At 61.8% G+C, this 55,173-nt stretch carries 57 protein-coding genes (1 of these 57 running past the window's edge); 22 read left to right on the top strand and 35 right to left on the bottom strand.

Annotation, left to right across the window (positions count from 1 at the left end; translation table 11 throughout):
• The 7 genes from ybgF to folD form a co-directional block, all read left to right on the top strand.
• A protein-coding gene (gene ybgF, locus C8N43_RS07820; protein ID WP_107846292.1) for a tol-pal system protein YbgF crosses the window boundary here: on the top strand, positions 1–430 show its 3' portion. It extends 389 nt beyond the left edge of the window; 430 of the gene's 819 nt are visible here — the last part of the coding sequence; the start codon falls outside the window, past its left edge; its stop codon occupies positions 428–430.
• A gap of 32 nt (positions 431–462) precedes the next feature.
• Positions 463–1,647, top strand: coding sequence for a tRNA lysidine(34) synthetase TilS (tilS, locus tag C8N43_RS07815; RefSeq protein WP_146174187.1), 1,185 nt, complete (start codon positions 463–465; stop codon positions 1,645–1,647).
• 90 nt (positions 1,648–1,737) lie between these two features.
• Positions 1,738–3,657, top strand: coding sequence for an ATP-dependent zinc metalloprotease FtsH (gene ftsH, locus C8N43_RS07810; RefSeq protein WP_107845056.1), 1,920 nt, complete (start codon positions 1,738–1,740; stop codon positions 3,655–3,657).
• 134 nt (positions 3,658–3,791) lie between these two features.
• Positions 3,792–4,370, top strand: a complete 579-nt coding sequence (locus C8N43_RS07805) for an MOSC domain-containing protein (RefSeq protein ID WP_107845055.1) — start codon at positions 3,792–3,794, stop codon at positions 4,368–4,370.
• Positions 4,370–5,488 (top strand): DNA alkylation repair protein, encoded by a 1,119-nt coding sequence (locus C8N43_RS07800; RefSeq protein ID WP_107845054.1) that lies wholly within the window; start codon positions 4,370–4,372, stop codon positions 5,486–5,488. Before C8N43_RS07805 ends, C8N43_RS07800 begins: the two co-directional genes overlap by 1 nt.
• Positions 5,489–5,646: 158 nt before the next feature.
• The gene (locus C8N43_RS07795; RefSeq protein WP_107845053.1) at positions 5,647–7,323 is read left to right on the top strand and encodes a formate--tetrahydrofolate ligase; all 1,677 of its coding nucleotides are present in this window, start codon (positions 5,647–5,649) and stop codon (positions 7,321–7,323) included.
• Positions 7,324–7,395: 72 nt separating this feature from the next.
• Complete coding sequence (gene folD, locus C8N43_RS07790; RefSeq protein ID WP_107845052.1) at positions 7,396–8,286, top strand: bifunctional methylenetetrahydrofolate dehydrogenase/methenyltetrahydrofolate cyclohydrolase FolD; 891 nt, start codon at positions 7,396–7,398, stop codon at positions 8,284–8,286.
• Here the strand turns inward: folD and pdeM are convergent.
• The 3 genes from pdeM to C8N43_RS07775 are packed head-to-tail and all read right to left on the bottom strand — an operon-like array spanning position 8,276 to position 12,684.
• The gene (gene pdeM / locus C8N43_RS07785; RefSeq protein WP_107845051.1) at positions 8,276–8,938 is read right to left on the bottom strand and encodes a ligase-associated DNA damage response endonuclease PdeM; all 663 of its coding nucleotides are present in this window, start codon (positions 8,936–8,938) and stop codon (positions 8,276–8,278) included. The genes folD and pdeM overlap by 11 nt on opposite strands.
• A complete protein-coding gene (locus C8N43_RS07780; RefSeq protein WP_107845050.1) occupies positions 8,935–11,337 on the bottom strand; it encodes a ligase-associated DNA damage response DEXH box helicase in 2,403 nt (800 codons plus the stop codon). Before C8N43_RS07780 ends, pdeM begins: the two co-directional genes overlap by 4 nt.
• Before the next feature lie 33 nt (positions 11,338–11,370).
• Positions 11,371–12,684 carry an ATPase gene (locus C8N43_RS07775; protein ID WP_107845049.1) on the bottom strand — a complete coding sequence of 438 codons (1,314 nt, stop codon included), beginning with the start codon at positions 12,682–12,684 and terminating at the stop codon, positions 11,371–11,373.
• Positions 12,685–12,819: 135 nt separating this feature from the next.
• Here C8N43_RS07775 and C8N43_RS07770 point away from each other — a divergent pair, with 135 nt between their 5' ends.
• On the top strand, positions 12,820–14,421 hold the full coding sequence (locus C8N43_RS07770) for a hypothetical protein (RefSeq protein WP_107845048.1): 1,602 nt from the start codon (positions 12,820–12,822) through the stop codon (positions 14,419–14,421).
• Here the strand turns inward: C8N43_RS07770 and C8N43_RS07765 are convergent.
• From C8N43_RS07765 to C8N43_RS07705, 13 genes are all read right to left on the bottom strand, one after another.
• Positions 14,418–14,897: an A24 family peptidase gene (locus C8N43_RS07765; protein ID WP_107845047.1), complete on the bottom strand. Its 480-nt coding sequence runs from the start codon at positions 14,895–14,897 to the stop codon at positions 14,418–14,420. The genes C8N43_RS07770 and C8N43_RS07765 overlap by 4 nt on opposite strands.
• Positions 14,898–14,901: 4 nt before the next feature.
• Complete coding sequence (locus C8N43_RS07760) at positions 14,902–15,747, bottom strand: tetratricopeptide repeat protein (protein ID WP_107845046.1); 846 nt, start codon at positions 15,745–15,747, stop codon at positions 14,902–14,904.
• A gap of 37 nt (positions 15,748–15,784) precedes the next feature.
• Complete coding sequence (locus C8N43_RS07755) at positions 15,785–16,315, bottom strand: tetratricopeptide repeat protein (RefSeq protein WP_245912946.1); 531 nt, start codon at positions 16,313–16,315, stop codon at positions 15,785–15,787.
• Between the two features lie 53 nt (positions 16,316–16,368).
• Entirely contained in the window at positions 16,369–17,346 is a 978-nt protein-coding gene (locus C8N43_RS07750) for a type II secretion system F family protein (RefSeq protein ID WP_107845044.1), read from the bottom strand.
• Positions 17,347–17,350: 4 nt separating this feature from the next.
• Positions 17,351–18,319: a type II secretion system F family protein gene (locus tag C8N43_RS07745; protein WP_107845043.1), complete on the bottom strand. Its 969-nt coding sequence runs from the start codon at positions 18,317–18,319 to the stop codon at positions 17,351–17,353.
• 6 nt (positions 18,320–18,325) lie between these two features.
• Complete coding sequence (locus C8N43_RS07740) at positions 18,326–19,669, bottom strand: TadA family conjugal transfer-associated ATPase (protein ID WP_425437044.1); 1,344 nt, start codon at positions 19,667–19,669, stop codon at positions 18,326–18,328.
• Positions 19,670–19,795: 126 nt separating this feature from the next.
• On the bottom strand, positions 19,796–21,052 hold the full coding sequence (locus tag C8N43_RS07735; protein WP_107845041.1) for a CpaE/TadZ family protein: 1,257 nt from the start codon (positions 21,050–21,052) through the stop codon (positions 19,796–19,798).
• 207 nt (positions 21,053–21,259) lie between these two features.
• Positions 21,260–21,907, bottom strand: coding sequence for an OmpA family protein (locus C8N43_RS07730; RefSeq protein WP_425437043.1), 648 nt, complete (start codon positions 21,905–21,907; stop codon positions 21,260–21,262).
• Positions 21,908–21,913: 6 nt separating this feature from the next.
• Entirely contained in the window at positions 21,914–23,344 is a 1,431-nt protein-coding gene (locus C8N43_RS07725) for a type II and III secretion system protein family protein (RefSeq protein ID WP_107845040.1), read from the bottom strand.
• A gap of 226 nt (positions 23,345–23,570) precedes the next feature.
• The gene (gene cpaB / locus C8N43_RS07720; RefSeq protein WP_107845039.1) at positions 23,571–24,404 is read right to left on the bottom strand and encodes a Flp pilus assembly protein CpaB; all 834 of its coding nucleotides are present in this window, start codon (positions 24,402–24,404) and stop codon (positions 23,571–23,573) included.
• Positions 24,405–24,559: 155 nt separating this feature from the next.
• On the bottom strand, positions 24,560–24,745 hold the full coding sequence (locus C8N43_RS07715) for a hypothetical protein (protein ID WP_107845038.1): 186 nt from the start codon (positions 24,743–24,745) through the stop codon (positions 24,560–24,562).
• Between the two features lie 229 nt (positions 24,746–24,974).
• Positions 24,975–25,163 (bottom strand): hypothetical protein, encoded by a 189-nt coding sequence (locus C8N43_RS07710; protein ID WP_107845037.1) that lies wholly within the window; start codon positions 25,161–25,163, stop codon positions 24,975–24,977.
• Between the two features lie 209 nt (positions 25,164–25,372).
• Positions 25,373–25,561 carry a Flp family type IVb pilin gene (locus C8N43_RS07705; protein WP_107845036.1) on the bottom strand — a complete coding sequence of 63 codons (189 nt, stop codon included), beginning with the start codon at positions 25,559–25,561 and terminating at the stop codon, positions 25,373–25,375.
• A gap of 408 nt (positions 25,562–25,969) precedes the next feature.
• Between C8N43_RS07705 and C8N43_RS07700 the strand changes: the two genes are divergently transcribed.
• Positions 25,970–26,749 carry a lytic transglycosylase domain-containing protein gene (locus C8N43_RS07700; protein WP_107845035.1) on the top strand — a complete coding sequence of 260 codons (780 nt, stop codon included), beginning with the start codon at positions 25,970–25,972 and terminating at the stop codon, positions 26,747–26,749.
• A gap of 5 nt (positions 26,750–26,754) precedes the next feature.
• Positions 26,755–28,188, top strand: coding sequence for a UbiA family prenyltransferase (locus C8N43_RS07695; protein WP_107845034.1), 1,434 nt, complete (start codon positions 26,755–26,757; stop codon positions 28,186–28,188).
• A gap of 74 nt (positions 28,189–28,262) precedes the next feature.
• Here the strand turns inward: C8N43_RS07695 and C8N43_RS07690 are convergent, their stop codons facing one another.
• The 5 genes from C8N43_RS07690 to C8N43_RS07670 all read right to left on the bottom strand — a co-directional run bounded on the left by C8N43_RS07690 (position 28,263) and on the right by C8N43_RS07670 (position 32,428).
• A complete protein-coding gene (locus C8N43_RS07690; protein WP_107845033.1) occupies positions 28,263–29,006 on the bottom strand; it encodes an SDR family oxidoreductase in 744 nt (247 codons plus the stop codon).
• Positions 29,003–30,307, bottom strand: coding sequence for an FAD-binding oxidoreductase (locus C8N43_RS07685; protein ID WP_107845032.1), 1,305 nt, complete (start codon positions 30,305–30,307; stop codon positions 29,003–29,005). Before C8N43_RS07685 ends, C8N43_RS07690 begins: the two co-directional genes overlap by 4 nt.
• A complete protein-coding gene (locus C8N43_RS07680) occupies positions 30,304–31,302 on the bottom strand; it encodes a lysylphosphatidylglycerol synthase transmembrane domain-containing protein (RefSeq protein ID WP_107846290.1) in 999 nt (332 codons plus the stop codon). The genes C8N43_RS07685 and C8N43_RS07680 overlap by 4 nt, the downstream gene beginning before the upstream one ends.
• Before the next feature lie 109 nt (positions 31,303–31,411).
• Entirely contained in the window at positions 31,412–31,990 is a 579-nt protein-coding gene (locus tag C8N43_RS07675) for an NUDIX hydrolase (RefSeq protein ID WP_107845031.1), read from the bottom strand.
• A gap of 42 nt (positions 31,991–32,032) precedes the next feature.
• A complete protein-coding gene (locus C8N43_RS07670) occupies positions 32,033–32,428 on the bottom strand; it encodes a DUF983 domain-containing protein (protein WP_107845030.1) in 396 nt (131 codons plus the stop codon).
• A gap of 194 nt (positions 32,429–32,622) precedes the next feature.
• Here C8N43_RS07670 and C8N43_RS07665 point away from each other — a divergent pair, with 194 nt between their 5' ends.
• The 4 genes from C8N43_RS07665 to C8N43_RS07650 all read left to right on the top strand — a co-directional run bounded on the left by C8N43_RS07665 (position 32,623) and on the right by C8N43_RS07650 (position 34,707).
• Positions 32,623–33,108, top strand: coding sequence for an EF-hand domain-containing protein (locus C8N43_RS07665; RefSeq protein WP_107845029.1), 486 nt, complete (start codon positions 32,623–32,625; stop codon positions 33,106–33,108).
• 96 nt (positions 33,109–33,204) lie between these two features.
• The gene (locus tag C8N43_RS07660) at positions 33,205–33,786 is read left to right on the top strand and encodes an RNA polymerase sigma factor (RefSeq protein ID WP_107845028.1); all 582 of its coding nucleotides are present in this window, start codon (positions 33,205–33,207) and stop codon (positions 33,784–33,786) included.
• Complete coding sequence (locus C8N43_RS07655; protein ID WP_107845027.1) at positions 33,783–34,172, top strand: hypothetical protein; 390 nt, start codon at positions 33,783–33,785, stop codon at positions 34,170–34,172. Before C8N43_RS07660 ends, C8N43_RS07655 begins: the two co-directional genes overlap by 4 nt.
• Before the next feature lie 4 nt (positions 34,173–34,176).
• Positions 34,177–34,707 carry a periplasmic heavy metal sensor gene (locus C8N43_RS07650; RefSeq protein WP_107845026.1) on the top strand — a complete coding sequence of 177 codons (531 nt, stop codon included), beginning with the start codon at positions 34,177–34,179 and terminating at the stop codon, positions 34,705–34,707.
• On the opposite strand, the gene C8N43_RS07645 is transcribed toward C8N43_RS07650, so the two are convergent.
• Positions 34,704–36,122 (bottom strand): diguanylate cyclase, encoded by a 1,419-nt coding sequence (locus tag C8N43_RS07645; RefSeq protein WP_107845025.1) that lies wholly within the window; start codon positions 36,120–36,122, stop codon positions 34,704–34,706. The genes C8N43_RS07650 and C8N43_RS07645 overlap by 4 nt on opposite strands.
• 93 nt (positions 36,123–36,215) lie before the next feature.
• On the opposite strand from C8N43_RS07645, the gene C8N43_RS07640 reads away from it, so the two are divergent.
• Positions 36,216–36,494, top strand: coding sequence for a DUF3572 domain-containing protein (locus C8N43_RS07640; RefSeq protein ID WP_107845024.1), 279 nt, complete (start codon positions 36,216–36,218; stop codon positions 36,492–36,494).
• Here C8N43_RS07640 and ccoS read toward each other — a convergent pair.
• The 10 genes from ccoS to fnrL all read right to left on the bottom strand — a co-directional run bounded on the left by ccoS (position 36,491) and on the right by fnrL (position 45,894).
• On the bottom strand, positions 36,491–36,631 hold the full coding sequence (gene ccoS / locus C8N43_RS07635) for a cbb3-type cytochrome oxidase assembly protein CcoS (RefSeq protein ID WP_107845023.1): 141 nt from the start codon (positions 36,629–36,631) through the stop codon (positions 36,491–36,493). The two genes, C8N43_RS07640 and ccoS, sit on opposite strands and share 4 nt — an antisense overlap.
• Positions 36,628–38,748 carry a heavy metal translocating P-type ATPase gene (locus C8N43_RS07630; protein ID WP_107845022.1) on the bottom strand — a complete coding sequence of 707 codons (2,121 nt, stop codon included), beginning with the start codon at positions 38,746–38,748 and terminating at the stop codon, positions 36,628–36,630. The genes ccoS and C8N43_RS07630 overlap by 4 nt, the downstream gene beginning before the upstream one ends.
• Complete coding sequence (locus C8N43_RS07625) at positions 38,745–39,206, bottom strand: FixH family protein (RefSeq protein ID WP_107845021.1); 462 nt, start codon at positions 39,204–39,206, stop codon at positions 38,745–38,747. The genes C8N43_RS07630 and C8N43_RS07625 overlap by 4 nt, the downstream gene beginning before the upstream one ends.
• Complete coding sequence (gene ccoG / locus C8N43_RS07620; protein WP_107845020.1) at positions 39,203–40,759, bottom strand: cytochrome c oxidase accessory protein CcoG; 1,557 nt, start codon at positions 40,757–40,759, stop codon at positions 39,203–39,205. The genes C8N43_RS07625 and ccoG overlap by 4 nt, the downstream gene beginning before the upstream one ends.
• Before the next feature lie 75 nt (positions 40,760–40,834).
• Positions 40,835–41,230, bottom strand: coding sequence for a GFA family protein (locus C8N43_RS07615; protein ID WP_107846289.1), 396 nt, complete (start codon positions 41,228–41,230; stop codon positions 40,835–40,837).
• 238 nt (positions 41,231–41,468) lie between these two features.
• Entirely contained in the window at positions 41,469–42,347 is an 879-nt protein-coding gene (ccoP, locus tag C8N43_RS07610; protein WP_107845019.1) for a cytochrome-c oxidase, cbb3-type subunit III, read from the bottom strand.
• A gap of 1 nt (position 42,348) precedes the next feature.
• Positions 42,349–42,567: a cbb3-type cytochrome c oxidase subunit 3 gene (locus C8N43_RS07605; RefSeq protein WP_107845018.1), complete on the bottom strand. Its 219-nt coding sequence runs from the start codon at positions 42,565–42,567 to the stop codon at positions 42,349–42,351.
• Between the two features lie 15 nt (positions 42,568–42,582).
• Positions 42,583–43,308: a cytochrome-c oxidase, cbb3-type subunit II gene (gene ccoO, locus C8N43_RS07600; RefSeq protein ID WP_107845017.1), complete on the bottom strand. Its 726-nt coding sequence runs from the start codon at positions 43,306–43,308 to the stop codon at positions 42,583–42,585.
• 10 nt (positions 43,309–43,318) lie between these two features.
• Positions 43,319–44,929: a cytochrome-c oxidase, cbb3-type subunit I gene (gene ccoN, locus C8N43_RS07595; RefSeq protein WP_107845016.1), complete on the bottom strand. Its 1,611-nt coding sequence runs from the start codon at positions 44,927–44,929 to the stop codon at positions 43,319–43,321.
• A 236-nt stretch (positions 44,930–45,165) separates the two neighbouring features.
• The gene (fnrL, locus tag C8N43_RS07590) at positions 45,166–45,894 is read right to left on the bottom strand and encodes a transcriptional regulator FnrL (protein ID WP_107845015.1); all 729 of its coding nucleotides are present in this window, start codon (positions 45,892–45,894) and stop codon (positions 45,166–45,168) included.
• Between fnrL and hemN the strand changes: the two genes are divergently transcribed.
• Positions 45,893–47,302 carry an oxygen-independent coproporphyrinogen III oxidase gene (gene hemN / locus C8N43_RS07585; protein ID WP_342748714.1) on the top strand — a complete coding sequence of 470 codons (1,410 nt, stop codon included), beginning with the start codon at positions 45,893–45,895 and terminating at the stop codon, positions 47,300–47,302. The genes fnrL and hemN overlap by 2 nt on opposite strands.
• Before the next feature lie 27 nt (positions 47,303–47,329).
• Here the strand turns inward: hemN and C8N43_RS07580 are convergent, their stop codons facing one another.
• Positions 47,330–48,031 (bottom strand): type 1 glutamine amidotransferase domain-containing protein, encoded by a 702-nt coding sequence (locus C8N43_RS07580; protein WP_107845014.1) that lies wholly within the window; start codon positions 48,029–48,031, stop codon positions 47,330–47,332.
• 130 nt (positions 48,032–48,161) lie between these two features.
• Here C8N43_RS07580 and C8N43_RS07575 point away from each other — a divergent pair, with 130 nt between their 5' ends.
• The gene (locus C8N43_RS07575) at positions 48,162–48,617 is read left to right on the top strand and encodes a MarR family winged helix-turn-helix transcriptional regulator (RefSeq protein WP_107845013.1); all 456 of its coding nucleotides are present in this window, start codon (positions 48,162–48,164) and stop codon (positions 48,615–48,617) included.
• Here C8N43_RS07575 and C8N43_RS07570 read toward each other — a convergent pair.
• Both C8N43_RS07570 and C8N43_RS07565 read right to left on the bottom strand, forming a co-directional pair.
• Positions 48,605–50,815, bottom strand: a complete 2,211-nt coding sequence (locus C8N43_RS07570) for a xanthine dehydrogenase family protein molybdopterin-binding subunit (RefSeq protein ID WP_107845012.1) — start codon at positions 50,813–50,815, stop codon at positions 48,605–48,607. The two genes, C8N43_RS07575 and C8N43_RS07570, sit on opposite strands and share 13 nt — an antisense overlap.
• Before the next feature lie 4 nt (positions 50,816–50,819).
• A complete protein-coding gene (locus tag C8N43_RS07565) occupies positions 50,820–51,284 on the bottom strand; it encodes a (2Fe-2S)-binding protein (protein ID WP_107845011.1) in 465 nt (154 codons plus the stop codon).
• A gap of 207 nt (positions 51,285–51,491) precedes the next feature.
• Here C8N43_RS07565 and C8N43_RS07560 point away from each other — a divergent pair, with 207 nt between their 5' ends.
• From C8N43_RS07560 to C8N43_RS07540, 5 genes are all read left to right on the top strand, one after another.
• The gene (locus tag C8N43_RS07560) at positions 51,492–52,007 is read left to right on the top strand and encodes a hypothetical protein (protein WP_107845010.1); all 516 of its coding nucleotides are present in this window, start codon (positions 51,492–51,494) and stop codon (positions 52,005–52,007) included.
• Positions 52,008–52,072: 65 nt separating this feature from the next.
• Positions 52,073–52,867 carry a hypothetical protein gene (locus C8N43_RS07555; protein ID WP_245912944.1) on the top strand — a complete coding sequence of 265 codons (795 nt, stop codon included), beginning with the start codon at positions 52,073–52,075 and terminating at the stop codon, positions 52,865–52,867.
• 139 nt (positions 52,868–53,006) lie between these two features.
• A complete protein-coding gene (locus C8N43_RS07550) occupies positions 53,007–53,258 on the top strand; it encodes a helix-turn-helix transcriptional regulator (protein WP_107845008.1) in 252 nt (83 codons plus the stop codon).
• Position 53,259: 1 nt separating this feature from the next.
• On the top strand, positions 53,260–54,561 hold the full coding sequence (locus C8N43_RS07545; protein ID WP_107845007.1) for a type II toxin-antitoxin system HipA family toxin: 1,302 nt from the start codon (positions 53,260–53,262) through the stop codon (positions 54,559–54,561).
• Positions 54,562–54,830: 269 nt separating this feature from the next.
• Positions 54,831–55,028 (top strand): hypothetical protein, encoded by a 198-nt coding sequence (locus C8N43_RS07540; RefSeq protein ID WP_035262952.1) that lies wholly within the window; start codon positions 54,831–54,833, stop codon positions 55,026–55,028.
• The last annotated feature ends 145 nt before the right edge of the window (positions 55,029–55,173 follow it).

The raw sequence follows: 55,173 nt of genomic DNA, 5'->3' as shown, positions 1-55,173 counted from the left end.
AGTCGTGGCGCCAAGCCAGCCTGCGGATACCGGCGGCGTTGAATTGGCAATCTCCGAGAAGGCCGATTATGAGCGGGCGCAGGAGGCGCTCGCCTCAGGTGACTTTCGCAGCGCCGCAGAGCAGTTTGCGACCTTTAATGAATCCTACCCGGGCGGGCCGCTAGCCGCCGACGCCTATTTCTTCCGCGGCGAGGCGTTGGCTAAGCTTGGCGACTGGAACAACGCCGCGCGCAGCTATCTCGAAAGCTTCTCCGGCTCCCCCGACGCGCCCCGCGCTCCGGAGGCGCTGCTGCGTCTCGGCCTCGCCCTGTATGAGCTGGGCCAGGCGGAGGAAGCCTGCCTGATGCTGCAAGAGGTCGGCGTGCGCTACCCGGGCTCCGATCAGGTGCTGCCGGCGAACTCATCCATGAGAAATCTCGGCTGCTCGTGACCGCGGCGCGGCTTTCTTCAGACTTCCTTGAAATGATCGGCGATGCCCCGTTGGGCGTCGCCGTTTCTGGTGGCGGCGACAGCATGGCGTTGCTTGCGTTGCTGCTGGAGGCGGGGCTCACGCCACAGGTCGCGACCGTGCACCACCACCTGCGCGACGAGGCGGGGGCAGAGGTCGCTGCGGTCGTCGCATTCTGCGCAGATCACGGTCTAATCCACACCCAGCTCGATTGGCATTGGGACGGCACCGGCAACCTGCAGGATCAAGGCCGCCGCGCGCGCTACCGATTGCTGGCCGCTTGGGCATCCGAGCGCGCGCTGGCCCATATCGCGCTTGGCCACACCGCCGATGACAACGCCGAGACATTTCTGATGGGCCTGTCGCGCGGGGCGGGGCTGGATGGTCTGTCGGGGATGCGGGCGCGGTTCAAGCGAGGGGCGGTGACATTTCATCGCCCGCTTTTATCCGTCAGCCGCGCCGATCTGCGCGATCTGCTACGCGCCAAGGGGATCGCTTGGGCCGACGACCCCAGCAATGACGATCCTGCCTATCACCGCGTCCGCATCCGGCAGGCTATGGACGCGCTTTCTTCCGCAGGCATCGATCCGGCCGCGATCCAGAAAACGATCGGCAACCTGGCGGCGACCCGCTCCGATATCAGCTTAGACCTGGCGCGTGCGCTTGAGGGTCGGTTTGAGCTTTATCACGGTGACATTCTGTTCGATCTGCCATGGCTCGAGCGGCAAACGATGGAGACGCGCCGCCGGGTGCTCAAGGCCGCGATCCGCGTGGTCTCTGGTCAAGACTACCCGCCTCGGGGCGACAAACTGGCGCGGCTCGCGGGCGATTTGCGCTCGAAATCCGCATTGCAGGGGTGCTTGTTTTCAAACGATGGCACGCACTTGCGCGTCTCGCGTGAGTTTGCCGCTGTTGACGCCATGGCGGTTCCCAGCGACGCGGTCTGGGACGACCGCTGGGTCGCTGATGGCCCGCATGCGGACGGCTTGACGCTGCGCGCTTTGGGCGAGGATGGGCTGACCCAAGTCGATGATGACTGGCGCGCGCTTGGCTTGCCGCGCGCATCGGTTCTTGCCTCGCCGTCCATCTGGCGGGGTGCGACACTCAGAAGCGCGCCGCTTGCCGGATGGCCCGAGGGCTGGAAAATAAGGCTCTGCAAAGATGCGCCGCAACTGATTGGTTCCATTTTATTGCATTGAACCTGCGCGACTTATCCCTATTTTAATCGTAAGGATGGCAGTAAGCGCGGTGACGCCCTGCCAATGCCAAGCTGAATTAGGAGAAATCTTTTGGGCAACGCGAGACAAATCGCATTCTGGGTTGTGCTGTTTTTGCTAATCCTGGCGCTCTTCAACCTTTTCAACGGGGGACAGACGACCGCGAATTCGCGCACGATCCCCTATTCCGATTTCATCGAAAGGGTTGAGTCCGGCGATGTCAGTCAGGTGACGCTGGACGGCGAGAAGATCATCATCCGTTCGGGCACCGAGACCTTTTCGACCGTGCGCCCGGAAGGTGTGGATGTGACGCCCGTGCTGCTCGAGAACGATGTCGCGATCGAGGCACGGCCTCAGGAACAAAGCGGCCTGCTGGCTTATGTCGGCACGCTGCTGCCGTTCATCATCATCATCGGTATCTGGATTTTCTTCATGAACCGGATGCAGGGCGGTGGCAAAGGCGGCGCGATGGGCTTCGGTAAATCCAAAGCGAAGCTGCTGACCGAAAAGCACGGCCGCGTGACCTTTGACGACGTGGCGGGCATCGACGAGGCGAAGGACGATCTTGAAGAGATCGTTGAGTTTCTGCGGAACCCGCAGAAGTTCAGCCGTCTTGGCGGTAAAATCCCGAAGGGTGCGCTGCTGGTGGGCCCTCCCGGTACGGGTAAGACGCTTCTGGCCCGTGCGGTTGCGGGTGAGGCGGGGGTGCCGTTCTTCACCATCTCCGGCTCTGACTTTGTCGAAATGTTCGTCGGTGTCGGCGCCTCGCGCGTCCGTGACATGTTCGAGCAGGCCAAGAAAAACGCGCCTTGTATCGTTTTCATCGACGAGATTGACGCCGTGGGCCGGTCCCGTGGCGCGGGCTATGGCGGCGGCAATGACGAGCGCGAGCAGACCCTGAACCAGCTGCTGGTCGAAATGGACGGGTTTGAGGCCAACGAAGGCATCATCATCGTGGCGGCGACCAACCGTCCCGATGTTCTGGACCCAGCACTGCTGCGCCCCGGTCGCTTTGACCGTCAGGTGCAGGTGCCAAATCCCGATATCAAAGGTCGTGAGAAGATCCTGCGCGTGCATGCGCGCAAGGTGCCGCTTGGCCCCGATGTGGATCTGCGGATTATTGCCCGTGGCTCGCCCGGCTTCTCTGGTGCCGATCTGGCGAACCTGGTTAACGAGAGCGCCTTGATGGCCGCCCGCGTTGGCAGACGCTTCGTGACGATGGAAGATTTCGAGAATGCCAAGGACAAGGTGATGATGGGGGCCGAGCGCCGCTCCATGGTCATGACCGAGGACGAGAAGAAACTGACCGCCTATCATGAGGCAGGCCACGCGATCGTCGGTCTGAACGTCCCGCAGCATGATCCGATCCACAAGGCGACGATCATTCCGCGCGGCCGCGCCTTGGGTCTGGTGATGAGCCTGCCCGAACGCGATCAATTGTCGGTCTCGAAAACCAAATATACCTCGAAGATTGCCATGGCGATGGGCGGCAAGGTGGCAGAAGAGCTGAAGTTCGGACCGGAGAATGTGACCTCAGGCGCAACCTCGGATATCCAGCAGGTCTCCAAGATCGCCCGTGCTATGGTGACGCAGTTCGGCTTCTCTGATGAGCTGGGGCATGTGGATTACGCCAACGAGCAGCAATCCTATCTTGGCGCCTATGGCGGCGGCACGAACCACAGCCAGGAGACTCAGAAAATCATCGATCAGAAGGTAAAAGAGCTGATTGATGAAGGGTATGAGACCGCCAAGCGCATCCTGACCGAGAAGAATGAGGAGTGGGAGCGTCTTGCCCAAGGCCTGCTGGAATACGAAACTCTGACCGGGGCTGAAATCACCAAGGTGATCGCCGGGCAGCCGCTCAACCGTGGCGACGACGATGAAGATGACACGCCGGAAAGCGGAACGACATCCGTCGCGTCGATCCCGAAGACCCGGAAGTCCAAGACGCCGAAATCAGACGGCGGCATGGAACCGGAACCGTCGGCATAGGCCCTTCCAAGACCAACGAAAACCCCGCCCATTGAGGCGGGGTTTTTTTGTGAGTTGAAACATCAAGAGCAATGATTGGACCCGGCACCCGGACCGGGGCATGGTGGCACCCGACGACCTGAAGGAGCGCCGCTTTGCCCGCATTGAAGAAAACCGACATCACCGGAACGATCACCTGGCTGGGCCTTGTGCGCAGCCGCGAGGAAGCGTTGCGCTCGGCGCCCGTTGAGGCACTGCAGGCGCAGTTTTCCGGCGTTGACGGCGAGGATCATGGCGGCCTGACCCGAGCTTCCTGCAGCCGCGTTACATCGCAGTACCCGAAGGGCACAACGATCCGGAACACGCGGCAGGTCTGCATCGTCTCGGCGGAAGAGATGGCACAGATCGCGCACGACATCGGGATCGAGACGTTCAACCCCGAATGGTGCGGCGCGAATATCGTGATCTCCGGTATCCCGGACTTTACCCACATTCCGCCTTCGTCCCGGCTGCAGCTTCCCGGCGGTGCCACCCTGACCGTGGATATGGAAAACCGCCCTTGCCACTTGCCCGCGCCTGTCATTGACGCGGATGCGCCGGGTCATGGCAAGGCTTTCAAGGCCGCAGCCAGGGGCCGCCGCGGCGTAACGGCCTGGGTCGAACGGGAAGGGGAAATCAAGCTCGGCGACACAGTGACATTACACATTCCTGATCAACGTGCCTGGCAGCCCTGATGCCCGAGCCGTTCAAGACACTCTACAACCCCGAGATGGTGCGTCAGATGGCGGATCATCTGGCGCGGGTCTCGCCAGAGTTTGAGCGCGACGTTTTCGAAGGCACGGGGCTCTACGGGTTGGATGCGCTTGAGATGATGGCCCGGTCCGAACAAATAAGCCTAGCGATAGACGCGGCCTTTCCGGATGATCCGGCACTGAAGCGGACGGCGATGATCGCAGCGCTTCACCCGGAGACGGAGCGCCCGATAGACCAACTTGCGATGGATGAGACCGGCATTGCCGGTTGGGCGGTTGAGCCGATGGCGCGCGTGATTGTGCGAAACGGGATCGGCACGCCACGCGAAAGCCTCGCCGCCTTGGCCGAAATGACGAAGCGATTCACTGCGGAGTTCGCCGTGCGGCCGTTCTTCCGCGACCACCCGGACCTGACGCTGGAGCACGCGCACGCCTGGGCCACTGCGGATAACGTGCACCTGCGCCGCCTAGCGTCCGAAGGCTCGCGCCCGCTCTTGCCATGGGGCATCAAGCTGCATCAATTTGTGGAAAACCCAGCACCCTTGATCCCGTTGCTGACCAAATTGCGCGATGACCCCGAGGAATACGTCCGCCGCTCTGTCGCAAATAACCTCAACGATATCGCCAAAAACCAGCCCGACTTGGTCGCAGAGCTGGCGCAGGACTGGATACAAGGCGCAACAAGGCCGCGGTCACGTCTGGTCAAACACGCCTGCCGAACCCTGATCAAGCAGGGGCACCCGGGGGCTTTGGCGGCTTTCGGCTACACCACGCCACAGCTGAGTGACGTCGCATTGCAAGCGCCCGATCAGGTCAAGCTGGGCGAGGCGATGGAAATCGAATTCTCGTTCACGGCGGAGACGGAACAATCTCTGCTCATCGACTACGTTCTGCATTTTCTGAGGAAAAACGGCCAACTCAGCCCCAAGGTTTTCAAATGGACCGAGCTGACGGTGAAGGCTGGGGAGCAGACGCAGATCACCAAAAGACACCCGTACCGCAAAGTGACCACCCGCGCGGATTATCCCGGCGCGCAAAAACTGTCGGTTCAGGTCAACGGGGTCACGGTGGCGGAGACGGGCTTCGAGTTGTCGCTTTAGATGAGCGGCTGTTTCCCATGTGAAACGCCGGGTGCCAACGCGCCGATTCCGCGGCTGGAAATGTCGCAAATGCGGGCAGCGCAGGCGGCAAAGCTCTCTATAGGCGAAGGTATACCACCATAGGCCGCCGCTGCGCGGGCGTCAGGGAGACTGCGACCATGAGCTTTAAGACCGATATCGAGATTGCCCGCGAGGCAAAAAAACGCCCCATACAAGAGATCGGCGCGAAGTTGGGCATTCCCGAGGCGGACCTGCTGCCCTTTGGCCACGACAAGGCGAAGGTCTCGGCCGAGTTCATCGCGGCGCAAAAAGACAAGCCCAACGGCAAGCTGATCCTTGTGACGGCGATCAACCCGACGCCTGCGGGTGAAGGCAAAACGACGACGACCGTGGGGCTTGGTGATGGCCTGAACTCGATCGGCAAGAAGGCCGCGATCTGTATCCGCGAGGCCTCGCTTGGTCCATGTTTCGGGATGAAAGGCGGGGCCGCCGGCGGCGGCTACGCGCAGGTCGTTCCGATGGAAGAGATGAACCTGCACTTCACGGGCGATTTCCACGCGATCACCAGCGCCCACAACCTGCTGTCGGCGATGATCGACAACCACATTTATTGGGGCAATGAGCTGGAGATTGACGAGCGCCGTGTGACCTGGAAGCGCGTCATGGACATGAATGACCGTGCGCTGCGCGACACCGTGACCTCGCTGGGCGGTGTGGCCAATGGTTTCCCGCGCCAGACCGGGTTCGACATCACGGTGGCGTCCGAGGTGATGGCAATCCTGTGCCTAGCCACCGACCTGGACGATCTGCAGCAGCGTTTGGGCGACATCATAGTGGCGTATCGCCGGGATCGCTCGCCGATTTATTGCCGCGATATCAAGGCGGATGGCGCAATGACCGTGCTGTTGCAGCAGGCGATGCAGCCGAACCTCGTGCAGACGCTGGAGAATAACCCGGCCTTCGTGCATGGCGGCCCGTTCGCCAATATTGCGCATGGCTGCAACTCGGTTGTGGCGACGACGACAGCGTTGAAGCTGGCCGATTACGTTGTGACCGAGGCGGGCTTTGGCGCCGATCTGGGCGCTGAGAAATTCATGAACATCAAGTGCCGCAAGGCGGGGCTCGCGCCTGATTGCGTGGTGCTCGTGGCGACCGTGCGAGCGATGAAGATGAACGGCGGCGTCGCAAAGGCGGACCTTGGGGCCGAAAATGTTGACGCTGTAAAGGCAGGCTGCGCCAACCTTGGCCGTCATATCGAGAACGTCAAAAGCTTTGGCGTCCCGGTGGTCGTGGGCATTAACCACTTTGCAGGTGACACGGAGGCGGAAGTCGCCGCGGTGAAAGCCTATGTCGAAAGCCAGGAATCCGAGGCAATCTTGTGCAAGCACTGGGCCGATGGCTCTGCCGGTGTGCAAGAACTGGCGACGCGTGTGGCAGAGATCGCCGACAGCGGCGTGTCCAACTTCGCGCCGCTTTATGGGGACGAGCTGAGCCTGATGGAAAAGATCGAGACCGTCGCCAAGCGTATCTATCGCGCCGACGAGGTATTGGCGGACAAGAAAATCCGCGATCAGCTGCGCCAATGGGAAGAGGCGGGCTATGCGCATCTGCCCGTGTGTATGGCGAAGACTCAGTATTCCTTCTCGACCGACCCGAACCTGCGTGGCGCGCCGGTGGGTCATTCGCTGCCGATCCGTGAAGTGCGCTTGTCGGCGGGCGCCGGCTTCGTCGTCGTGGTCTGCGGCGAGATCATGACCATGCCGGGCCTGCCACGGGTGCCGTCGGCTGAGGCGATCATGCTCAATGATGCCGGTCAAATCGAAGGTCTGTTTTAAGTTTGGAATGGCTGGGGTGACGCGCGGCTGCGCCGACGCCCCACCCGCCATCCCACGAAGGAAAGGTGCCCGATGAGCGCACAAGTGATTGATGGAAAAGCCTTTGCCGCGAAAGTGCGCGGCCACGTGGCGGAGCATGTGGCGCGGCTGAAAGAAGAAAATGACCTGACGCCCGGTTTGGCCGTGGTGCTTGTGGGCGAGGACCCGGCGAGCCAAGTTTATGTCCGCTCCAAGGGTAAAATGACGGTCGAGGTCGGTATGAAGTCGGTCGAGCATCGGCTGGAGGCGGACACGTCCGAGGCCGACTTGCTGGCGGTTATTGCTGATCTGAATGCGGATCCGACGATCCACGGCATTCTCGTGCAATTGCCGCTGCCGGGGCATCTCAATGAAGATCTGGTGATCAACTCAATTGACCCGGCCAAGGATGTGGATGGATTTCATATCTCCAATGTCGGGCTGCTGGGAACCGGGCAAAAGTCGATGGTGCCGTGCACGCCGCTTGGCTGCCTGATGATGCTGCGCGACCATCATGGTTCACTGTCGGGCATGGATGCGGTTGTGATTGGGCGCTCGAATATCGTGGGCAAGCCGATGGCGCAGCTGCTTTTGGGCGACAGCTGCACCGTGACGATCGCGCATTCGCGCACCAAGGATTTGCCGGACGTCGTGCGACGCGCGGATATTGTTGTCGCCGCCGTGGGCCGTCCGGAGATGGTGCCGGGCGACTGGATCAAGCCGGGCGCGACGGTCATCGACGTCGGCATCAACCGGGTGCCGAATGGCGAGAAGACGAAGCTGGTGGGTGATGTGGACTATGCCTCCTGCGCAGAGGTGGCCGGCGCGATCACGCCGGTGCCCGGTGGGGTTGGTCCGATGACGATTGCCTGTCTTTTGGCGAATACGTTGACCGCATGCTGCCGCGCCAATGGGTTGAAAGAGCCCGAAGGGCTTACCGCTTAGGCATCGGGATTTCGACGGGGCTCTCGCCGGTGAGGATCGCGCGGGCCGACGGGGCCATCAGACCGGTGAGCGTTTCACTCGTGCTGCGCAGTCCGCCGGTAAAGGTTCCAAACGCGGGCAGCACCAAACGCGCGTCATCGTAAAGAAAGCACGGCCGCGTCACCACGCGACCCTTCGCGTTCAAACTTGCCTTCGGGTGGTAGTGGCCTGAGACCTCGGCATGGGCGGTTGCTTGCGCGATGTGCCGAAAGGTGAGCGGACCCACTCGCATCTCCGCGCGGTGAGTGCCGCCGATCTCCAGTGGGCCCGGATCATGATTGCCCTCAATCCAAGTCCAGGATCGTCCGGCGATGAGACGGGTGATCCAGTCCAAGAGCTCCGGCGCGAGCGCGGCGCCGGCATCCAAGTCATCAAAGCTGTCGCCAAGGCAAATGACCTGAGCCGCTTGCGAAGCATCCAGGGCGGCTTCCAGTCTGGTTAACGTGTCGATGGTCTCGTAAGGGGGCAGCATCTGGCCGGACCGTCGCGCGACGCGCTCGGATTTACCAAGATGCAGGTCTGATACGACGAGTAATTGCTCGTCTGGCCAGTACAATGCGCCGGATCCGAAGGCTTCGAGCTCGCATGTGTTGAAGCGGAACGCGCGCTTCATGCGAGACCCGCTTCCGCCATCAGCGCCTCTGCGGCTTCGTTCATCAGGCGTTGCTCGGCCGCGCCCTTGACCGGAACGCGGCCCATTTCCAGAAATAACGGCGCGGCCAACGGGGTGACCCGGGGCAGGCTCAGGTGGTCGATGTTGCCTTGGGTGCGGGCGACCATGTCCTCGATCCGGCCAAAATCGATCAGGCCCTTCATGGCCTCCTCGCGGGTGATGTCGAGCATCAGATGGTCGGGGTCATACTTGCGCAGCGTGTCGTAGAGAATGTCGGAGGAAAACGTGGCTTGCTTGCCCGACTTGCGCTTGCCCGTTGTCATCCGGTCGATTAGCCCGCCGATGATGGCGGAGGCGCGAAAGGTTCGCTTCATCACGGCGTTGCCTGCAAGCCAGCTTTCGAGCCCGGCGCGCAGCCCATCGAGAGCGAAGAGCGGCTCTGGATCTTCGACCTCACTCAGTCCCCAGATCATTGTGGCATAGTCGGTAGACAAAAACCCAAGCGGATCAAGGGATTGCTCTTCCATGCGTTGTGTTAGCAATAGGCCGAGCGTTTGCATCGCGTTGCGCCCGGCAAATCCGTAGACGCAGGTGTAGCAGCGCCCGTCTTGCGGGAAGCTTTCGATTAGAAGTCGACCGGGTTCGGGCAGACGCGAGCGTTCTCGTTGCAGGGCGAGCCAGTCGGCGGTGTGCGTTGGCAGATCAGGCCAACTGTCTTGCTGAAAAATCCGCAAGATGCGCTCTGACAGCTGCGTGGAATTGGCGAATTTCGTTCCGTTGAACGTGGCGACTTTCGGCTGATCCGAGGCGCGGCGCGTGACCTCCACGGTCATCTCGTTCAGCCCTTCGTACCGAACCACCTGGCCGCCGATCAGGAACGTGTCGCCGGGGGTAAGGGTGGATGCGAAGCCTTCCTCGACCTCGCCCAAAGGCGTGCCGCCACGGCGGTTCTTGAGGCGGACCTTCAGCGTTTCATAGTCGATAATCGTGCCGACATTCATGCGAATCTGAGTGGCCGCACGTGGATCGCGCAGCTGCCACTTTCCGCCTCTTTCAACAATCCTCTGGTAGCGATCATAGGCGCGCAGGGCGTAGCCGCCGGTGGCGCAGAAATCGAGACAGCGGTCGAACTCGGCACGCGTTAACCCTGTATAAGGTCCGGCGGAGATCACTTCTTGGTAAAGATCAGCGGCCTGAAAGGGACCGGAGGCGGCGCGGATCAAGATGTGCTGACATAGTACATCGCGCGGGCCCCGGGCACGCGGGTCGCCGTCAAGGTCGTGCTCTTTAACTGCATCGAGAGCGGCCTTGCATTCGACGATTTCGAACCGGTTGGCCGGGACCAGCAAGGCCTTGGAGGGGGCATTGTAGCGGTGGTTTGCGCGGCCGATCCGCTGCACCAGTCGCTTCACATTCTTTGGCGCTCCGACCTGAATGACGAGATCGACATCCCCCCAATCAATGCCAAGATCGAGACTGCCGGTGCACACGATGGCTTTCAGCTCGCCCGCGACCATCGCCTGCTCGACCTTCTCGCGCTGCGCGCGGGCGAGGGAGCCGTGGTGGATTCCGATCGGGAGCTGCTGGTCGTTGGCGAGCCACAGATGATGAAAGAAGATCTCTGCCTGAGCCCGGGTGTTGTGGAAGATCAGCGTCGTGTTGTGTTGCTTGACCTCTTCCAGGATCGCAGGGATCGCGTAGCGTCCGCCGCCGCCAGCCCACGGTGGAGCCTCCTGCGTTTCCAGCATCGAGATGTCGGGGTCGGAGCCCGGATCGGCCTGCAGGATCACCGGGCTGTTAGGGTGATGTGCCATGAAATTGGCGATCGCCTGCGGGTCCTCGACCGTCGCGGACAGGCCAACGCGCCGCAGGCCGGGGGCGAGGCTCTGCAGGCGGGACAGGGCCAGCATCAGTTGGTCGCCGCGTTTGCTTTCGGCCAATGCGTGAATTTCGTCAATGACCACGCGCTGAAGTCCGTCGAAAATGCGCGGGGCGTCTTCGTAGCTGAGAAGCAGCGCCAAGCTTTCCGGCGTGGTCAGTAGGATATGCGGTGGATCGGCGCGTTGGCGGCGTTTCTGTGTGTAGCTGGTGTCGCCCGTGCGGTCCTCGATCCGGATATCGAGACCGATCTCATCGACCGGTGTGCGCAAGTTGCGCTTGATGTCGGCGGCGAGCGCCTTCAGGGGCGAGATGTAGAGCGTGTGCAATCCGCCGCGTGGCGCTTCGTACAGCTCGGCCAGGGTCGGCAAAAAGCCCGCCATGGTCTTGCCGCCGCCGGTGGGCGCGATCAGTAGGGTCGTCGGCTCATCGGAGGCCGCCAGCATGTCGCGCTGGTGCGGATGCACCTCCCACCCGCGGGAGGTAAACCAATTCTGGATGGGGTCGGGAAGGTCGCGCATGGGCCTTGATATAGGCCATGCGCGAGCCGGATTTTAGTGCTTAATTTCCTCGTCTTTCACGTACATGTTCGCCCATGCACGGTCGATCAGCTCGGGCGTCATCTGGTTCGGGATGCCCTCGTATTCGCAGACGGAAATCATCTGATCGATCAGAAAGTTCGCGTGATAGTTTGCGTAGAGGTTGTCGATCGTCGGGTAGCGCACCTTCAGCAGATGGATGAGCGCTTCCTCGTTCAGCGGCACCTTCTTCTTCTTTGCGACCATGGCAAAGACCTTCAGGAATTCCTCCTGCGTGGGGCCGTCGATCTTGATCTTGTAGAAGATACGGCGCAGGGCGGCGCCGTCGAACATCTCGTTGGGGTGGAAGTTGGTCGAGAAGATCACCAGCGTGTCGAAGGGCACTTCGAACTTCTCGCCCGATTGCAGCGCGAGGATGTCGTACTCGGCTTCCATGGGAACAATCCAGCGGTTGATCAGCGCCTGGGGCGGTTCTTCCTGACGGCCAAGGTCGTCCACGATGAACACGCCGCCAGTGGATTTCAGCTGCAGCGATGCCTGATAGGTCCTTGAAGTTGCGTTGTAATTGAGGTCGAGCATGTTGAGCATCAGCTCACCACCCGTCATCACGGTGGGCCGCTCGCACATCAGGTAGCGCTTGTCGTAGCGGTTGTCGGTGCGGCGCAGGGAGGAGGCCTGCACCTCCTCCTCTTCCACCAGTGTATGCACAATCGGATCGTAAAGCGTGACGACCTGACCTGCGTATTCAATGCATTGCGGCACGTAGATCATATCGCCGAGCGCGTCGCGAATACCGTTGGAGATTGCGGATTTACCGTTACCGGGCGGGCCGTAGAGAAGGATCGAGCGGCCGGAACTTACAGCGGGCCCCAGATTGTCCAGCAGGTCGTCGGGCAGGATCAGGTGACCCATGGACCCCAGCAGCCTTTCGCGCGTGATCTGAATGTTTCGCACGGATTGTCGTTGTACCTGCTCTTTGTAGTGATCAAGCGGCACGGGTAGCGCGCCGTAATATTCGGATTGTGCAAGTGCGTCGAGCGCACGTGCCTTGCCTGTATCGGACAATTGGAACGCCATTTCCGAGCCTGAGCCGGCGTGAAGCGTACCTTGCGCCTCGATCAATTTCTGTTCGCGCGCGATTTCGACCAGTTGCTGGGTCAGTGGCAGCGAAAGGCAGATCGCCTCCGACATCTTGGAGACATGTTCGAGGTTCTTGCGAAACACGGTCTTCAACAGGATGTCGCGCATCATCACGATGCTCAGGCCGGTATCTTCCAGTGATTTCGGCGGGGCCGGCGCCTGTACACCGGGGGTGGTTTGCATGTTCATCTGCTCTGCCTCATGTGTTGCCTTGTTCACGCAACAAGACCGTTCGCGCTTCAAATGACCCGGCGGCTGCGCTAGCCTTGCCGAGCCACAAATGACAGGCCCCAAATCAGAGGGCCTCGCGCGAGGAACATGAGCATGGACAACGGTATGGATAGGGCCGGATCAAGGCTTTTTCTTGTCTACCTGTTGGGGTTGATCGTCCTTTTGGGGGGGCTCGCGCTGGCGAAAGGCGGGCTTTATATTGACCGGCACGAAGGCGACACGCTGCATCTGATCGAAATCGTGCTGCGGATGGCGGCTGGCGAATGGCCCCATATCGACTTCGTGACGCCCTTGGGGGCGATGAATTTCCTGCCGATCGTCTGGTTCGTGCAGCTCGGTTTCGGGATCGGAGCGGCGATCCTGCTGGCCCAGATCGCGATGGCAATCCTGATGGTGCCGATGCTGTGGTGGGTCGCCCGGTCCCGCCTCACCCGTGGCGCGGCCTATGCCCTTGGCGGGCTGGTGATGGTCCTTGCGCTGGCAATGATTCATGGCGAAGCCGCCGCGTCGATTTCGATGTCGATGCACTACAACCGCTGGGCTTGGGGGTTCACCTTTTTGGCTGTTCTCGTCGCGGTGCTGGAGCCGAAACGAAAGCAAAACCAATGGTTTGACGGTGTAATCCTTGGATTTGCTTTCAGCTTTTTCGTAATGGGCAAGGTAACTTTCGCGGTGGCGCTGGCCCCGGGTGTGGTCCTTGCACTGATGTTGCGACGCCAGTGGGTCGCGATGGGCACGGGCCTGGCCATCGTGGCCGCAGGGGCGCTGGCCTTGACGATTGCGGCGGGGCCGCAGCTTTGGCCCAGCTACATCGGGGATCTTTTGCTTGTGAGCAGTTCAAATATCCGGCCGCGCGCCGGGGTCGATCTGCCGACGCTACTGACGGCACCGCAATATGTGCTGGGTAACGCAGTCTTGCTGCTGTCGATCATCGTGCTGCGCCGCGACGGTCGGTCCGATTTGGCCGCGATCATGCTGCTGCTTGGCGCGGGTTGGATCTTCATCACCTATCAGAATTATGGCAATGATCCGAAATGGCTTGCTCTGCTGGCGGTTCTGCTGCCCGCGATTGCGCGCACACCGCAAGTGATTGCTCTTTCCGTGGTCGCGGCGGCGATGATTGCGCCGTCCTTTTTCAATATGGCGGTGAGTCCGGCGCGCCATTTTGTCGTGAACACAGAGGCTTACAGCGCGCTATTTGCCGAAACACCTTATGCCGAGGCGCATGGGGATTTCCACACCAAGTCCGAGCGTGTCGATCGCGTTTTGATCCGCACGCCGCAGCGCTTTGAAAGCGATGCGTTTGCCTATCTCAATGACCGCGCCGCGCATATGGCGCCTGCGACGTTCCAAGGCGAAGAGTATCGCTCCTGTGTTCAGCAGCTTGGGTTGATCGGTACGTCAAAGGCAATTGCGCGCGATCTTGGTGAGGTGGTCGATAGCGGCGCACGCGTGTTCGTCGCAGATACGTTCGCCAATCTCTGGATGTTCGGAGAGCTGTCCGCGCTGGAGGGCGGGGCGCCTTGGTATTACGGCGGATTGTCCGGGTTTAGCTCGGCCGATTACTTCCTGATCCCAGCCTGTCCTGCGACGCCGCACGCGTTTCGCGCGATCCTTAAGGATGTCGAGGCCCGCGGGGCCCCTTTGGAAAAGGTTCGGGAAACCGAGCTTTATACCCTGTTCAAAACGCGCTAGGCGGCGACTGAAAGACCCAGGTAGACGATCAGGCTGACGGCGAGGGGGACGCCCATCGGGAAGTCCCGCGTGCGCTCCCAGCTTTCCCATTCGGGGACAAGGCGGCGCAGGGGGGAGACGCGTGCCAAGCGGTGGAGCACAAAGGTCAGGATCACGGCGGCTGCGAATATTGCCATCATGTTGGTTGCTTGCGATACCGCCACGAAGGGGGCCATCGCAGCCGCGAACTTGGCATCGCCCGCGCCGACTAGGCCGGTGATGCTCATCACGAAGCCCAAGGCAAGCACGACGGCGATATGGGCGAAGCGCCAGAGATAGACTTCAAGCGGCAGGGTGATCACGCCGACCACGACGAAGACCGCCAACAGAGCCAGAACGGCCTTGTTTGGGATTTTCATGCGGGCGAGGTCGCTCCACGCGACCCAGATTGCGATCGGCAGGGCCGGGATCAGCGCCCAAAGCGCGAAGCTGCTCATCGGTTTAGCTCTCCAGAGTGCGGAGCGAGCGGATCGCGGCCTCGAAATGCTGCGGATGGGTCTCGATGGCTTGCCCCAACAGGTCCTTCCCGACCTCGACATCGCCTTGCTTGATGGCGGTCAGCGCCATCGTGTGCAGCAATTGCGCGCGTTCGGTCTGCGAGACCTGAATGATCGGCAGGCGGTAGTTCTTCCGCGCGCCGCGGGCGAGAACCATATTGTTCTTTGCGGTGAACAGACTGGGATCGTAGGTGATCGCTTCGCCAAAGAGCCGCTCTGCCTCGACATAGTCGCCGCGCGACAGTTTCGAGTAACCCCAGTTGTTCAGGACGGAGGCGGGGGTCGTGGTCAGGCCAACGGCGGTCTGGTAGAAGCTGTCCGCCTTTTTCCATTCCTTGTTGGTGTCGGCGATGATCGCCTCGAGCCGGTAGCGCTCAAAGGTTTCAAAGGTGGGTGGGACCGCGTCGAGCGCCTTTTCGGCCTCTTTCCACTTGCCCTCGCGGATCAGCGCGTTGGCGTAATCGATGCGGTCGTCATTCGTGGCCTCTTCGTGCTGGACGATTTTGCCCAAGATCACGCTTGCCTCGGTGGCGCGCTTGGCACGCAGCAGCGATTTGCCCAATCCGCGCTGCAGGTCCAGGCGGTCGGGGTTTTCGCGCGTCGCGCGCTGGAAATAGGTCACCGCCTCGTTCGGATCGGCCACGCTGAGCATGATGTCGTTGAGATTGCTCTCATCGATCACGTTGACATTCTTCAGTGTTTTGCTGAATTCGCCGTTTTCGCGTTTCTCGCACGCGGTCAGGGCAATCACGCTGATTAGGCACAGCATGCCTGTCTTCATGTGGCGCATGGGCGTCCTCTACTCTGCTCTCAATGGGCTTTTTAGATCAAGGCGCCTGAAGGATCAGGTAGCGGCCGTTGCCGCGTCGCACCAAGTCGAAAGCTCCGTCTTCTTTTTCTTCACTATAGGCCGGGTTCTCGATTTTTGCGAGCGCGCGGCGCAGGTTTTCGCGGATTTCGTCAGATTTGCCACTATCGAGCGCGAAGGCCGTTTTGAAGACGCGACTGGCCTCGCCGGTCTTGCCGCGTTCCATCAGCACGACGCCCAGATTGTTCCAAGCGGGAACGAAGGTCTGGTCCTCCTTGATCGCGCGTCTCAGCAGGTCCTCGCTTTGGCCCAGGCGGCCCAGTTTCAGGTTTGCAGAGCCAAGGGCGCTCAGCACATCCACGTTGATCCCTTGCTCGCCCGCCGCGCGGAAATAGGCCTTCAGCGCTAGCTCATATTGGCCCGCGGCCATCAGGCGGTGGCCCACGATCAGCCCGTCGACACTGGCCTCGCGAGAGACATCTCCGGTCGGCGGAAACGGTCCAGCCCCCTCGTCAAACGAGGGGGTGGAAGGCTCGCAGGCCGCGAGCATCGTTACAACAAGAAGTGTCGGTCCCCACCGAACGCGCATAGCGCCTCACGTCATCAGCCACCGTTGAGGTTTTTATAGATGTCGTAGATCGACGGCCCAATCAAAATGATCAAAAGGGGCGGCAGGCAGAACATCATCGTGCCCAGCGTGAGCTTGGTGGGCAACACGTTGGCCTTCTCTTCGGCCCGCATCACGCGTTTGTCACGCATCTCGGACGCGTAGACCCGCAGGGCGTCGGCGATGGATGTACCAAAGCTAGTCGATTGGATCAGCACGGTCACAAAGCTGGACACGTCCGGCACGCCGGCGCGTTCTGCCATGTCGCGCAGCACCGTGATGCGGTCCTTGCCGGCCTTCATCTCGTTGGCGACTGCTTCGAACTCGTCGGCCAGCGCGGGGTAGCCCGCGCGGATCTCGGCCGCCACGCGGATGATCGACTGATCGAGGGCCTGACCGGCTTCGACGCAAACCAGCATCAGGTCGAGACTGTCCGGGAACCCGCTTTCGATTTCGGCCTGACGCTCTTGGCGACGCCGCTCGATCCAGTATTTCGGCAGGTAGTAGCCAGCTCCGCCGGGGATGACGATCGCAAGGATCAGGTCGCGCGTTTCCATATCGTCGCCGAGGATCAGCACGTACAGAAGACCGAGCGTCAGAAATAACAACCCGAGCGCGAATTGCATGAAGTGGAATGTACGAACCGCGCTTTTGCCCTTGTAGCCCGCCTGCAGAAGCTTCAGCTTCATGCCTTTGAGCTCTTCGACATCCTGTGGTTCCAGGAAGTTGGCAAACTTGTCTAGCTTGTCCGTCCCGCTTTTCTGGCGCAGGGCCTGGGCTTCGCCGCTTTTCGCGCGCCCGCCGGAGCGTTTGGCCTCTTCGCGGATGCGGTCTAGCGGGTCCTTTTGCTTCTTGAGCATGGTGGGCAGGGTGACGAGCACCAGCACCACACCGAACAGGCCGACTGCGAGCAAGGGGCCGAGATCGCCGAATTTTTCGACGAGCAGGGCATTGATCTGATCAAGATACTGCATCGCGTTAGACCTTAATATTAACCATGATGCGCATGAACACGACGTTCACCACAAGGAAGACGCCCACGACGATACAGGCAGGGATGAAGAACTCGGTGTCCTTCACTTCGGTGTAGTAGTCAGGTTCCATCACGTTGATGCCGACCAGCGCCAGAAGCGGGAACACCGACAAGAACATGCCGGACCATTTTGCCTCGGCCGTGATCGCTTTCACGCGACGGAACAGCTTGAAGCGGGCGCGGATCACCTGGGACAAGCCGTGGAGAATTTCTGCGAGGTTACCACCGGAGGTCTGCTGGATCGTCACGGCCACCGCAAGGAAGCGCAGATCCTGCATGTCCATGCGTTCGGCAAGGTGTTTCAAGCTCTCGGAGACATCTCGGCCATAGGCGCTTTCGTCGGCGATGACGCCGAATTCGGTGCCAAGCGGGTCGGCGACCTCCTTGGCGACGATGTTGATGGCAGACGAGAACGGGTGTCCCACGCGCAAGCTTCGCACCATCAGCTCAATCGCGTCGGGCAGCTGCTCCTCGATCATTTCCATGCGCTTCTTGCACTTGTTATTGACCCAGACATAGACAGCGCCGATGCCCATCACGAGGGCGATCAGGCCGCGTACGGGGGCGGCGGCCTCGGTCATCTGGGACAAGATCGCAAAGATCACGCCGGCCAGCACGAACATCATCGCGATCAGCGCCATGGGCGAGAACGCGATGTTGGCGCGCAGCGCCTTGTCGGCCAGCATTGAATAGAGCGGGATCCCGCCCGAATTCATATGCTGGTTCATCTCTTTGCGGAGCTGGTCGAGCACCTTTTCGCGTGATCCGCCCTTCTGGATCATGTCCAGGCGGCGGTTCACCTTGCTGTTCAGGCTGATGGATTTGCCGAATACGACGAGGTAGACGCCTTCGATCAGCATCAGCACTGCGACGAAGATAATGCCGTAGAGAAGCGGCTCGAAACTGATTTCCATAACTGGTTACTCCGCTGCCACTGGCTCATAAATTGATGCAGGAAGGTCGTAGCCCCACTGCTTGAAGCGTTCTGAATAGTGCGAGCGCACGCCCGTGGGTGTGAATTGGCCGATGATCTTGCCGTCCGGCTGCAGCCCGAGCCGCTGGTAACGGAAGACCTCCTGCATGGAGATCACGTCGCCTTCCATGCCGGTGATCTCGGTGATCGAGACCATGCGGCGCGAGCCGTCCTGCAGACGCGAGGCCTGCACGATCAGGTTCACAGCCGACGAAATCTGGGCGCGTACTGCCTTGATCGGCATCTCGATGCCGGCCATCGCGATCATGTTTTCGAGGCGGGACACGCCGTCCCGGGCCGAGTTCGCGTGGATCGTGGTCATCGAGCCGTCGTGGCCAGTGTTCATGGCCTGCAGCATGTCGATCACTTCCTCGCCACGCGTCTCACCCACGATGATGCGGTCAGGACGCATCCGCAGAGCGTTGCGCAGACAGTCGCGCTGGGACACAGCGCCTTTGCCTTCCACGTTGGCGGGGCGGCTTTCCATCCGGCCGACATGGACCTGCTGAAGCTGAAGTTCCGCCGTATCCTCGATCGTCAGGATGCGCTCGGAGTTATCGATGAAGGAAGACAGCGCATTGAGCGTGGTCGTCTTACCAGAGCCCGTACCGCCGGAGACGATAACGTTCAGGCGGCAGGCGACTGCGGCTTGCAGATAGGCAGCCATCTCTTCAGAGAACGCGCCGAACTTCACCAAGTCGTCGATGCCGAGCTTTTCTTTCTTGAACTTACGAATGGAGACCAGCGAGCCGTCCACCGCGATCGGCGGAACCATGGCGTTGAAACGCGAGCCGTCTTTCAGGCGGGCGTCCACGTAAGGGTTCGATTCATCAACGCGACGACCCACGGCGGACACGATCTTGTCGATGATCCGCAGCAGGTGCTTTTCGTCCTTGAAGCGGGTGTTGGTGAGCGACAGCTTACCGTCGCGTTCCACGAACACGCGGTTGGGGCCGTTCACCAGAATATCGTTAACGGTGTCGTCCTTCAGAAGTGGCTCAAGGGGCCCAAGCCCCGTCACTTCGTCAAACAGCTCCGCATGCAGGGTTTGGCGTTCCTCCTTGGTGAGGATGATCGCCATCTCTTCGAGACCTTCGGCACAGATTTCGACAATCTCGGATTTCAGCTCTGCCTCGGGCGCATTTTCAAGCGCGGACAGATTGAGGTTGTCAAGCAAACGATGGTGCAGTTCCGAGCGCACTTCTTCAAGGCGCTGGCGGCGCTTGAGCTCTTTATCCTGCGCCAGGCCGTCTGCGGCGCTTACCGCTTTCTCCGACCCGGGTTTGCGCATGGATGAGGCCGAGCTGGGGGCGGATGTGGCATCGGGTTTCTGCTGTGCCTCAGCGGCGGGCTTTGCACCTGCATCTGGAGCGGCGCCGGATTTTTTATAACGGGAAAACATACGCTTAACCTTCTCTTACCCGGCCTCTTCGGCCTGGTTGACGTCATGCAGGGACTTGGCGAGCTTGGCGATTTCCTTGCGCAGCGGGTTCTTGCTTGCGGTCTCCGCAAGGGGGAGCCCGTGATCGCAGCTTTGCGCGACTTGCTTGCCGCCATCGGGCAGATGCAGCTCGACATCGATATCAAGGCTTTCCGCCATGCGCTTCGCGCGGCTCTTGCCAGCCAGATCGGTGAACTTCGGCGCGCGGTTCATCACATAGCGGATTTTCTCGTAGGGCAGGTCTTCTGCCTTGAGCGCGCGGACCATGCGTAGCGTGTTTTGCGCGGAGCGCAGATCCAGCTCCATCATGCCGAAGTAGACATGGGCCATGCCAAGTACGGTTTCGGTCCACTGCACCAGTGTCGACGGCATGTCGATTACGACATAATCGAAGTTGCGCTGCGCCGTTGCGACCAGTTTTTCGATTTCTTCGGGCCCGATCATATCCAGCGGGATCATGTCGGAGGGCGCGGTCAGCACCTGGATCTTATCGTTGAAGGTCAACAAAGTGGCCTTGAACGCATCGTCGTCCATTGCATCAATGTCTGACAGCATCTCCAGCACCGCCTCGCGGCGGGGCAGGTCGAGATAGGTCGACGCTGATCCGAACTGGAAATCAAGGTCCAGCAAGCAGACGCGAGCGGTCGATTTCTTCTCCGTCGTGGCCAGCTCCCACGCGAGGTTCACCGCGAAGGTTGATGCGCCGCAGCCACCGGCCAGGCCGTGGACGGGAAGGATCACACCATCGAGCGTGCCGATCTTGCCGGTGGCTTGAGGCGCGCGCGGTGCGTCGTTTTCGACCTGCTCAACCACGGGTTCTGGTTCGGGTTTGCTGACACGCTCGATCGAGTCGTGCAGCGCGCCTTCCGGAAGCGGGTAGGGGACGAAGTCGTCGGCCCCGAGCTTCAGCAGTTGGTGGAGCGCGATGGGCGAGACATCCTCGGCGATCAGGATCACCTTGATGCCAAGCTCCTTGGCGCGGCCGATGATGTCACCGACCTTGGTCAGGTTGTCTTCGTCATGTGTGTCGACGGCCACCGCGATGAACTTGAGCTCCGATGCGTCGGGCTGGTTCAGATACGCGGCGGCGTCGTCGAAGTTGAGATCGCCCCAGCCTTCGCCCATCTCCGTTTCCATATCTTCGATCAGAAGATCGAAGTTCTGCACGTCGCGGGCGACGGTACAGGCGGCGATCGGGGCCGGTTCGGTCTGTAATGCTACACTACTCGTCATGCCATGAATCCCATTTGGCCACTCAGGACCGGGTTCGTGTTAGCAAGGGCACCTTTTTAAAGGGTTAGCGCCCCCACCAACTGTTTGCGGTATTCGAACCAACCTTCCGTCTTTGCGCGGATTGTGGCTCATCTCATGACAAGAAATGCTTAGGAAAAAGGGCGATAATGGGGCGGAATTAGCGAGAATTTGAGGTATTATCCCCAGTTACTGGACGATCCGCTCTCTTGCGAGGGTTTCTTCGCTCTTCGCGGTCTGCACGTATTCACGCTGAACCAGGACACCGTATTTGCCGTCAAGCAGCATCGGATGGCCCTTAACGAAGCCCGAAACCTCGGTCACGGTGCGGCGGTTGCGACGCTCCGGGTTCTCGGTGACGATGATCGGTCGGGTCTCGCCGAAGGAGGCGAGCGCCTCGAGGCGGGACCGGCTGATGCCCTGGCTTGTCAGGAAATGCACCGCGGCCTCGGCCCGGCGCAATCCGAGCGCCTTGTTCGACGCGGCGGAGCCGACAAGATCGGTGTGGCCGTAGACACGGAAGGTGACTTCCGGGAACTGACGGATCCAGTTTGCCTGCTCCAGCAGAGCTGCGCGGGCGTTGGCATCGAGCTCGGCGGAGCCAAACTCGAAGTTCACTTGCGTGTTCACATCGGCCTCGAAACGGCGGCCAAGGCTTTCGGCCACGCTCAGATCGCCATTGTTGATCAGCGTGTTGGTCATGGTGGGGTTGCCGAAGCCACCCTCGTCCAGATACCCGCCGGCCTCGCTTTCGAAGACCTGCTGCGATTTCCCGCAAGCCGACAGGCCCAGTGCCATTACGGCGATGATGGCGATCGAAGAAGTGGACTTAAGCATTTGATATTACTCCAGAACGTAGCCGTAAGAGCCCGAATAGTCTTGGCGGGCCACTTCGCCGGTGGGGGAGCGGCGGGAGCGCACTTCTTGCGCCACCTTGCCGTTAAGGAAGAAGTCACGCTCGCTGGGCGGGCGCACGCGGTCGGTGGAGACGACAAGCCCGTCGCCGCGGCTTGGCGAGACGAGATGCGCGGTCACGATGACCACAAGCTCGGACTGCCGCCGCTCGTAGTTGGCGGAGCGGAACAAGGCACCCAGAACCGGGATGTCGCCCAGCCACGGAACCTGACCGGCCACGTCGCGGAAGTCGTCTTCGAGAAGACCTGCGATGGCGAAGCTTTCCCCATCACGCATCTCAACCACAGTGGACGAGGCACGCTTCGAGAACGCATTCACGGTGAAGCCGTCATTCTGGACCACAACCGTTGGATCAAGGCCGGAGACGGCCGTGTCGAGCTTGAGGTTGATGATGTCCTGGTCCAGCACCGTCGGGGTGAACTTGAGCTCCACACCGAAGGGGCGGTAGCTGATCGTCACCGAGCCGTCATCGCTGATCGGGATCGGGTATTCACCACCTGCAAGGAAGGTTGCCTCCTGGCCGGACAATGCAGTCAGGTTCGGCTCTGCAAGAGTGCGAACAAGTCCTTTTTCTTCAAGAGCTTCCAGAACAACAAGGGCGCGAAGGCTGCCGCTGCCGAAGCCGAAGGAGAAGACACCGTTGCGCTCGCGGCTGGACGTCACACTACCGGCTTGACCGCCAGCGCCAAGCGAACCGGCCTGGTTTCCGCCCGTCTGCAGGGTGTTGGTGAAACCGTTGGCCCCGAAATTGCTTCCGGCGCCGGTCTGGAAGCCGAGCGAGGCCGACAGATCTTTGGAGACCGAGCGGCGCATCTCTGCGAAGCGCACTTTCAGCATAACCTGCTGGGTGCCACCTACGCTCATCAGGTTGGAGACGGCTTCCGGTGCGTAGCGCTCGGCCAGATCAAGCGCGCGATCCAGCTTGGTGATCGAGGAGACAGTGCCGGAAAGCACCAGGCCATCATTGGCGGTGCGGACTTCGATGTTTTCGCCGGGCAAGATCTCGCGAAGGCGCTCCTTGAATTCGGAGATGTCGGGGGAGACGCGAACGGAGACATTGGTGATCAGGCGCCCATCGGGGCCAAGCAGCGTCAATGTCGTGCGGCCGGGGCTTTTGCCCAACACATATATAGTGCGATCCGACAGGGTCGCGATGTCTGCGATGGCCGGGTTGGCCACGGAGAGTTCCGCGAAGGGGATGTCGCTCTCGACGACCACGGCGCTGTTGACCGGGACATTGAGTTTGCGAGCTGTCGATTGATTGGTGACGGAGAGGTTTTGTGAGAACCCGGTTCCCGGCACGAAAGATACGAGTGCGAGACCGAATAGGCCTGCGCAAAGATACTGCTTCAATTTCATTGTGATCCTGCCTCTCTGATCACTAAAGGGAATGGGTCTTTTGCCCATTTTCCCGGTGAGGATGCTCGATTTGACTTTTTATTGCAAGAATCATGGGCTTGCCGCATGAAACTTATGTGGATAAGTCGCAACACATTCCCTCTATGGGGCTATTTGTAGTGTTCGACACGACAGCGGCACCCAAGATGGGGTGCCGCAATCGGAGTCTTCGCGCGGATGCGGTGATTTAGTCCTGACAGGCGATCGGGATCTCGATGACCTCGGCGCCTCTGCGGGTCTTGATGGTGCAGACCCGCTCTTCGACCGCCTCGACGGCCTGCTCTTCGCGGATGCCAAGAAGCTGATTTTGGTCCACTTCAACCGCGGCTACTTCGGTATCGTCACCGGCACCAACCAGCGACAGGGACAGGCGGCCGGAGGACTGTGCTTGCGCCAACGCACCCACCTGGGTCGGTGTTGCCGCGACGGTCACGGTCCGTGCGATTGTCGGGGCAGAGCGATCACCATCTGCGATTTGGTCGACGGCCAGCAGCTTCAGCCGGGTGTCGATCAGCTTGGTGACCTCCCGGCCGCGGCTGTCGCCCGTCCAGTAGACGTCCACATGGTCACCCGGGCGCAGGAAGCCGGACACGCCGGACGATACATCAACCCGCAGCGCGAAGGCGCGCATGCCCTTGGCAAGGCGCGAGGAAACCCCCGCATCTTCGCCCGGCTCGGTGACCTTGGAGGTCATCACGGCTTCGTCTTTCTCCATCACACGCAGAACGGTGCGCAACTCGCCAGAGATCGGGAACAGTTCCTCGCCCTCCTGGAACGCGCCTTCCGGAATGGCGTTGTTGGGCCAAGCGACGATTTGCACGTCTTCCTTGGTCAGTGTCTCGCCATACGCCATCTGACGCTTGACGGTGAAGACCGCTTCGAGCGGTACGTTGCTTTGCAGCAGCTTTTCCTGAGCGGCCACCTTGGCCTGATATTGATCAAATCTGTTTTTGGCCATGTAGGCGGCGAAGCCCGCAAGCGCGACCCCCATCACCAATACCAGCCCGAATACCAAACGCATGATTTAGCCCCTTCTTCATATTCCAAACCCCGCTGACCTCGTCATACGGGCTACTCGTCTTTGGAAACAATGATGGGGAATTGCGGCGAAATGTTGGAACGCCAAGGGCGTTAAGGCGGCATCTTGGCCGCCTTAACGCTGTTTTTTTGGTGTTTTTAGAAGGAGGTGGAAATCAACTGGCTGCTCAGCTCAGCATCCACATCGTTCGTTAGGTCTTCGGTGCCGTCCATGACGACCCCCATAGAGGCCAACGCAAGTCCGATCACCCCGGCGGCCAGGATGACCCAATCGACGGTGACTGCACCGTCTTCGCTGGCCCAAAATTTTAATGCCGCACTCATAATGTCCGTACTCCGACAGAGTTCTTCTGAAACGCACACCCGGTTCTCGATTTCTATTTGTCGCCAAGAATTGTGGCAAAAATGGGAAACATTGTGGCGATTTCGCCTTATTTCGAGGTCACGGCGGAAACTGAGCGTTTCTTCGCCGATCCGGGCGCGCGGGGTGGGACTGCAAAAGCCGCGCTCGGGATGGGCGCGGCTTTTGAAAATCTTGCGAAAGGGCAGGGTCTTAGAAGGTTGTAACCTTCTCCTGCGCGCGCAGCTGGTAGCCGCGGTCTTCATCGAGCTTCTCGACACCACCAATGATGGAGGCCACAGCGACTATGCCGATGAAGGCCGCAGCGCCCCCGGCAGCAACCCATGGGATAGTGAAGGCGCCGGTTTCGTCGGCAACGAAGTCTTTGATCAGTTTCTTCATGATAATTTCCTGTCTCTTAACTGCGCGGCCTCGCAGGGCGGTCCGCATTCTTCCGAGTCACAAGTTCTTTGGCAAACCGGGCAGTATTGAGACCGTTTTGGTTCATTCTTGGTGCATTTCAGGTCTGCGACGCCGCACCTGGAATCGAAAAAGGCCGTGCTCTTGCAAGCACGGCCCCTATCGAGTCGCAGGGTCTGCGACGATCCACCTTAGAAGGTGGTCGAGATGCCCTGGCTGGTCAGCTGAGTCTCGATGTCGCCGGACAGGTCTTCCAGACCGTCGGAGACGGAAGCCATAACGGCGATGCCCAGACCAACGATTGCAGCAGTCAGCACAACCCAGTCAACGGTCACGGCGCCAGATTCGTCAGCGGCGAAGTTTTTGATTAGAGCTTTCATAGTGTATCCCTCCAAGGATGTAAGTTCAGTTCAGTTTCCAAGTTAACCTCGACGTTTGTGCTTCCCGGCCAGCCTCTGTTCTAGACCGTGTCGCCGTCTTGGTATGCAGTGGTTATCCTGTTCAAACGGGGCGAGAATTGGGCGCGAATGGTTCCTTTTCCGAGCGGCCCCAAAAAAATGCAAAAAATTGCTTACACCTCTGTTTTTTAACGAAAACTTAGTATTTTTCCCTTTTCCCAGCCTCATGACTGTCCCATCAGGGCGACCAATAAAGCACGCCCGGCGGCATTGTTGTGCGGATGGAGTAGAAACCGCCCCGGAATTTTGCGATGCTCGCATCCAACAAGAATAAAAACGACGCGGGCAGGCACTCAGATGTCCTACATATTGAGAGGGATTCTCCTCCTCATGGGTCTTTCCTTGGGGTTTTCCGCGCAAGCGGAGAGCCATAAGCCCGCTTTTGGCGGCAATTTCACGTTCAAAAAGCTTGCGCCTCCGAAGCCTGGCGCGAAGAAACGCATCAATATCCAGATTGAGCCGGTGCCAGAGACATCGGCCAAGCCAAAACCGGACAGCAAGACGGGCGCGCGCGCCAGCTCCGATCTGGATTGGTTTTGGCAGGCGGTCTCGCCGAGCATCTCCGCAAGTGGACCGGGCCGATTCACGCAAGCGGTCGAAAGCCTCACCAAGGCCCCGACCGGCAAGGCCGTGCGCGCGCCGCGTCTTGATAATATGCAAAGCATCGCGTCTTCCCATGGCACCACGATCCTGATCGAGACGCTGAACAAGAAAATCTCGCCTGCGTTCGTGTTAGCCGTCATCTCCGTCGAATCCGGAGGGCGGGTGGCCGCGGAAAGCAACAAGGGCGCACAAGGGCTCATGCAACTTATCCCGGACACTGCCGCACGCTTCGGCGTCACCGACAGCACTGACCCCGTGCAGAACATCAAGGGTGGGGTCGCGTATCTTGAGTGGCTCATGAATGAATTCGACGGCGACCCGATCTTGGCGCTTGCTGGCTACAACGCGGGCGAGAACGCGGTGAAGAAGCACGGCGGTGTGCCGCCCTTCGCCGAGACGCGGGCCTATGTACCCAAGGTGCTGGCCGCGTGGAAGGTGGCCCGAGGCATGTGCCTCACCCCGCCAGAGCTGGTGTCAGACGGCTGCGTCTTCCGCACGAAGGGCTGAGCGTGATGTCCAAGAAACCACTGGTCCTCGATATCGATGGCACGTTCCTGCGCACCGACATGTTGCTTGAAAGTTTCTGGTCGGGCATGGGCCGCGCACCACTTGAGACCTTGCGCGCCAGCGCGCGTCATTGGCGCGACCGCGCGCGCCTGAAGGCCGAGCTGGCCCAACTTGGTGCGCCGCGCGTCGACCTCATGCCGGTAAACCCCAAGGTCATGGAGATGGCAAAGGTCGCCCAGGCGCAGGGGCACGAGGTGATCCTCGCCTCCGCCTCCGACCGCAGCCTGGTCGAGCCGCTTGCCGCGCATCACGGCCTGTCGTCGCGCGTCTTCGCGTCCGATGGGCAGACCAACCTCAAAGGGGACGCCAAGGCAGAGGCTCTGGTGGAGGCATTCGGGGCGCGCGGTTTCCACTATGCGGGCAATGAGCTGGCCGACATGCCGATCTGGCAGCAGGCCGATGACACTATTCTGGTGGGCGATGTGCCCGGTGCACGCGCCGCGCTCGAAGCGGACGGCCACAATGTCACCGAACTGGCCTCGGGGTGGAAATGGCGCGCGCTGATGAAAGCGATGCGTCCGCACCAATACGTCAAGAACGTCCTTTTGCTGCTTCCGCTGCTTGCTGCGCATAATTTCGGGCTGTCGGCCCTGATGCCGGTGCTGCTGGCGATTGTCGCCTTCTCTGCGGCAGCCTCGACGATCTACCTGGTCAACGATCTGCTGGATCTCGACGCGGACCGGCTGCACCCCACCAAGAAGAACCGACCCTTCGCGAGTGGGGCCTTGCCGCTTTCTGTGGGAATGCTGGCGGTCGGGCTGTTGGCTGCGATCGCAATCGGGGTCGCGGCAGCGCTGAACGCGGCCTTTCTGGGGGTTGTGCTGCTTTATATGGTGCTCTCACTTGCGTATTCGCTCAAGCTCAAGCGCATGCGCTGGGTCGACATCGCGACGCTGGCGGCGCTCTACACATTGCGGGTCGTGGCGGGGGCTGCGGCGGGCGAGATATTCGTTTCGGGCTTCATGCTGGTCTTCGTCTTCCCGGTCTTTGTCACGCTGGGATGCGTCAAGCGTTTGACCGAGCTGACACTCGCGACCTCCGACGAGCGCCTGCCCGGGCGGGGCTATGGGCGGCCCGACCGCTCCGATCTGCTCAATGTGGCGGGTCTGGGCATGTTCGGCTCGATGTTGGTCTTCTTCCTCTACACGTTTACCGAGCAGGCGCAGCAGCTCTATCCGACGCAATGGCTCCTCTGGCTCGCGATGCTGCCCCTGGGCGGGTGGCTCTTCCGGATGGTGTCGCTGGGCTACAAGGGCAAGCAGGACTACGATCCGATCGTCTTTGCGATGCGCGACCGGCATGGCATCTCGCTGATCTTGTTCACCCTGACGCTGATGTTCTACGCAGCCGGCCTGTTTCACGAGGCATTCGGCGTCTGAGCAGCAACCCGCTCTTTCTTTGTTCCTGAAATACGGCGGGGTGTGGGGCAGGGCCCCACGCAGGTCGCAATCCGCTAGACGCTGAGCTTTTTGAACACGCGTTCAGGGATGGTTTTGATGATCGTCATGATCAGCTTCCAGAAGGCGGGCGTGTAGATCACATCGCGCCTCTTCTTCACGGCCTTGAGAATGTCGGTGGCGATCCGGTCGGGGGAGGCGACAAGGAACATCCCCTCGATCCCCCAGGTCATGGCTGTGTCGACGAAGCCTGGTTTCACGGTGACCACATGCCCACCCGAGCGCGTCAGACGGTTGCGCAGCCCGCTGAGATAGGTGTGAAAGCCCGCCTTGGCGGAGCCATAGACATAGTTGCCGATGCGACCGCGATCGCCCGCGACCGAGCCCACGCCTACGACGCACCCCGCGCCACGGCTTTCCATCTGCGGCGCAATAGCCTGAAGGAAGGCGGCGGGGCCTGCGTAATTGTCGCTGACAACACCCGCGATCAGGGATGGGTCCGTGTCGATGTCCGATTGCGCGGGCATTGAGCCCACGAACACGGCGACATTGATCACGCCCTCAAGCTCCGGTGCCCGGTCCAACAGGCTCGTGAAGCTTTCCGTGTCGCGCGCATCGAAATGGTGCGCCTCGGCGATCAGGGCGCCTTGCAAGGCGCAATCTGCGGCAGAGGCCTCCAGATCAGTCATGTCGCGGCCAGCCAGCAGCACGTTGCAGCCCTCGCGCGATACCGCACGGGCGAAGGCGCGCGCCATGGACGAGGTCGCGCCAAGAATAATCCAGGTCTCGGTCGTACTCATGCGTGGCTCCTGACGCCCAGCCGGCGCGTCTGATCGGTCTCGTAGGCCCCGTCGGGATCCAGCTTGGCCACCAGTTTGGCGAATTTGCCGACCTCGGGGTACATCTTGCCAAGCCGCTTGGCGTCGAGCGTCGCGTCCTTTGCGAGGTAGACGCGCCCACCGGCTTTCTCCGTGATCTCTTCAAGCTCTGCGATCAGGGCCTCCGCGCGGCCTCGGTTGGGGAAGTCGACGGCGAGCGTGTAGCCCTCCATCGGGAAGGACATCAGACCGGCCCGCCCGGGTCCCATGCGTTTGAGCACCGCGAGCGGCGAGGCGAGCCCGGCATAGGCGATCTTGTCGAGCATCGCGCGCAGCACCGCGACCTCGGCCACTGGGACGACGCATTGGAACTGATGAAAGCCGCTCTTGCCATAGAGCCGGTTCCAGCCATGCAGCTTGTCGAGCGGGAAGAAAAACTCGGTGATCGGCTTCACGCTGGTGCGTCCGCGCTCGGGCACGCGTCGGAAATAGGCGGAATTGAACGCGCGGACAATTGGCGCGGACAGGGCCCAGCGGGGGGCCTCGAACCGTACGGATTTCGACGGCTTGGCGTCGGGCACCAGGCCGTAGCCGGTCTCTGCCTCTTCCAAAATGCCGCGGCCCAGCTCTTCGCCCTTGGCCGTCGCGTCGATCCAGCCGACGGTATAAGTGGACTGCGAGCCGTCGAGCGACTCGATAAAGGTGTCGAAATTCTCGATCCGTCTCTCGGTCACGGTGATGATGTCGCCCTTGCAGGGGCTCAGCGCCAGCTTGGCGGCGACGATGACCCCGGTTTGGCCGAGCCCGCCGATTGTGGCGCGGAAGAGGGTCGCGTTCTTCGACGGGCCAATGACCTTGACCGTTTCGCCCTGTATCAGCGTGATCTCGACCACGTGCTCGCCGAAAGAGCCCGCGCCGTGATGGTTCTTGCCGTGCACATCATGGGCGATGCAGCCGCCAACAGTGGCAAAGCCCGTGCCGGGCATGACCGCAGGCAGCCAACCGTCAGGTGCGAAGCGGCGGGCGATGTCGCCCACGCGTGCGCCCGCCTCGACCTCCAGGATACCGGTCTCGGCATCGAAGCTCAGCATCCGGTCCATCCGCGTCATGTCGATCACGTCGCCCCCATCGTTGAGGCAACTGTCGCCGTAGGAGCGCTTCATTCCAATGGCGGGGGCGGCGGTCAGGCGCGCCAGCGCCGAGCGCCGCTCGGGGCGCGCGACGCGGCCCTTGGCCTGACGAACCCGGCCCCAGCCGGTGTAGCTCAATGTATTCCAGGTCATGTTCTTGCTTTGCGTGACAGTGTTTCAGCAACGGGGAAGGCCAACATGCCTAGCCCGATGGCATACCACAGCGTGGTGATGCGGATGACGGTTGTGGCGGCGAGCGCCTGGCTCAGTTCGACCCCGTTCATGGTCAGCAGGACCATCATCGCGGCTTCGGCCCCTCCCAATCCGCCGGGCGCGCCGGTCAGGCCGCCTGCGAGGGTGGAGAACAGGAAAATGGTGGTCGCGGTGGCCAGCGTGATGTCCGCGCCCATCCATTGCAGCAGCAGGAACAGGGCAATGCCTTCGGCAATCCAGCCGATGCAGCTGAGGACCAAGGCAGGGCCAGAGACCCGCAGCGGGCTGAACACGCCCATTGAGCGCGCCGCCTGGCGCAGTCGCGCGAAGGGGCGGGGGAAGCGGCGGAGCAGGGCGAATGCGCCCTCGACAAGTTTTACTAGAAGGGTCGGGCGGGTCACGATGATGGCCGTGCCGACAGCCAACGCGGCAACAGGGATCGCACTGATCCCGCCCGCTTGGCTCAGAAAGACTGCACCGCCCAGCACGCAGCCCATGGCGGCCATGTCGAACGCCCGGTCGGCCAGCGGCAGCGGTGTGATCCGCTCGACGCGCCAGCCGCTCATCCGGGTGATCCAGCGCAGACGCACCAGCTCGCCGATACGGCCCGGTGTGATTGTCATCGCGAAGCCGCCCACGAAATGCAGCACCGAATGGCGCAGGGCCAGGCGCAACCCAAGCTCGCGCGACAACAGATGCCAGCGCGCGCCGCGGATCAGGTAATTGATCAAGGACAGGCTCAACAGTCCGATGAATTGCAAGGCGGTGATCTTTTTCAACTCGGCCCATGTCTCTTCCCAGCCCGTCGCGCTGATCAGCCCGGCCAGCCCAACGGCAAAGAGCGCCAGTAGGCCGTATAGCACGGCACGATCGCGCCAGAATCGGCGCGGCGCGCCCGCAGGAGGGGCAACAGGAGAGGGGGTGACATCAGCCATGGTCATTGCCCCAGCTGCTACGGAAACAATGAGGCAGGATTATGAAACTGTTTCTAAAAACAAAACGCCAGACAAATCGCCGTGCGCGGCCGCCGCAACACGCATTTCCTCAGAAAATGCGCGCGAAGCGGGACACGGCCGTCGAATTGTCGAAGAACGGAACGCTCTCGGGCGGGCTTGTGTGACGGGACAGGGCCTCGACCTCTGCCAACACCACTTCTGTGATGAAGGGCAGGTTCAAAGCGCGCGCATCGCCGAGTGGGACCCAGTGCAAATGGGCCAGCTCGTCATCGGCTTGGGAGAAATCATCAAGGTCACCGTCGATGGCTTGTTCGGCGAAGCCTATGAAAAAACGCGCATCAAAGCGGCGAGGCCGGGCTGGTGGCGTGATCGCGCGGAAGAAGTAGCGCAGATGAGCCGGGTCTTGGATCACCAATCCTGTCTCTTCGCGCACCTCTCGCACCGCTGCCCCGAGCAGTGGCGCGCCAAGTGCGCCCAGCCGCGCCATACAGCTTCCGCCCGCAGGCGGGCTGTCATCACTCGCGTCCAGCGCGCCACCCGGAAAGACGTATTTGTTCGGCATGAAGGCTGCGGATTTGCCGCGCTGGCCCATCAGGACCTTCGGCGCGCTTTGAGCGTCGCGCAGTAACACGACGCTGGCCGCATCTTTGATCGGAGTGTCAGTCATGCAAGCTACTTTGCCGTGGCGCGATGGCAAAGCAAAGGTCAATCAGGCCGTGTCCGAGGCAAATCCATGCATGCGCTTGGCCCATTGCAAGCCCACGATAAGCCCCTTGAGCCGCGGCAACAGATAGAGCGACAGTCCGACGCATCCGACGGTGAACACCGCGAATACAAGAAGCGGATCGGGCTCGAACTCAAAAAAGGTCCACAGCATCAGCGGGGCCATAAGGTGCCCCACGATCAGGATCGTCAGATAGGCGGGGCCATCATCGGCGCGGTGATGGCTCATATGGGCGCTGCAGACCGGGCATTCGTCGCGCACCTTCAGATAGCTCGAGAAGAGCGGGCCTTGCCCGCAGGACGGGCACCGGCGACGCCAGCCGCGCAGAATGGCGGGCTTGATCTCGCGGTCGTCACTTTGACTTTGGATGGTCTGTGTCATGGGGACACCCTCGTTACGTCTTGAGCCTAGATGTACGCTCAATCTTTTGCCCTGACACCATGACAGGATGTCTTGCGTCCCAATGTCGCAAATTCTTTTCATTTTTTTCGACGGAAGGCGCGGTGGGGCCCGTTCAAAGTGCAGACCGCGCGGAAAACGAGCGGTGTGACACTTAATCAACGGAGAACATCACAATGACTTTGATGGCAGGAACCCTGAAAACCAAGCTGGTCCTCGCAGGGCTCGGCGTCGCGCTGGCGCTGACGCCGATCATGGCGGAGGCCAAAGGTGGCCCGAAAGGCCCGCGCGCAAGCTTCGAAGAGCTCGACGCGAATGGCGATGGCGGGATTACTCAGGCCGAGATGCAGGCGCATCGCATGGCCCGGTTTGCCGCCGCCGACGCAGATAATGACGGCTCGATCACCCGCGAAGAGCTTTTGGCCCGCGCCCAGGAGGGTGCCGGGGAGCGCATGTCGAAGCGCGTGGATCGCATGATCGAGCGCCTCGACGCCAACGATGATGGCGCGCTGAGCGAGGCTGAGCTTACGGCAGCGGTCGAGACGCGGGGCGGGCGGGGTTTCTCGCGCGCTGATGCGGATGGCGACGGCTCGATCTCGAAAGCCGAGTTCGAGGCTTTGGGCGAGAAACGCCGCGGCGGTGGTCATAAGCGTGGCGAATAAGCCCGCGACCATCGGGAAGGCGCGTCTTGCGCCCTCCCGTTCGGCCCGTGTGTTTGGCGTTGTTGCACGCGCGTCTGCAGGCTAGCGTTTGGAGCTATGGACATGCCGCTTGATCAGGCGATGGAGGTCAGCAACGAAGCTTTGCTGGTGCTCTACGCGAATGGCGATCCGGCGGCGGCTGGGCAATTGACGGCGCGACTGGCCCCGAGGGCCCTGTCCATCGCGCAGCGCATGTTGCGCGACCTGGCAGAGGCCGAAGACGTCGTGCAGGACGCGATGCTGCGGCTCTGGAAGATCGCGCCCGAATGGCGCACGGGCGAGGCCGATCCGGCCACATGGCTGACCCGGGTGGTGCACAATCTGTGTATTGACCGGCTTCGACGACGCCAGCGTGTCAGCGTCGGTATTGATGACGTGGCCGAGCCCGCGGACCCCGCCCCAACAGTCGAGGCGCGCATGATCCGCGACGAGCGCGCCGCCCTACTTGACGCCGCGCTGGCACACTTGCCCGAGCGGCAAAGGCAGGCCGTGACCCTGCGCCATATCGAGGGGCTTTCGAACCCCGAAATCGCGCAGGTCATGGACATCAGCGTCGAGGCGGTCGAGAGTTTGACCGCCCGTGGCAAACGGGGTTTGGCGCAGGCCCTGGCCCCAAAGAGAAAAGAGCTGTCCCTATGAGCGACAAACACATCCCTCCCGCGCTCAGCGAAGCCGAGCTTGACGCCTTGTTTGACGCGGCCCGTGACGACGCTCCGGTGCCTTCTGCCCAGCTTCTGGCGCGAATCGCTGCGGATGCGGCGGCAGAGCAGCAGGCCTTTCTCGCCCCGCGCGAGGTCGCCCCACCGCAGCCGTGGTGGCGGCAGGCGTTCTCGGAGATCGGCGGACTTCCGGCCCTGAGTGGCCTCGCAGTCTCTGCCTGTGCCGGGGTCTATTTGGGGTTCGCCAATCCAGAGCTGGGCACGATGCTATGGCAAGGAACGGACGAGGCGGATGTCGCCTTGGCGGAAGAGGCAATGCTGAGCGATCCGCTCTTGGGTGATTTTGTGGCTTTGACGGAAGGGTGACGGAATGAGCGACCTGAACAAGACCGACCCCTCGTCAAGGCCATCCGGTCGCGGGCTGCGCATTGCGCTGGCGATTTCGCTGGCGCTGAACCTTCTGATCGTCGGGGCCATCGCGGGCGCGGCGCTGTCCGGGCGCGGCGGGGGGGAGCGGAGCAAGGGCGAGCGGATATCCAGCTCGGCGGAGATGTCGGCGGTCGGGCTCTACGGTCGGGCGCTGTCACGCGAGGACCGGCGCGAGATCGGCCGCGCCCTGACCCGCAGCGCGCCCGGCAAAGGCCGCGCCTTGCGCCGTGAACTGCGCGCGCTCGCAGGCGAGGCTGTCGCGCTCTTGAATGCCGATCCGTTCGACGCGGCGCGCTTTGGCGAGATTCTTACGCGCCAACAGGGGCTGATCAAGGACCGATCCGACGAGGCGCGGGCCGTTTTGCTGGCGCATATCTCCGCGATGAGCTTGGAAGAGCGCCGCGCTTATGCCTCAGGGCTGGAGCGCGCCATGGTGCGCCGCCCGGGAGGGCGGCAGCCGGATGGCAACTAGGCGGCAGCAACGCTGATGGAGACCAGGTTGCGCCCGCGCGACTTTGCCTCGTAAAGCGCACGGTCGGCCTTATCGAGCAATGCATCCAACGGTGTGGTCCCGTCCTGCAGTGCCAGCCCAATGCTCAAGGTGATCCGCACCGGTGTGGGGTGGCCGGGCACACGCGTCTTCATTGCGCCGACGGCACGGCGCAGGCGATTGGCCGCACTGATCGCTTGCCGCCGGTTCGACTTTGGAAGCGCGACCAGAAACTCCTCGCCGCCGGTGCGTGCCACCAGATCGGAGCCGCGCACCGTGTCGCGCAGCGTGTCTGCCACCGCGCGCAGAATGGCATCACCCGCGGCATGGCCGTAGCGGTCATTAACCTGCTTGAAATGATCGATATCGAGCGCAAGAACGGCAAATTCATGCCCGAAATTCCGGCAATCCTGTTGCAGCATGTTCAGGCGCTCTTCGGCGTATCGGCGGTTGTGCAGCCCCGTCAGCGGATCGGTGACGGCGAGGCGCAGGCGGTCGCGCACGGCGTCGCGGCGGGCGCGCTCGGCGCAATGCACCCGGGCCTGATGGTCGATCCGCCGGGCCATTTCGTCAATCGCGCAGCTTCGGCTGCAGATCGCTTCGTCCGCGCCCAGATCGAAGGCCCGGGCAAGTTGGGATGCGGTCGGCTCCTCAAGTGTGAGGACGACCCGGCAGGCCTGCATGCGCGACAGGGACTTCAGCTGCGAGAGAAGGGAGATCGCATGCTCCGTCGCGTCGCGCGCCGCTGCCACGACCATGACGCCATGGGCGGCGCACTCATCTTCCGTTGCCAAAAGGCGCGCAAGGGGCATGGTCTGGAACCGGTCTTGCGAGGGCAGTTTCGCGCCCAGAGCATGGAGATGGGCGAAGGGCGTGGCGCCTTCGCCAAGTTTCATCGCGCCGATCGTGGCGCAGGCGATGCCAACGCCGGGCCGCGCCTTGCCCGGCGCCTCGGCCCTGTCTTCGAGCGAGGCTGCCGCATCTGGGATTCCAAGATCATGCCTGCGCGCTCGGTCCCGCATGAGGTTGCGCAACCGGGCAAGCAGCATGTCGGGGGCAAGGGGGCGTGCGACGCAATCATGCCCGCCGACGGCATAGGCTTGATCCAGCAGGGCAGGGATGTCGGCATGGGGCACGGCGTCGCGCATGAAGATGACCGTGATGCCATGCTCGGGCTGGCGCGTGATCTGGCCCAGGAAGGCCTGCACGCCGTCCGGGTTGTCTCGCAGCAGGCTTGCGGAAATTAAAACGGCCTCCAGCGGGGTCTGGGCCTCGCGCTCCTTGGCCGTCGCGAGCCCATCGCAGACCGCGACCTTGTAGTGCGCCGCCGCCAGTTTGGCCTTGAGCACGATGCGGTTGGTTGCGACCGGGTCGATGATCAAAATGCAGCCTGTCACGAAGCCCCTGCCTTTCCATACGTGGAATCGCTCTTGCGTGCCGACAGTCTCGTCTGGCAATCCTTAAGAAATGTTTACCAAGAAAGAACGCATATGACCCCGAACGCCGCCGAGGCGATGGCCCTGCAAGCTTTGGGCTGGATCGCGCAGCAAGATGATCTGATGGGGGTGTTTCTGGGAACGACGGGCTCGTCGCTTGACGAGGTGCGTGCGCAGGCAACCGAGCCCGCCTTTCTGGGCTCCGTCATGGATTTTCTGCTGATGGATGATGCCTGGGTCACGGGCTTTTGCGACGCCAACCAACTGGACTACCGCCAGCCGATGATGGCGCGCCAGCAGCTTCCGGGGGGCGACCTGCCGAACTGGACCTAATCGTCGTCCAGAAGAATTCGTGCCGCGTTGCCCTGATCATCGTCATACTGATCAGACCGCACGGTCCACAGAAAGGCCGCGAGACCCACGCCGCCAAGGATCAGGGACACCGGGATAAGCACTACAAGTACGTTCATTTGACCGACCTCATGCGTTGGGAATTGAGCAGAACCGTAATCGACGAAATCGACATCGCCAATGCCGCAGCGAGCGGCGTTGCGAAGCCCGCCAGCGCCACTGGAACAGCGATAAAATTATAGACCGCCGCAATCGCGAAATTCTGTTTGGACAGCGTCTGCGTCGCCCGTGCGACCGCCAGCACCAGCGGCAGCTCGGCAAAGCTGTCCTTCAGCACGACGACATCCGCCGCTGACCTGGAGGCCTCTAGCGCGCGCGCCGGGGCGATGGATGCGTGGGCCGAGGCGAGGGCGGGGGTGTCGTTCAGCCCGTCGCCGATCATCAAAACCCGATGCCCATCGGCCTCCAGCTCTTGCAGGCGCGCAAGCTTGTCGTGCGGCCGCGCGTCAGCGGTGACGGGAAGTCCCAGCTCCTCCGCCACCGCCTGCGCCGGCCCCATCGCGTCCCCGGTCAGCACTTCTGCGGGCAGACCCATCCCCCCAATGGCCTCCCGCGTGCCGGGGCGCAGGGCCTCGGGCGCCTCTATGCGCGTGATTTTTGATCCGATTTTTAGCCCAAGCCCGTCGAAGGTGGCACCAAGCCACGCGCCGCGACCCAGTGCGACTGGGGTGCCGCGCCAGGTCGCTTCTATCCCTTGTCCCGCGTGCTCCTGAACATCATCCAGTTGCGCGGCCTGTGTCTCGGACAGACGCGCGGCCAGCGCGCGCGACAGCGGATGGTGGGAATGCTGCGCGAGCCCGCGGGCCACGGACGCATCGGCCGCGGTGAACGTGTCGGGCAACGAGATCGCAGGCAGCGTCAGAGTGCCGGTCTTGTCGAAGACGACGTGGTCTACCTCGGCCAGCCGTTCCAGCGCCGTGGCGTGCTTGACAAGGAAGCCAGCACCGAACAGGCGCGAGATGGCGGCCGTGGTCACGGCCGGGACCGCGAGGCCAAGTGCGCAGGGGCAGGTGATGATCAGCACGGCGATGGCGATGTTGAGCGAATGGCGGATGTCGCCGGTCGCGGCGACCCAGCCCAGAAACGCCACGAGCGCCAGCAGGTGCACGGCGGGCGCGTAGACAGCGGCGGCCCGGTCGGCCAGCGCTGTATAGCTGTTGCGCCCTGCCTCCGCAGTTTCCACCAACTCGGCCATCCGGCGCAGCGTCGTGTCCTCGCCCACGGCGGTGGCGCGCAGCTCGATCGGCGCGGCGAGGTTGATTTCGCCCGCCTGCAGTTCGTCGCCGCGGCGCGCGGTGACCGCTGCGCTCTCGCCGGTCAGGAAGGAGCGGTCCAGAAAGGCGCTTTCGCTCGTGAGCACGCCATCGACAGGCACGCGCGCGCCAGATGCGATGAGAACAACATCATCCACCGCGATGGAGGCCACCGGCACCGTTTGTACCCCCGCACCGGTCATCCGGTCTGCGGTGTGGACCTCCAGCGCGGTCAGCTCCTTGGCCGCAGAGCGAGCGGCAGAGCGGGTCCGGTGGTCCATGTAGCGCCCGATCAGCAGGAAGAAGGTGAGCGACAGGGCGGCGTCGAAATAGGCGTGGTGGCCGGAATTGAGCGTCTCGTAGAGCGACATGCCCGCCGCCAGCAAGATCGCAAGCGAGATCGGCACATCCATGTTGAGGCGGCGAAACCGCAGCGCGGACCATGCGTTCTGGAAGAAGGGCTGGCCGGAATAGGCCACGACCGGCAAAGCGATCGCGGCGGAGATTAGGTGAAACAGATCGCGCGTGGCGTCCGTCGCGCCAGACCACACGGCCACGGACAACAGCATCACGTTCATCATCGCAAAGCCAGCGACCGCCATGCGGGTGAGCAGTATGCGGCCTGCGCTGTCCTCGGCCCGGGCAAGCGCCTCTGTGTCGAGCGGGTAGGCCTCGAAGCCCAGTGCCTCCACCGCGTCCAGGATACGGTCCGGGGCGATCTGCCCCTCGACTGAGAGGCGCTTGAGCGAAAGGTTCACGCGCACGGATTTTAGTCCCGGCACCCCTGCAAGCCCGCGTTCGATCTTGCCGATGCAGGCGGCGCAGTGGATGCCGGGCAGGGAGAATTGCAAGGCGGGCGTGCTACGCTCGACGACCTCTTCGGCCATCGGCGCGGCAGCGCAGGCGGGGCAGGCGGAAATCATTTCAGCACCACGATGCGTTGCTGAAACAGCGTGCCATCCGCCGCACGCGCCTTCAGACGCAGGTTCCAGTTGCCCGGCCCCGCATCGACGGGCGCGCGCAAGGCGGTGCCGTCAAAGATGAATTCGGGCGTCTGATCCTGTCCAACATGAGTGGCGCGGCCGAAGGTGGCCTGCACGATTTCGGGCGCGATGGGGGTGCCATGCTCGGCGATGCGCAGGACCAGCTGGCCCCGATCAAGCGTCGCCGAGACCTGCCACCCAAGCGCCTCTTGCGCGGCGCGGTCGGCATCGAAGCTCTGGCTGGCGACGTAGGAGTTCTTCACCTCCAGCCCCGGGAAGGTCGCCACCGCGTTGAAGGCCAGGGTCAGGTTGACCGCAATGATGATCCCGAAGGCGCCTGCAAAGCCCGCAAACACATGCCAGCCGCGGATCTCGAATGGGGTTGCGTCCGTGCTCATTGTTCTCTCCCGTTGAAACTTGTGGCGCGCGAGGCGCGGTCGCCGCTGTTGACGTCCTCGACCCAGAGGCGCAGCGCGGTGACGTCGGTGGTGGCGGCAGGGTCTTGTGGACGCGCGGTGACGTAGACGCGCTGCAGCTGGGTGCTGTCAGCGGGCACGGAAATCACCAGCCGCTCGGTACCTTCGAGCGCGATGCGCAGCTGCGCGTCCGAGGTCAGGCTCAGCCGGAAGTCGCGGTCCTCGCCCAGTTTGTTGCGCAGGCGCACGTCGTAGATGTTGCGGATCGAGCCGTCGCTTTGCACCACGAAGGTCGGATTGCGCACGGCGCTGACCGTCAGCTCGATATCGGAGCGGATGAACAGCGCGTATACCAGCCCCGCGCCGATCAACGACCAGATCGCGGTATAGAGGATCGTGCGCGGCCGCAGAATATGTTTCCAGATCGGGGTGGGGGCACCGCCCGCCCGCTCTGCGGGCTCGTCGGAGAGCGCGATGTAATCGATCAGGCCGCGCGGCTTGCCGATCTTGTCCATCACGTCGTCGCAGGCGTCGATGCACAGCGCGCAGGTGATACATTCCATCTGCTGCCCGTCGCGGATGTCGATGCCCATGGGGCAGACGTTCACGCAGGCCATGCAGTCGATGCAGTCCCCATGCTCTTGCAGGGATGCGGTGGTGGCGGGGGTGCCACCGACCTGCAGCTCTGCCTTGGGATAGGGCGTCGCCTTGTAGCGCGCGGCGCCGGGGCCTGCAGCCTGCGCTTCGCGCTCGGCCTTCTCGGCGGCCGCGCGGTCGCGCTTGCGGACATTGCCCTTGCCGCGGGGCTCGCCACGCCATTCGCGATAGGCCACGGTGATCGTATCGGGATCCATCATCGCCGCCTGGATGCGCGGCCAGGGGCACATGTAGATGCAAACCTGCTCGCGCATGAAGCCGCCGAAGATGAAGGTGGTCGCGGTCAGGATCGCGATGGTGATGTAGGCCACCGGGTGGGCATTCAGGGTGACCAGATCGCGCAACAGCGTGGGCGCATCGGCGAAGTAGAATACCCATGCGCCGCCGGTGCCGATGGCGATCAGCAGCCAGACCAGCCACTTGGTCAGGCGCAGCCGCCATTTCTTGAAATCCCAGGCAGCGTGGTAGAGCCGGACGCGGGCATTGCGGTCGCCCTCGATCCAGCGCTCGACGAGGATGAACAGGTCAGTCCAGACGGTCTGCGGGCAGGTGTAGCCGCACCAGACCCGGCCAAGGGCCGAGGTGAACAGAAACAGCCCCAGACCGGCCATGATCAACAGTCCCGCGACGAAGTAGAATTCGTGGGGCCAGATCTCGATCCAGAAGAAATAGAAGCGCCGCGACGCCATATCCACCAGGACCGCCTGATCGGGCAGGTTCGGGCCGCGATCCCAGCGAATCCACGGTGTCAGGTAATATATGCCCAGGGTGACCGCCATGATCCACCACTTGAACGTACGAAAGAAGCCCCTGACTTTACGGGGAAAAATCGGCTCTTGCGGAGCGTAAAGGGACGGGGGTGTACCCTGATCTGCCATGGCTTTGGCTCAGCCTCTTTCTCTGTTCGCAGGCCTTAGATGCCACGGGGGTGCCCCATCGCGCTTTGACATGGATCAAGAAGCGGGATCGTGCTCGCGATCTTGCGGGTATTGCGCACAGCCCGGGATGGGGGCGAGCCAGGCTTCGCGCCGCGTGACCCATGTCTCGTAGGTCGGTGCAAAGACATTCGCCTCATCAAACGCGCCCAGGTGCAGCTCGACCTCATCCCCGCTGCGCGCGAAGACCGACGCCCCGCAGACCGCGCAGATGTGACGCCCGGCATGGGTGCACGTGTCGCCGGTGATCTTCACGGCTTCTTTGGGAAAGATGGCCGCTGCATAGAACACCGCGCCGTGATGCTTGCGGCAATCCAGACAGTGGCATAGCCCGACCCTGTCGGGCGCGCCGGTGGCCGTGAACCGCACCGCGCCGCATGTGCATCCGCCTTGTGTCTTAAGGTCTTGGGTCATCGCGTAAGCATGGCATTGCGGCTGGCACAGGGGAAGCCGCGTCGACGCGGCTTTCTTGAAACGCCTTGCAAAGGCGTTTTCAACGCGCATTTGAATGCGCGTCTCGCAAGGCCGCGCGCGCGGCCTTGCCTGCCAAAAACAAAAACACCCCCCCGACTTGTTTTGCGAACAGAGTGTCGGGAGGGTGCCGCCCGAAGGGCCTCAACCGGCCCAAGGAGCTAACTTTTGATGCGCGGGCCTATTCGGAGGGTGCGACCTCGCCACCGCCCAAGCTGTGTACGTAGACCGAGACGGCGCGCACATCGGCCTCGCTCAGGCGTTGGCCCCAAGCTGGCATCACCCCGTAACGCGCATTGATCACCGAATATTCGACATCCTCGCGGTCGCTGCCATAGAGCCAGATCGCGTCGGTCAGATTCGGCGCCCCTTGCTCGCGGTCGCCCATCCCGGCGTCGCCATGGCAGGCAGCGCAATTGTCGAGGTACAGCTCTTCGCCCAATGGCAGAAGGTCCGGGTTTTCGGGCTCGCGCGAGAAGGCCAGCACATATTCCACCACCGCGTCGATCTCTTCGGGCTCGAAGATCTCGCCATATGCGGGCATCTGCGAGAAGCGCGCGTCCGGGTCGGTCTCATTGCGGATACCGTGCTGAATCGTGGCTTGGATGTTGGCCAGATCGCCGCCCCAGAGCCAGTCGTCATCGAGCAGGTTCGGGTAGCCCTCGAAGCCCGCCGCGCCCTGGCCGTGGCACTGGCTGCATTGCGCGCGGAACACCGATGCGCCGCGCCCGACGGCGTAGCGGTGCAGATCGTCACCGGGCGCGAGTGAGGCCAGTTCGACCGCGTTCAACTCCTGAACCAAGCCGGCATTCGCGGCCTCGTGGGCTTCGATCCGCTCGGCCACTTCGCCGCGGGTGGAGTAGCCAAGCACGCCCCCCGTGGCCTGAGAGATCAGCGGCCAGGCGGGGAAGGCGATGGTGTAGAGCACGCCCCAGACGATGGTGATATAGAAGGTCCACAGCCACCACCGGGGCAGGGGGTTGTTGAGCTCTTCGATACCGTCCCATGTGTGGCCGGTGGTCTCGACGCCGGTGGCGTCATCTACTTTGCGCTCAGTCATCTCAAAGGCCCTCGATCTTCTTGCAGGCGCAGGTGTCGCAGTCCTTGGAACACGGCGCCTGAGCAGGGGTGTCATTGCGGAAGGGGATCATGCTTGCGTCTTCGCGCGCGCCGCGCTGGCTGGGCAGAAAGGCCCAGATGGCGACGCCCACGAAGAAGGTGAACATGGCCAGCAGCATCCAGCTGTCGGCGAACTCGCGCAGGATTGAGTAGGTGTCCATTGTCGGGGTCCTCCGTTAGCGGCTTGGATCAGGGGTGAACGTGTCGAAATCGACCATCGTCCCCATGATCTGAAGGTAGGCGATCAGCGCATCCATCTCGGACACGCCGGGCTGGCCGTCGAAGTTCGACACCACCGCGCCGGGGTAGCGTTCGACCAGATCGTCCCAATCGCTGTCCGGGTCGGCCTGGTCCTTCAGGTCCGCGCCCGCGGCGGCGATTTGCTCGTCGGTGTAGGGCACGCCCACGAAGCGGTGGGTCGCCAGCAGCGCCTCGATCTGCTCGCCCTCCAGCGCGGTGTCGGCGAGGAAGGCGTATTTCGGCATGATGCTTTCGGGCACGACCGATTGCGGGTCCATCAGGTGGTCCACATGCCACGCGTCTGAGTAGCGCCCGCCCACCCGGGCCAGATCCGGACCGGTGCGTTTGGAGCCCCATTGGAACGGGTGGTCATATTTCGACTCGGCGGCCAGCGAGTAGTGGCCGTAGCGCTCGACCTCGTCGCGCATGGGGCGGATCATCTGGGAGTGGCAGACATAGCAGCCCTCCCGGATGTAGATGTCGCGGCCTGCCAGCTCGAGCGGGGAGTAGGGGCGCACGCCCTCCACGTCCTCGATCGTGTTCTCCAGCCAGAAGAGCGGCGCGATTTCCACGATGCCCCCCACGGTGACCACCAGCAGGGAGGAGACCAACAGCAGGGTCGGGCTCTTCTCGAGGATGGCGTGTTTGTCTAGAATTGCCATGTGTTTGTCCTCACTCAGCAGGGGTTGCGTGTTGGGCGGGAAGTGCGGCCCGGGCCGGGCTGGCCCCGCGGATGGTCATCCACATGTTCCAGCACATGACCAACGCACCAGAGAGGAACAGCACGCCCCCCAGCCCGCGGACCACATACATCGGGAACTTGGCGGACACCGTGTCGGCGAAGCTGTTGACCAGGAAGCCTTGGTCGTCGACCTCGCGCCACATCAGGCCCTCCATGATGCCGGTGACCCACATCGAGGCGGCGTAGAGCACGATGCCCAGCGTGGCCAACCAGAAGTGCCAGTTGATGGCCGACATGGAATACATCTGCGCCCGGCCCCACAGCTTGGGTGTCAGGAAGTAGATGCAGGCGAAGGTGATCATACCGTTCCAGCCAAGCGCGCCGGAATGCACATGCCCGATAGTCCAGTCGGTGTAGTGGCTCAGTGAGTTCACCGCGCGGATCGACATCATCGGCCCCTCGAAGGTGGACATGCCGTAGAAGCCGAGCGACAGGACGAACATCCGCATGATCGGGTCCGTGCGCAGCTTGTCCCACGCCCCTTGCAGGGTCATCAGACCGTTGATCATGCCGCCCCAGGAAGGCATCCACAGGATGATGGAGAACACCATGCCCAGCGTCGAAGCCCAGTCCGGCAGCGCTGTGTAGTGCAAATGGTGCGGGCCCGCCCAGATATACAGGAAAATCAGCGCCCAGAAGTGGATGATCGACAGCTTGTAGCTGTAGACCGGACGCCCGGCCTGTTTGGGCACGAAGTAATACATCATCCCAAGGAAGCCCGCCGTCAGGAAGAAGCCCACGGCATTGTGGCCGTACCACCACTGGGTCATGGCGTCTTGCACGCCCGAGAAGACCTGCACCGACTTGGATCCGAGGAAGCTCACCGGGATCGACAGGTTATTGACCACATGCAGCATGGCCACGGTGATGATGAAGCTCAGGAAGAACCAGTTGGCCACGTAGATATGCTTCTCGCGGCGCTTGATCAGCGTGCCCATGAAGGCGGCAAGATAGGCGAGCCAGACCACGGTCAGCCAGATGTCGACATACCATTCGGGCTCTGCATATTCCTTGGATTGCGTGGCGCCCAGCAGGTAGCCGGTGGCGGCCAGCACGATGAACAGCTGGTAGCCCCAGAAGACGAACCATCCCAGATTGCCGCCCCAGAGCCGCACACCCGAAGTGCGCTGCACCACGTAGAACGAGGTCGCGATCAGGGCGTTGCCCCCGAAGGCGAAGATTACGGCCGAGGTGTGCAGTGGCCGCAGGCGGCCGAAATTAGCATAAGGCTGCGCCCAGTCGAGGTTGAGCGCCGGGAAGGCCAGCTGGAAGGCGATATAGGTGCCCACCAGAAAGCCCGCGATGCCCCAGAAGGCGGTGGCGATGACGCCCGCGCGGATCACGCCGTCGAAATAGGCGCCGTCCTCGAAGTCGATGCGCGGCGGCTCGTCGATGCCGCGCAAGACCCAGATGAACATGGCAGCAGAGATCAGCATGATCAGCACGGCGTGCAATTGAAAGGCGATGTCATGGCCGAACTGCGCCGCCAGCGCGGCCAGCAGGGCGATCAGCCCCAAAAGGATGAGTTTGACGTAATCCATAAGATGTCCCTCGAAATCGGTGCGCCCGTGCGTTCATCGGGCTCCTGTTCGCGAGGGTGTTTCTAGGCGGGTGCCGCATCCATGACTTTGATCTGGGTCAAGAATGGTGAGAGAGCCGTGTCGCGGACGGCAAGGCCATTCGAATGGCCTTTAGCCATGGGATTTGCAAATCCCATGATCATGCGCCTTGCAAGGCGCATTCTAAACCCGCGTCGACGCGGGTTTCTCTGGTGCGTTCAGGAGATCATACCGCCATCGGCGTCGTCGCCGGTCGCGTCTTGCAGGGCCGCGAGGTCGAGCACTTCAAAATGGCGGCGGTCGGGGAAGGCGAGTACGCCTTCCTTTTTCAACGCATTGAGCTGGCGCGACACAGTCTCCAGCGTCAGGCCCAGATAATTGGCGATCTGGTCGCGGGTCATTGGCAGGTCCTGGCGGATGCCTTGCGTGCCGTCAAAATGCGCGCGGCGCACGAGCATCTCGATGAAGGTCGCGATTTTCTCACGGGCGGTCTTGCGTCCCAGAAGCAGCATCCAGTCGCGGGCGGCGTCGAGCTCGTCCAAGGCCAGCTCCATCAGGCGCTGGGCCACGTGCGGGGTTTCTTCCACGAGCGCCTCGAACGGCGCGCGCTTAAAGCAGCACAGCGTCAGGTCGGTGGTCGCGGTCACGTCGAACTCGATCTCGCGGCGGCCGGGGCGCCCGATGAAATCTGACGGCAACAAAAGCCCGACCATCTGGGTGCGCCCGTCCTCCATGGTCTTGGACAGGGCCGCGACCCCTTCGACCACGGAGGCCACATATTCCAGCTCTTCGCCCCGCCACAGCACGGTATCGCCCGCTTCAAATCGCCGGTAGGTCTTCATGCTCTCCAAGAGCGCAAGCTCGTCCTCGTCACATTTGGCGCAGACCGCGCGGTGACGGATCGGACATTGAGAGCATCTGACAGGGGTCGTAAGGGGTATCTGCATGGGGTTGATCTGGATCAAGGAAACGACTGTTCCAATCAACCTAAACCAGCTTATGGACAAAATCGACGCCCTTCGTCGGCACGGCCTTTTTGACGCACGCGTGCCCCGCTACACGAGCTACCCACCGGCCAACCATTTCGAGGCGGGGGTCGGTCACCGATACCACGCGCAGTGGCTCGATGCGGTGCCCGAGGGGGAGGCGGTCTCGCTGTATGTTCATATCCCGTTTTGCAGACGGCTCTGCTGGTTTTGTGCCTGCAGGACCCAAGGCACCAAGACGATGCGCCCGGTCGACGCTTATGTCGAAACTCTGACCCAAGAGATTGCCGAGGTGCGCGCGCGACTGAACGGGGCGCCCAAGATGGCACGGCTGCATTTGGGTGGGGGGACGCCGACGATCTTGCCGCCACACACGATGACGCTGCTTCTGGCCACGATCTTTTCGCATTTCGAACCGGCGCGGGGCTTCGAGTTTTCAGTCGAGATCGATCCGACCGACGCCTCGGACGCGCTGCTTGAGACGTTGCTGCGGTTCGGGATGAACCGCGCGAGCATCGGGGTGCAGGATTTCGCGCCGGAGGTGCAAAAGGCGATCGGGCGGCCTCAATCGGTGGAGCAAACCGCAAAGGTCGTCGAATTCCTTCGGGCGCGGGGCACGCCCAGTATCAATTTCGATCTGCTTTATGGATTGCCGCATCAGACATCCGACAGCTTTCAGGCGACGCTGGATCACGTGATCAAGATGGCCCCAGACCGGCTGGCGATCTACGGCTACGCCCATGTGCCTTGGATGTCCAAGCGTCAGGTCATGATCGACGAGGCGACGTTGCCCGACAAGCGCGCCCGATTGCAACTGGCCGAGCAGGCGCATGACGCATTCGTCGCCGTGGGGTACGAAGCCATCGGGATCGACCATTTCGCACGCCCTTCAGATACACTGGCCATCGCGGCGGCGAATGGAACGCTGAAGCGGAACTTCCAAGGATATACGGACGACCCGGGAGACACATTGCTGGGCTTTGGGGCCTCTGCCATCTCAAAGTTTCGGGAGGGGTACGTGCAGAACGCCCCCGCCACCTCCGCCTATATTGAGCGGGTTGGCGAGGGCGGTCTTGCGGGCTTCAAGGGCTACCAGATGAGCCGCCACGACCAGCTCATCGCCCGGATGATCGAGGATCTGATGTGCCGGTTCACCTTGAACGAGGGTGACTTGGCTCTGGCATTTCCGGGCGACAAGGCTCTGATTCACAAGACGTTGGTCGCCTTGATGCGTCAGTTCGAGGACGTATTCTACATCAGCGAGGCGGGGCTTGCCTTGCGCGACGACGCGCGACCATTGGTGCGCATCATCGCAAGCGCGATTGATCAGTTCGCAAATACGGGAACCGCCCACTCCACCGCGATCTAGGCGGCACGGAGCGGGCGCCCCTAGCCGTCAGGCCGCTTTTTCCATCGCGGCCAGGGCGTCGAGAACCATGGTTGCAGTTTCCGTTGCGGAGGCGGGGTTCTGGCCCGTGATCAGATTGCCGTCGCGCACCGCGAAGCTTTCGAAGTCAGGCCCGGCTTCGTGGTTTGCGCCCAGATCCTTCAACTTGCTTTCCAGCAGGAACGGCATCGCATCGGCGAGGCCGACAGCATGTTCCTCGCTGTTGGTGAAGCCTGCGACCCGGCGTCCTTCTACAAGCGGGCGTCCGTCGGCCTTGGTTGCTGAGACGAGGCCTGCGGGGCCGTGGCAAACTGCGGAGACGACCTTGCCATCTGCGTCGAATTTCAAGATCAGCGCTGCCAATTCTGCGTTGTCGGGATAGTCGAACATGGTGCCATGGCCACCGGGCAGAAAGATCGCGTCGAACCCGTCCGTGTCGATGGAATTGAACGAAGGCGTGTTCTTGACCATCTGCTGCAGATCCTCGTCTTCGAGATAGCGTTCGACCGATGGGGCCTTGTCGTCTTCAGACAGGGATCGCTCATCGACCGGGATCTCCATACCAAGGATCGAGGTCAGCGTGACGTCGGCGCCCGCGTCCTTGAACGCGTAATAGGGCGTCGTCAGTTCTTCGAGCCAGACGCCGGTTGCCTCGCCATTGTTCATTTCGCGGGCCGAGGTGGCGACCATCAGAATTTTCGGGGTGCTCATGGGGTGTCTCCTTGATTGCGTGTCTGTCAATCAACGCGCGGCCCGCAGATAAGGTCCCCACGAAAACGCGCCCAGATCGGCGCAGACTGGCAGCACTGGCCATCTGACGGAAATCTCGTATAGTACGAGCATGTCAAAAGATCAGGCCCGCGCGCTTCAAGCCGCCATTTCGACAATGGTTCGGATACAAAAGATCATGGAGCCGTCCCTGAAGACGACCCATGGCACCCTGAAACTGGCACCGCCGGACATTCAGACGATGCGCTTTATCTCGGAGCACCCCGGCAGCATGTCGAACGCGGTCGCGCGGTTTCTGGGCGTGGTCCCGACCACGATGTCGAGCATCGTGGACCGGCTGGTCAAGCGCGGCTTCGTGAGCCGTGTGCGCCCGGAAGAGAACCGCCGCGCGGTTGCCTTGCATCTGACCGAAGCCGGCGCGGATGTGTTCGCGAAGCTCGCAGCGGAAGAGCTGGAGTCCTCCGAGCGGATGCTGTCCTTTCTGAACGACGCGCAGCGAGAGGAATTCGTAGCCTGCGCAATCAAGATCGCGGAGGGGCTGGAGCGTTTGAAGGATCAGGCCGAATAGAAGCCCGCGCGGCTCAGCGGCAATTCGCGGACCCGCGTGCCTGTCGCGCGGTAGAGCGCATTGGCCAAGGCCGGTGCGACCGGGGGCAGGGCGGGTTCGCCCAAACCGCCCGGCGGCGCGTCATGCGACATGAAATGCACGCTCTGGTCCGGGGTGTTGGCAAGCTTGAGGACTTCGTAGTCGGGATAGTTTTCCTGCTGCACGCGTCCTTGGTCGAGCGTGATCTCCTCGCTCATCGCTGAGGACAGCCCGAAGATGACGGAGCCGATCACCTGCGCCTCTGCCGCATCAGGGTTGATGACGCGCCCGCAATCGACCACCGATGTCGCCTTGTGCAGCTTGATCACATTGTCACTGACGGACAGCTCGATGCATTGCGCCACGGTTGAATGGAAGCTGTGCACCATCGCGATACCCTGCGCCCGGCCTTCGGGCAGGGACTTGCCCCAGTCGGCCTCGGTCGCGAGCCGTTCCAGCACCGCGCGACGCCGTGGGTCGGACAGGTGCGCAAGGCGGAAGGCAAGCGGGTCCTCGCCCGCGGCTTCCGCCAACTCGTCCATGAAGCTCTCGTAGAAAAAGCCCATCTGGGAGAAGTCAACCGACCGCCACGTGCCCACCGGGATCGGTGCCGGGCAATGCACCCGTGCGATGTCCTTGTTGGGCACGTCATATTGCAGCGCGAACGGGCCCTCGCTGTCCGGCATCCCTGTCTCGGTGTGGATGTAGTGGTTGCGAAGTGCTGTGATCTTGCCGTCTTTCACAGCCCCTTCAAGCCGCGCTGTGATCGCAGGGCGATAGGTGTCATTGGCCAAGTCGGTCGCACGTGACCAGATGACCTTGACCGGCTTGCCAAGTGCCTCGGCGGCGCGCACTGACAGTTTCACGAAGTCGAGCTCAGAGCGCCGCCCAAAGCCGCCGCCAAGATAGGTCGGATGCATCGTGACCTTCTCCGGGGCGATCCCCAGAACCTTCGCCGCAGCATTGCGGGCGAACAGCATATTCTGGTGGCCGACCCAGACCTCGCAGCCGTCTGACGTCACGGAGGCCGTGCAATTCATCGGCTCCATCGTGGCGTGGGCGAGGAACGGCACGTAGAACTCCGCCGCGCGGGACTCGCCGCCGAGCGCGGCGTCCGTGTCGCCCGCGCTCTCCATACTGTCGCGGTCTTTGGTGTCGAGATCGGAGGTCTGCGTCGCGCGGATCATCTCCGAGGACAGTGCCGTCTGGCCGCCCTCCCACGTGATATCAAGCGCGTCGAGCGCGCGCTGCGCGACCCAATAGCTGTTGGCCGACACGAGCACCGCATCCCCGAGGTTCACAACCTGATCGACCCCCGCAATATCCGGGGCGGGGCCCGTTGCTGTCGCGGTCGCATCCTTGATGGCGGGCAGGGCGATGGCAGCATAGACCATGCCCGGTACCGTGACGTCGATCCCAAACTCCGCGGTCCCGTCGACCTTTGCGGGAAGATCAAGGCGGGGCTTCGGCAGGCCCACGATCTTGTAGTCCTTAGGGTCCTTCATGTCGGGCTGCAGATTCGGTGTGAACGTCGCGGCCTTCGTGGCCAGTTCCCCAAATGTCGCCGACCGGCTCGAGGCCGCGTGGCTGATCACGCTGTTCTCGACAGTCAAAGTGGCTGCGTCCACGCCCCACTCTTCAGCCGCGGCTTGCATCAGCATTTCACGCGCGGCGGCTCCGGCGCGACGCATGCCGTAATGTCCCGTGAGCCGGATCGCGGTGGAGCCGCCGGTCATTTGACCCACGAGCCCGTCGGCAAGCTGCAGAAACGTGTAGTCGATCATCCGCTGGGCAAAGCCGGGGATGTACGCATCGCCGAGCACGTACCCCCGGCCAAGGTCGCTGTTGATATACGCGTCTTCGGCAGGGGCCTGCTCGATGGCGACGAGGTTCCAGTCGGCCTCCATTTCCTCGGCCAGCATTTGAGCAAGACCTGTGCCTGCACCTTGGCCCATCTCGGAATGGGGGAAGATCATGGTGACCCGGTTGTCGGGGCTTATCTTCACCCAGGTGTTCAATGTGGTGGCCGTATCCGCCTGCGCGGCCCCTGTCATCTCCAGCCGGTTCGGCGACACGGCAAGGCCAAGCGCCAGCCCGCCGCCCAAAACGCCCGCGGTGGCAAGGAAGCCGCGCCGTGTCCACTTGGCGGCCTTGGAACGGAATTTGTTTTTGTCAGTCATCGCTTCACCCCTCCCGACGCAATGTGGCAGCGGTGCGGATCGCGTCGCGCACACGGTTATAGGTGCCGCAGCGGCAGATATTTGTCATCGCGGCGTCGATGTCCTCGTTGGTCGGGTCAGGCGTTTCGTCGAGCAGCGCTTCAGCGGCCATGATCATGCCCGACTGGCAGTAGCCGCATTGCGGGACCTGATGGGTGAGCCAGGCCCGTTGCACAGCTGACGGTGTCTGGGCTGTGCCGACCCCTTCGATGGTCTTTACCTCCAAGCCCTCGACATCGGCCACCGGAAGCACGCAGGTGCGGGTCGCAACGCCATCGACATGCATCGTGCACGCCCCGCAGGCGGCAATTCCGCAGCCAAACTTTGTGCCTGTCATCCCCAGCGTCTCACGCACCACCCAAAGCAGCGGCATCTCGGGATCCGCTTCTATGGTTACGGGTTTGCCGTTCAGGGTAAAGGATGTCGCCATAGGGGGCCTCGCACGCAGTTTTAATCCGAGTTTCGTAATATGTATATATCGCAGGATTGGCGCAATCCAAGTCTAGATCCGGTTCGCTACGAAACTGTGAACTGACAGACGCCTGGCTTGCGCTGCGCCAAAATCGAGGTCGATGTCGACAGAGTTTTCACTGCGGTGACCTACAAGCGGAGCCTTTAGAGCGCGCGAAGGGCCTCAATGCCAATCTACGATATCCGCGTCTTTATGGAGACCGATATGCAGAAGGTCGCAGAAGAGTTAGGCTCCAACAGCTCCTTTGCGACGGAGGGCGGCAGCCTCACCTTCAGCGAGCCCGCCAGGCCTTATTGCATGATGCAGATCGTCGACAACGGAGCGGATACCATAAGCCCGTCGGTGAATGCCGAAAAATCTCAAGGGATAGTCGTCCGGGTTGGAGGCGAGTACCGGAATCGAACCGGTGTACACGGATTTGCAATCCAGAATGAGTGCGAGCGAAAACAACGACTTAAGGGTGCAAAACACCCCCTGACAAAAAGTGAACAAAAAGCGAAAGTTTCAAAGCCAGATTCGCCGGTTCAAAACGAAAAAGGCCCCGTCACAGCGGCAACTGTGAACCGGGGCCAAATAGAAAAAGCCTGTCAGCTTTCGAAGCACATTAGCACAGGCCAGCGCCGCACCGCAAACGCTCAGTCGGCTTTTTCGTGGTCTCTGACCGGTGAGACGATCCAATGAGCTGGCGCATCGCAAACGAATGCGCCGAGCGCCGCTTTGGCAGCGCTGCGCGCAAGCAGATCATCATGTTCCTGGCCGACAAGGCGAGCGATGACGGCTCGGGCATCTGGTGCTCCAAGGGGACAATTCAGCGCCACACAGAGCTCAGCGAGAGCACGGTCAAGCGCACCATCATCGACTTCCTGCGCGAAGGCATTCTGATCGAGACAGGGCGGCGACACTGCAAGAACGGCTATACCGTCATTTACCGTATCGTTTTGGAGCGCGTGGCCGCGCTCGAACCCACGGCTGAGCCCGAAATTGAGACGGGGGTCACTGTGAACCCCGTCCAGCCTGAACCCGGTACGGGGTCCACGGTGAACGGGGTACGGGGTTCACGGTGGACCCCAAACCATCCTAAAACCATCCATAAACCACCTACGCGCAGGCGCGAGGCGGCGGAGGAGGTTGAAGATTTTGAATCTGAGAAGATCTTGACAGCCTATCCCGAGGACAGGATCCGAGACCGGCGGACCAGTCTGCGCCTGATCGCAGCGGCTGTGAAAGCCGGGGTAGAGCCCGATGACCTGAAGCAGGCGGTCAAAGCCTATGCCAAGGAAAGCGAAGGCTACACGCGCAGCAAGGTCTGTTTCTCCGACAATTGGTTCAAGATGCGGCGTTGGGAAAAGGGGCTGGCCCAGATCCAGGCCGACCGAGAGAAAGCGCGAGAGGCCGAAGCCAAGGGGCGCGCCAGCCTCGCCGAGTGGATCCACGAGCGCCATCCCCTTTGCCGCCACATCACCAACCGGCAGATCGAGGATTTGATCGCATCAAAGCTGGTGACGCCCGAGCAGGTGCGCGCTGCGGGGCTGCAGGTGTGAGTGCATTCGCTCAGTCTGGGAGACAGCCACCAATGTCGTCGAGCTTTATGGTGCTCAGATCATAATGCGCGCTTATGGTTCGGAGATCATATTGACAATTTATGATCCAGGGGTCATAAATAGTGGCAGGAGAACCGCCATGAAGCACCTCGTTCGTACATCAAAAAACTTGGGCCACGCAATTCGCCAGGCTCGGAAGGCAAAGAACCTCACCCAGAAGGAACTCGCCTCGATGAGCGGTGTCTGGCAAGAGACAATTTCCAAGATCGAAAACGGCAGGGGGGGCACCAAGCTGGAAACAGTATTTGATTTGATCGCGGCCTTGGAGCTCGAAATAACGGTGACCGAGCGCAGTAGAGGCACATCAGACGGGCTAGAGGACATCTTCTGACATGGGCCGCAAGCGCAGCTATACACCTCTGAACGTCTTTCTGAACTCGCGGCTCGTGGGCCAGTTGGTCCGTGAACCTTCTGGCGGCGTGAGTTTCGCCTATGCGCGAGACTGGCTCGAATGGGAGCACCGGATGCCCGTGTCGCATTCGTTGCCATTACAGGAAAACCGGTACAGCGGCGCACCAGTGATGGCCGTCTTTGACAACCTGTTGCCCGACAGTGACCTCATCCGTCGAAGGGTCGCAGAACGCGTCGGGGCCGAGGGCGTCGATGCCTTCAGCTTGCTGTCACAAATAGGGCGCGACTGCATTGGTGCGCTGCAATTTCTGCCCGACAGGCAAGAGCCACAGCCAATGTCCGAGTTAACTGGAGAACCTGTTGACGAGGAACAGATCGGGGCCATTTTGAGCGACCTCGACATCGCGCCACTGGGTATCCGCCGCGAGAATGATTTCCGAATTTCTGTCGCTGGCGCGCAGGAGAAAACGGCGCTGCTTCGTAAAGATGGCCAGTGGATAGAGCCAACCGGCACGACGCCCACCACGCACATCATCAAACCGCAAATCGGCAGGCTGCCCAACGGCATGGACCTGTCCGACAGCGTTGAAAATGAATACTTGTGCCTGAAATTAATGGAAGCGTTTGGGCTTCGGGTTGCGAGTGTCGAAATGGCTCAGTTTGGCGACAAGAAAGCCTTGGTGGTTGAGCGTTTTGATCGGCGCTGGACGTCAGATGGCCGTTTAATCCGTCTGCCGCAGGAAGATTGCTGCCAAGCACTATCCGTTGTGCCCACGCAAAAGTACCAGAACGAAGGCGGCCCAGGGATCTCGGATATCATGGAACTCTTGTTGGGAAGTGATGATCCCAACAAAGACAGGTACGACTTTTTCAAAACGAACGTCCTGTTCTGGTTGCTGGGTGCAACAGATGGTCATGGAAAGAACTTCAGCGTCAGCCTCTTACCCGGCGGCCGTTTCCGCATGACCCCGCTTTACGACGTGCTGACGGTGCAGCCGACCGTCGACGCACGGCAGATCGAGCGGAAATACTTCAAGCTCGCTATGAATTTCGGAAACTCGAACCACTACAAAGTGGCAAATATCGTGGGCCGCCACATCGTGGAGACAGGAGTTCAATCCGGCTTGTCCCGCGCGGTCCTGCACGGCCTGTTCGAAGAGCTGCAGGAGACTTCGCACGCGATCGTTGAGGCTACCTCCAATCAGCTTCCGGAGGGTTTCCCGGAGGCGTTGCTTTCTTCGATCGACGGCGCGCTGAAGGCTAGGTTGCACCTGCTGAACTAAAGCTGGTTGCGCCTACCTGGTGCGAAAGCGCGTCTATTCTGGTTCAAACGAAATCAGGTCAGGTTGTCGTGCCAAACTCAGGTCCTCAACTCCGTGCTTCCGACTGCTGAACATAAGCGGGCAGCCGTAGCAGACGCGGGGCAAGCCCCGCTTCAACAAGAAAATTCCCCTGCGCCAGCGCATTCCTCGCGAGGCAAGTTTCTCGCTGACAGCCCCTTGGTGCCAGCTTTGGTCATGTTCATCGAAACACTCAAAGTGAGGATCAAAAAATGGCTACTCAAACTCTGAAACTGAACGTCAAATCCGGTGAAAAAGACGGCAAGAACTTCTGGGACCGCTGCGGTGTGCTCTTCGTCAACACCGACGACAGCGGCAACATCACATCGATCAACGTCAAACACAGTATGTTCCCCGACGTCGAAATGGTCGCCTTCCCGCGACGCGACGAAGATCCGGTCACCGAATGACCTCCGAGTCAGGGCGGGTTTCCCGCCCTGGCTCTCATCCAGTAGGTCTTGTAAATTGCGATTGGCTTGACTGCATCCCTGCCCAGAGGCGAACATGACAAATCGTGCTTGCACGCCAAAGAACTTCGGGCCTATCTTTCGCTTG

Source organism: Litoreibacter ponti, from assembly GCF_003054285.1.
Lineage (GTDB): Bacteria > Pseudomonadota > Alphaproteobacteria > Rhodobacterales > Rhodobacteraceae > Litoreibacter > Litoreibacter ponti.
The sequence above is the reverse complement of the archived record's forward strand: the minus strand, read 5'-3'. Positions and strand labels throughout refer to the sequence as shown.

Excerpts from the sequence above, each read along its gene's own strand:
- tilS (WP_146174187.1), top strand. The coding sequence starts at position 463 with ATGATCGGCGATGCCCCGTTGGGCGTCGCCGTTTCTGGTGGCGGCGAC.
- C8N43_RS07800 (WP_107845054.1), top strand. The coding sequence starts at position 4,370 with ATGCCCGAGCCGTTCAAGACACTCTACAACCCCGAGATGGTGCGTCAG.
- C8N43_RS07795 (WP_107845053.1), top strand. The coding sequence starts at position 5,647 with ATGAGCTTTAAGACCGATATCGAGATTGCCCGCGAGGCAAAAAAACGC.
- folD (WP_107845052.1), top strand. The coding sequence starts at position 7,396 with ATGAGCGCACAAGTGATTGATGGAAAAGCCTTTGCCGCGAAAGTGCGC.
- pdeM (WP_107845051.1), bottom strand. The coding sequence starts at position 8,938 with ATGAAGCGCGCGTTCCGCTTCAACACATGCGAGCTCGAAGCCTTCGGA.
- C8N43_RS07780 (WP_107845050.1), bottom strand. The coding sequence starts at position 11,337 with ATGCGCGACCTTCCCGACCCCATCCAGAATTGGTTTACCTCCCGCGGG.
- C8N43_RS07775 (WP_107845049.1), bottom strand. The coding sequence starts at position 12,684 with ATGAACATGCAAACCACCCCCGGTGTACAGGCGCCGGCCCCGCCGAAA.
- C8N43_RS07770 (WP_107845048.1), top strand. The coding sequence starts at position 12,820 with ATGGACAACGGTATGGATAGGGCCGGATCAAGGCTTTTTCTTGTCTAC.
- C8N43_RS07765 (WP_107845047.1), bottom strand. The coding sequence starts at position 14,897 with ATGAGCAGCTTCGCGCTTTGGGCGCTGATCCCGGCCCTGCCGATCGCA.
- C8N43_RS07760 (WP_107845046.1), bottom strand. The coding sequence starts at position 15,747 with ATGCGCCACATGAAGACAGGCATGCTGTGCCTAATCAGCGTGATTGCC.
- C8N43_RS07755 (WP_245912946.1), bottom strand. The coding sequence starts at position 16,315 with ATGCTCGCGGCCTGCGAGCCTTCCACCCCCTCGTTTGACGAGGGGGCT.
- C8N43_RS07750 (WP_107845044.1), bottom strand. The coding sequence starts at position 17,346 with ATGCAGTATCTTGATCAGATCAATGCCCTGCTCGTCGAAAAATTCGGC.
- C8N43_RS07745 (WP_107845043.1), bottom strand. The coding sequence starts at position 18,319 with ATGGAAATCAGTTTCGAGCCGCTTCTCTACGGCATTATCTTCGTCGCA.
- C8N43_RS07740 (WP_425437044.1), bottom strand. The coding sequence starts at position 19,669 with ATGCGCAAACCCGGGTCGGAGAAAGCGGTAAGCGCCGCAGACGGCCTG.
- C8N43_RS07735 (WP_107845041.1), bottom strand. The coding sequence starts at position 21,052 with ATGACGAGTAGTGTAGCATTACAGACCGAACCGGCCCCGATCGCCGCC.
- C8N43_RS07730 (WP_425437043.1), bottom strand. The coding sequence starts at position 21,907 with ATGCTTAAGTCCACTTCTTCGATCGCCATCATCGCCGTAATGGCACTG.
- C8N43_RS07725 (WP_107845040.1), bottom strand. The coding sequence starts at position 23,344 with ATGAAATTGAAGCAGTATCTTTGCGCAGGCCTATTCGGTCTCGCACTC.
- cpaB (WP_107845039.1), bottom strand. The coding sequence starts at position 24,404 with ATGCGTTTGGTATTCGGGCTGGTATTGGTGATGGGGGTCGCGCTTGCG.
- C8N43_RS07715 (WP_107845038.1), bottom strand. The coding sequence starts at position 24,745 with ATGAGTGCGGCATTAAAATTTTGGGCCAGCGAAGACGGTGCAGTCACC.
- C8N43_RS07710 (WP_107845037.1), bottom strand. The coding sequence starts at position 25,163 with ATGAAGAAACTGATCAAAGACTTCGTTGCCGACGAAACCGGCGCCTTC.
- C8N43_RS07705 (WP_107845036.1), bottom strand. The coding sequence starts at position 25,561 with ATGAAAGCTCTAATCAAAAACTTCGCCGCTGACGAATCTGGCGCCGTG.
- C8N43_RS07700 (WP_107845035.1), top strand. The coding sequence starts at position 25,970 with ATGGGTCTTTCCTTGGGGTTTTCCGCGCAAGCGGAGAGCCATAAGCCC.
- C8N43_RS07695 (WP_107845034.1), top strand. The coding sequence starts at position 26,755 with ATGTCCAAGAAACCACTGGTCCTCGATATCGATGGCACGTTCCTGCGC.
- C8N43_RS07690 (WP_107845033.1), bottom strand. The coding sequence starts at position 29,006 with ATGAGTACGACCGAGACCTGGATTATTCTTGGCGCGACCTCGTCCATG.
- C8N43_RS07685 (WP_107845032.1), bottom strand. The coding sequence starts at position 30,307 with ATGACCTGGAATACATTGAGCTACACCGGCTGGGGCCGGGTTCGTCAG.
- C8N43_RS07680 (WP_107846290.1), bottom strand. The coding sequence starts at position 31,302 with ATGGCTGATGTCACCCCCTCTCCTGTTGCCCCTCCTGCGGGCGCGCCG.
- C8N43_RS07675 (WP_107845031.1), bottom strand. The coding sequence starts at position 31,990 with ATGACTGACACTCCGATCAAAGATGCGGCCAGCGTCGTGTTACTGCGC.
- C8N43_RS07670 (WP_107845030.1), bottom strand. The coding sequence starts at position 32,428 with ATGACACAGACCATCCAAAGTCAAAGTGACGACCGCGAGATCAAGCCC.
- C8N43_RS07665 (WP_107845029.1), top strand. The coding sequence starts at position 32,623 with ATGACTTTGATGGCAGGAACCCTGAAAACCAAGCTGGTCCTCGCAGGG.
- C8N43_RS07660 (WP_107845028.1), top strand. The coding sequence starts at position 33,205 with ATGGACATGCCGCTTGATCAGGCGATGGAGGTCAGCAACGAAGCTTTG.
- C8N43_RS07655 (WP_107845027.1), top strand. The coding sequence starts at position 33,783 with ATGAGCGACAAACACATCCCTCCCGCGCTCAGCGAAGCCGAGCTTGAC.
- C8N43_RS07650 (WP_107845026.1), top strand. The coding sequence starts at position 34,177 with ATGAGCGACCTGAACAAGACCGACCCCTCGTCAAGGCCATCCGGTCGC.
- C8N43_RS07640 (WP_107845024.1), top strand. The coding sequence starts at position 36,216 with ATGACCCCGAACGCCGCCGAGGCGATGGCCCTGCAAGCTTTGGGCTGG.
- ccoS (WP_107845023.1), bottom strand. The coding sequence starts at position 36,631 with ATGAACGTACTTGTAGTGCTTATCCCGGTGTCCCTGATCCTTGGCGGC.
- C8N43_RS07630 (WP_107845022.1), bottom strand. The coding sequence starts at position 38,748 with ATGATTTCCGCCTGCCCCGCCTGCGCTGCCGCGCCGATGGCCGAAGAG.
- C8N43_RS07625 (WP_107845021.1), bottom strand. The coding sequence starts at position 39,206 with ATGAGCACGGACGCAACCCCATTCGAGATCCGCGGCTGGCATGTGTTT.
- ccoG (WP_107845020.1), bottom strand. The coding sequence starts at position 40,759 with ATGGCAGATCAGGGTACACCCCCGTCCCTTTACGCTCCGCAAGAGCCG.
- C8N43_RS07615 (WP_107846289.1), bottom strand. The coding sequence starts at position 41,230 with ATGACCCAAGACCTTAAGACACAAGGCGGATGCACATGCGGCGCGGTG.
- ccoP (WP_107845019.1), bottom strand. The coding sequence starts at position 42,347 with ATGACTGAGCGCAAAGTAGATGACGCCACCGGCGTCGAGACCACCGGC.
- C8N43_RS07605 (WP_107845018.1), bottom strand. The coding sequence starts at position 42,567 with ATGGACACCTACTCAATCCTGCGCGAGTTCGCCGACAGCTGGATGCTG.
- ccoO (WP_107845017.1), bottom strand. The coding sequence starts at position 43,308 with ATGGCAATTCTAGACAAACACGCCATCCTCGAGAAGAGCCCGACCCTG.
- ccoN (WP_107845016.1), bottom strand. The coding sequence starts at position 44,929 with ATGGATTACGTCAAACTCATCCTTTTGGGGCTGATCGCCCTGCTGGCC.
- hemN (WP_342748714.1), top strand. The coding sequence starts at position 45,893 with ATGGGGTTGATCTGGATCAAGGAAACGACTGTTCCAATCAACCTAAAC.
- fnrL (WP_107845015.1), bottom strand. The coding sequence starts at position 45,894 with ATGCAGATACCCCTTACGACCCCTGTCAGATGCTCTCAATGTCCGATC.
- C8N43_RS07580 (WP_107845014.1), bottom strand. The coding sequence starts at position 48,031 with ATGAGCACCCCGAAAATTCTGATGGTCGCCACCTCGGCCCGCGAAATG.
- C8N43_RS07575 (WP_107845013.1), top strand. The coding sequence starts at position 48,162 with ATGTCAAAAGATCAGGCCCGCGCGCTTCAAGCCGCCATTTCGACAATG.
- C8N43_RS07570 (WP_107845012.1), bottom strand. The coding sequence starts at position 50,815 with ATGACTGACAAAAACAAATTCCGTTCCAAGGCCGCCAAGTGGACACGG.
- C8N43_RS07565 (WP_107845011.1), bottom strand. The coding sequence starts at position 51,284 with ATGGCGACATCCTTTACCCTGAACGGCAAACCCGTAACCATAGAAGCG.
- C8N43_RS07560 (WP_107845010.1), top strand. The coding sequence starts at position 51,492 with ATGCCAATCTACGATATCCGCGTCTTTATGGAGACCGATATGCAGAAG.
- C8N43_RS07555 (WP_245912944.1), top strand. The coding sequence starts at position 52,073 with ATGTTCCTGGCCGACAAGGCGAGCGATGACGGCTCGGGCATCTGGTGC.
- C8N43_RS07550 (WP_107845008.1), top strand. The coding sequence starts at position 53,007 with ATGAAGCACCTCGTTCGTACATCAAAAAACTTGGGCCACGCAATTCGC.
- C8N43_RS07545 (WP_107845007.1), top strand. The coding sequence starts at position 53,260 with ATGGGCCGCAAGCGCAGCTATACACCTCTGAACGTCTTTCTGAACTCG.
- C8N43_RS07540 (WP_035262952.1), top strand. The coding sequence starts at position 54,831 with ATGGCTACTCAAACTCTGAAACTGAACGTCAAATCCGGTGAAAAAGAC.